The sequence below is a fragment of the Gracilimonas sp. genome, from assembly GCF_014762685.1.
Taxonomy (GTDB): domain Bacteria; phylum Bacteroidota; class Rhodothermia; order Balneolales; family Balneolaceae; genus Gracilimonas.
Map to the genome: position 1 here is coordinate 634385 of NZ_JABURM010000005.1, position 57671 is coordinate 692055.

The 57671-nt window shown below is 41.2% G+C and carries 52 protein-coding genes (2 of these 52 running past the window's edge); 28 read left to right on the top strand and 24 right to left on the bottom strand.

Translation table 11 applies throughout. From position 1 onward, the window contains the following. From HUJ22_RS02845 to HUJ22_RS02890, 10 genes are all read right to left on the bottom strand, one after another. Positions 1–350, bottom strand: the 5' end (the start) of a protein-coding gene (locus tag HUJ22_RS02845) for an SPOR domain-containing protein (protein WP_290873460.1). 4300 nt of this gene lie to the left of the window's left edge; 350 of the gene's 4650 nt are visible here — the first part of the coding sequence; the start codon lies at positions 348–350; the stop codon falls past the left edge of the window. A 2-nt stretch (positions 351–352) separates the two neighbouring features. Then, positions 353–1177, bottom strand: coding sequence for a hypothetical protein (locus HUJ22_RS02850; protein ID WP_290873463.1), 825 nt, complete (start codon positions 1175–1177; stop codon positions 353–355). 120 nt (positions 1178–1297) lie between these two features. Then, positions 1298–1834 (bottom strand): hypothetical protein, encoded by a 537-nt coding sequence (locus tag HUJ22_RS02855; protein WP_290873466.1) that lies wholly within the window; start codon positions 1832–1834, stop codon positions 1298–1300. Positions 1835–2105: 271 nt separating this feature from the next. Next, positions 2106–2633: a hypothetical protein gene (locus tag HUJ22_RS02860; protein ID WP_290873469.1), complete on the bottom strand. Its 528-nt coding sequence runs from the start codon at positions 2631–2633 to the stop codon at positions 2106–2108. Next, positions 2626–3276 carry a hypothetical protein gene (locus HUJ22_RS02865; protein ID WP_290873472.1) on the bottom strand — a complete coding sequence of 217 codons (651 nt, stop codon included), beginning with the start codon at positions 3274–3276 and terminating at the stop codon, positions 2626–2628. The genes HUJ22_RS02860 and HUJ22_RS02865 overlap by 8 nt, the downstream gene beginning before the upstream one ends. Then, a complete protein-coding gene (locus tag HUJ22_RS02870) occupies positions 3273–3779 on the bottom strand; it encodes a DUF4402 domain-containing protein (protein WP_290873475.1) in 507 nt (168 codons plus the stop codon). Before HUJ22_RS02870 ends, HUJ22_RS02865 begins: the two co-directional genes overlap by 4 nt. Before the next feature lie 245 nt (positions 3780–4024). Next, the gene (locus tag HUJ22_RS02875; RefSeq protein WP_290873478.1) at positions 4025–5149 is read right to left on the bottom strand and encodes a hypothetical protein; all 1125 of its coding nucleotides are present in this window, start codon (positions 5147–5149) and stop codon (positions 4025–4027) included. A 15-nt stretch (positions 5150–5164) separates the two neighbouring features. Next, positions 5165–5791, bottom strand: coding sequence for a hypothetical protein (locus HUJ22_RS02880; RefSeq protein WP_290873481.1), 627 nt, complete (start codon positions 5789–5791; stop codon positions 5165–5167). A 12-nt stretch (positions 5792–5803) separates the two neighbouring features. After that, positions 5804–6319: a hypothetical protein gene (locus HUJ22_RS02885; RefSeq protein WP_290873483.1), complete on the bottom strand. Its 516-nt coding sequence runs from the start codon at positions 6317–6319 to the stop codon at positions 5804–5806. A gap of 172 nt (positions 6320–6491) precedes the next feature. Continuing rightward, a complete protein-coding gene (locus HUJ22_RS02890; protein ID WP_290873486.1) occupies positions 6492–11711 on the bottom strand; it encodes an invasin domain 3-containing protein in 5220 nt (1739 codons plus the stop codon). Positions 11712–11933: 222 nt separating this feature from the next. On the opposite strand from HUJ22_RS02890, the gene HUJ22_RS02895 reads away from it, so the two are divergent. The 6 genes from HUJ22_RS02895 to HUJ22_RS02920 all read left to right on the top strand — a co-directional run bounded on the left by HUJ22_RS02895 (position 11934) and on the right by HUJ22_RS02920 (position 16723). Next, positions 11934–12635: a sugar phosphate nucleotidyltransferase gene (locus HUJ22_RS02895; protein WP_290873489.1), complete on the top strand. Its 702-nt coding sequence runs from the start codon at positions 11934–11936 to the stop codon at positions 12633–12635. A gap of 1 nt (position 12636) precedes the next feature. Beyond that, a complete protein-coding gene (gene rfbD / locus HUJ22_RS02900; RefSeq protein ID WP_290873492.1) occupies positions 12637–13500 on the top strand; it encodes a dTDP-4-dehydrorhamnose reductase in 864 nt (287 codons plus the stop codon). Beyond that, entirely contained in the window at positions 13497–14042 is a 546-nt protein-coding gene (gene rfbC / locus HUJ22_RS02905) for a dTDP-4-dehydrorhamnose 3,5-epimerase (protein WP_290873495.1), read from the top strand. The genes rfbD and rfbC overlap by 4 nt, the downstream gene beginning before the upstream one ends. 1 nt (position 14043) lies before the next feature. Further along, positions 14044–15048 carry a dTDP-glucose 4,6-dehydratase gene (rfbB, locus tag HUJ22_RS02910; protein ID WP_290873498.1) on the top strand — a complete coding sequence of 335 codons (1005 nt, stop codon included), beginning with the start codon at positions 14044–14046 and terminating at the stop codon, positions 15046–15048. A gap of 84 nt (positions 15049–15132) precedes the next feature. Beyond that, on the top strand, positions 15133–15606 hold the full coding sequence (locus HUJ22_RS02915) for an EVE domain-containing protein (RefSeq protein ID WP_290873501.1): 474 nt from the start codon (positions 15133–15135) through the stop codon (positions 15604–15606). Positions 15607–15919: 313 nt separating this feature from the next. Further along, positions 15920–16723: an alpha/beta fold hydrolase gene (locus HUJ22_RS02920; RefSeq protein WP_290873503.1), complete on the top strand. Its 804-nt coding sequence runs from the start codon at positions 15920–15922 to the stop codon at positions 16721–16723. Here the strand turns inward: HUJ22_RS02920 and HUJ22_RS02925 are convergent. Then, positions 16720–17772 (bottom strand): hemolysin family protein, encoded by a 1053-nt coding sequence (locus HUJ22_RS02925; protein ID WP_290873505.1) that lies wholly within the window; start codon positions 17770–17772, stop codon positions 16720–16722. The genes HUJ22_RS02920 and HUJ22_RS02925 overlap by 4 nt on opposite strands. Before the next feature lie 158 nt (positions 17773–17930). On the opposite strand from HUJ22_RS02925, the gene rmuC reads away from it, so the two are divergent. After that, positions 17931–19244: a DNA recombination protein RmuC gene (gene rmuC, locus HUJ22_RS02930; protein WP_290873507.1), complete on the top strand. Its 1314-nt coding sequence runs from the start codon at positions 17931–17933 to the stop codon at positions 19242–19244. Between the two features lie 255 nt (positions 19245–19499). Here rmuC and HUJ22_RS02935 read toward each other — a convergent pair whose 3' ends face one another. Then, on the bottom strand, positions 19500–19880 hold the full coding sequence (locus HUJ22_RS02935; protein WP_290873509.1) for an endonuclease domain-containing protein: 381 nt from the start codon (positions 19878–19880) through the stop codon (positions 19500–19502). A 353-nt stretch (positions 19881–20233) separates the two neighbouring features. On the opposite strand from HUJ22_RS02935, the gene mtgA reads away from it, so the two are divergent. Continuing rightward, positions 20234–21178, top strand: a complete 945-nt coding sequence (gene mtgA, locus HUJ22_RS02940; protein WP_290873511.1) for a monofunctional biosynthetic peptidoglycan transglycosylase — start codon at positions 20234–20236, stop codon at positions 21176–21178. A 56-nt stretch (positions 21179–21234) separates the two neighbouring features. On the opposite strand, the gene HUJ22_RS02945 is transcribed toward mtgA, so the two are convergent. Beyond that, positions 21235–21933: a pseudouridine synthase gene (locus HUJ22_RS02945; protein ID WP_290873514.1), complete on the bottom strand. Its 699-nt coding sequence runs from the start codon at positions 21931–21933 to the stop codon at positions 21235–21237. Between the two features lie 112 nt (positions 21934–22045). On the opposite strand from HUJ22_RS02945, the gene uvrC reads away from it, so the two are divergent. The 9 genes from uvrC (at position 22046) to tkt (ending at position 31788) form a co-directional block, all read left to right on the top strand. After that, entirely contained in the window at positions 22046–23887 is a 1842-nt protein-coding gene (gene uvrC, locus HUJ22_RS02950; protein WP_290873516.1) for an excinuclease ABC subunit UvrC, read from the top strand. Between the two features lie 199 nt (positions 23888–24086). Further along, on the top strand, positions 24087–24728 hold the full coding sequence (locus HUJ22_RS02955) for a sigma-70 family RNA polymerase sigma factor (RefSeq protein ID WP_290873519.1): 642 nt from the start codon (positions 24087–24089) through the stop codon (positions 24726–24728). Then, positions 24715–25260: a hypothetical protein gene (locus HUJ22_RS02960; RefSeq protein WP_290873522.1), complete on the top strand. Its 546-nt coding sequence runs from the start codon at positions 24715–24717 to the stop codon at positions 25258–25260. Before HUJ22_RS02955 ends, HUJ22_RS02960 begins: the two co-directional genes overlap by 14 nt. A 141-nt stretch (positions 25261–25401) precedes the next feature. Further along, a complete protein-coding gene (locus tag HUJ22_RS02965; RefSeq protein ID WP_290873525.1) occupies positions 25402–26199 on the top strand; it encodes an AAA family ATPase in 798 nt (265 codons plus the stop codon). 16 nt (positions 26200–26215) lie between these two features. Continuing rightward, on the top strand, positions 26216–27148 hold the full coding sequence (locus HUJ22_RS02970; protein ID WP_290873528.1) for a ParB/RepB/Spo0J family partition protein: 933 nt from the start codon (positions 26216–26218) through the stop codon (positions 27146–27148). Beyond that, positions 27132–27755, top strand: a complete 624-nt coding sequence (locus HUJ22_RS02975) for a DUF5683 domain-containing protein (RefSeq protein WP_290873530.1) — start codon at positions 27132–27134, stop codon at positions 27753–27755. The genes HUJ22_RS02970 and HUJ22_RS02975 overlap by 17 nt, the downstream gene beginning before the upstream one ends. 9 nt (positions 27756–27764) lie before the next feature. After that, positions 27765–28466, top strand: coding sequence for a TIGR00730 family Rossman fold protein (locus HUJ22_RS02980; RefSeq protein WP_290873533.1), 702 nt, complete (start codon positions 27765–27767; stop codon positions 28464–28466). Between the two features lie 130 nt (positions 28467–28596). Next, positions 28597–29631 carry a hypothetical protein gene (locus HUJ22_RS02985; RefSeq protein WP_290873536.1) on the top strand — a complete coding sequence of 345 codons (1035 nt, stop codon included), beginning with the start codon at positions 28597–28599 and terminating at the stop codon, positions 29629–29631. Positions 29632–29790: 159 nt separating this feature from the next. Further along, on the top strand, positions 29791–31788 hold the full coding sequence (gene tkt, locus HUJ22_RS02990; RefSeq protein WP_290873539.1) for a transketolase: 1998 nt from the start codon (positions 29791–29793) through the stop codon (positions 31786–31788). Positions 31789–31810: 22 nt separating this feature from the next. Here the strand turns inward: tkt and HUJ22_RS02995 are convergent, their stop codons facing one another. From HUJ22_RS02995 to deoC, 5 genes are all read right to left on the bottom strand, one after another. Then, positions 31811–32953: a PP2C family protein-serine/threonine phosphatase gene (locus HUJ22_RS02995; protein ID WP_290873542.1), complete on the bottom strand. Its 1143-nt coding sequence runs from the start codon at positions 32951–32953 to the stop codon at positions 31811–31813. Positions 32954–33118: 165 nt separating this feature from the next. Continuing rightward, on the bottom strand, positions 33119–33655 hold the full coding sequence (locus tag HUJ22_RS03000) for an SPOR domain-containing protein (RefSeq protein ID WP_290873545.1): 537 nt from the start codon (positions 33653–33655) through the stop codon (positions 33119–33121). A 9-nt stretch (positions 33656–33664) separates the two neighbouring features. Then, on the bottom strand, positions 33665–34534 hold the full coding sequence (locus HUJ22_RS03005) for an aldehyde dehydrogenase family protein (RefSeq protein ID WP_290873548.1): 870 nt from the start codon (positions 34532–34534) through the stop codon (positions 33665–33667). A gap of 18 nt (positions 34535–34552) precedes the next feature. Next, positions 34553–36055, bottom strand: coding sequence for an aldehyde dehydrogenase family protein (locus HUJ22_RS03010; protein ID WP_290873551.1), 1503 nt, complete (start codon positions 36053–36055; stop codon positions 34553–34555). A gap of 48 nt (positions 36056–36103) precedes the next feature. After that, the gene (deoC, locus tag HUJ22_RS03015; RefSeq protein WP_290873554.1) at positions 36104–37003 is read right to left on the bottom strand and encodes a deoxyribose-phosphate aldolase; all 900 of its coding nucleotides are present in this window, start codon (positions 37001–37003) and stop codon (positions 36104–36106) included. Between the two features lie 208 nt (positions 37004–37211). Between deoC and HUJ22_RS03020 the strand changes: the two genes are divergently transcribed. Next, positions 37212–37631 carry a DUF1761 domain-containing protein gene (locus HUJ22_RS03020; protein ID WP_290873557.1) on the top strand — a complete coding sequence of 140 codons (420 nt, stop codon included), beginning with the start codon at positions 37212–37214 and terminating at the stop codon, positions 37629–37631. Between the two features lie 64 nt (positions 37632–37695). Here HUJ22_RS03020 and HUJ22_RS03025 read toward each other — a convergent pair whose 3' ends face one another. The 6 genes from HUJ22_RS03025 to HUJ22_RS03050 all read right to left on the bottom strand — a co-directional run bounded on the left by HUJ22_RS03025 (position 37696) and on the right by HUJ22_RS03050 (position 43944). Beyond that, entirely contained in the window at positions 37696–38145 is a 450-nt protein-coding gene (locus HUJ22_RS03025) for a VOC family protein (protein WP_290873560.1), read from the bottom strand. Positions 38146–38316: 171 nt separating this feature from the next. Beyond that, on the bottom strand, positions 38317–40344 hold the full coding sequence (locus HUJ22_RS03030) for a monovalent cation:proton antiporter family protein (protein ID WP_290873563.1): 2028 nt from the start codon (positions 40342–40344) through the stop codon (positions 38317–38319). A 172-nt stretch (positions 40345–40516) separates the two neighbouring features. After that, on the bottom strand, positions 40517–42559 hold the full coding sequence (locus HUJ22_RS03035) for a S9 family peptidase (protein ID WP_290873568.1): 2043 nt from the start codon (positions 42557–42559) through the stop codon (positions 40517–40519). Between the two features lie 113 nt (positions 42560–42672). Further along, positions 42673–43227: a DUF427 domain-containing protein gene (locus tag HUJ22_RS03040; RefSeq protein WP_290873571.1), complete on the bottom strand. Its 555-nt coding sequence runs from the start codon at positions 43225–43227 to the stop codon at positions 42673–42675. 20 nt (positions 43228–43247) lie between these two features. Next, positions 43248–43733, bottom strand: a complete 486-nt coding sequence (locus HUJ22_RS03045) for a TspO/MBR family protein (protein WP_290873574.1) — start codon at positions 43731–43733, stop codon at positions 43248–43250. An 85-nt stretch (positions 43734–43818) separates the two neighbouring features. Further along, complete coding sequence (locus HUJ22_RS03050; protein WP_290873576.1) at positions 43819–43944, bottom strand: hypothetical protein; 126 nt, start codon at positions 43942–43944, stop codon at positions 43819–43821. Between the two features lie 262 nt (positions 43945–44206). On the opposite strand from HUJ22_RS03050, the gene HUJ22_RS03055 reads away from it, so the two are divergent. The 10 genes from HUJ22_RS03055 to HUJ22_RS03100 all read left to right on the top strand — a co-directional run. After that, complete coding sequence (locus HUJ22_RS03055) at positions 44207–44671, top strand: single-stranded DNA-binding protein (RefSeq protein ID WP_290873579.1); 465 nt, start codon at positions 44207–44209, stop codon at positions 44669–44671. Positions 44672–44817: 146 nt separating this feature from the next. Continuing rightward, positions 44818–46200 (top strand): CNNM domain-containing protein, encoded by a 1383-nt coding sequence (locus HUJ22_RS03060; RefSeq protein ID WP_290873582.1) that lies wholly within the window; start codon positions 44818–44820, stop codon positions 46198–46200. Positions 46201–46203: 3 nt separating this feature from the next. Beyond that, positions 46204–47232: a UDP-N-acetylmuramate dehydrogenase gene (murB, locus tag HUJ22_RS03065; protein WP_290873585.1), complete on the top strand. Its 1029-nt coding sequence runs from the start codon at positions 46204–46206 to the stop codon at positions 47230–47232. An 81-nt stretch (positions 47233–47313) separates the two neighbouring features. Beyond that, positions 47314–48804 (top strand): M48 family metalloprotease, encoded by a 1491-nt coding sequence (locus HUJ22_RS03070; protein ID WP_290873588.1) that lies wholly within the window; start codon positions 47314–47316, stop codon positions 48802–48804. 273 nt (positions 48805–49077) lie between these two features. Then, a complete protein-coding gene (gene purB / locus HUJ22_RS03075) occupies positions 49078–50373 on the top strand; it encodes an adenylosuccinate lyase (RefSeq protein WP_290873591.1) in 1296 nt (431 codons plus the stop codon). Between the two features lie 936 nt (positions 50374–51309). Next, the gene (locus HUJ22_RS03080; RefSeq protein ID WP_290873594.1) at positions 51310–51630 is read left to right on the top strand and encodes a helix-turn-helix domain-containing protein; all 321 of its coding nucleotides are present in this window, start codon (positions 51310–51312) and stop codon (positions 51628–51630) included. Between the two features lie 87 nt (positions 51631–51717). Then, on the top strand, positions 51718–52239 hold the full coding sequence (locus tag HUJ22_RS03085; RefSeq protein ID WP_290873597.1) for a hypothetical protein: 522 nt from the start codon (positions 51718–51720) through the stop codon (positions 52237–52239). 5 nt (positions 52240–52244) lie between these two features. After that, positions 52245–53312, top strand: coding sequence for a hypothetical protein (locus HUJ22_RS03090; RefSeq protein WP_290873600.1), 1068 nt, complete (start codon positions 52245–52247; stop codon positions 53310–53312). Positions 53313–53557: 245 nt separating this feature from the next. Continuing rightward, on the top strand, positions 53558–56599 hold the full coding sequence (locus HUJ22_RS03095; RefSeq protein ID WP_290873604.1) for an efflux RND transporter permease subunit: 3042 nt from the start codon (positions 53558–53560) through the stop codon (positions 56597–56599). A gap of 193 nt (positions 56600–56792) precedes the next feature. After that, a protein-coding gene (locus HUJ22_RS03100; protein ID WP_290873607.1) for an efflux RND transporter periplasmic adaptor subunit crosses the window boundary here: on the top strand, positions 56793–57671 show its 5' portion. The gene runs 192 nt beyond the window's last position; only the first 879 of its 1071 coding nucleotides appear in the window; its start codon is at positions 56793–56795; its stop codon lies beyond the right edge, outside the window.

Below are 57671 nucleotides of genomic sequence, written 5' to 3' on the forward strand. Positions count from 1 at the left end.
TCATCAGTGGTTAACGGTATACTGGTGTCTCCAAACCGTATTCGATTAGTCTCAAAGTTGATCTGATATGAAATTTGTTCAACTCCGAATTTACCGTCAATGACTAAGCCGTTAACGGTATGGTCTATTTGGAATAAAGAGAATAGCTCGGAAACAGGGAGGAAGAATTCGTCATTTTTATAATAGGAAATGACCACAGAATTAATAATACCCCGATGACGAAAATCGAGATATACTTCTATATCATTGGAATTATTATTCTGTGCTTGAAGTGCAGTTGACTGAAACCCAAGGCATAAAACAACAATTACTAATAAGGATGAAATTGAAGTTAGCCAACTTTTGAGCACCTTTAGGGGATTGTTACAGTGGTTGTTGCAGTGACGGGTTCCATTTGAACGAGATCATCTTGAGAAATATCACTTCTTCGCGTTTCAAAATTTACTTTAACCGTATACTCTCCGGAGGGGATCTCAGACAAATCCATTTCCATCTTGTGAGTTCCATCAAAATAGAGCGTAGTTGCATTAAAATTTTGAGTAATAGTGTTTTCAGCATTATCAATTAAAGAGGCTGTGATGGTACCTAAAAATGGTGAATTTCCCGTTCGTTTGTAATCTGTTAATACAGTTAATAGCTGATCATCAACAGATGGACGTATACTATCTACAACAATACCGGTGCTGACTTGTCCTTTTTTGTAATAAAGTCCGGTAATTTGTTCCAGTCTTATGCCTACCTGAGCAGAAACATTATCCTCTGTTGTTATTTCCAAAGCCCGGCTTTCCGGAGTTGCCAGGGTTTTTATTCTGGCCCAATAAGTGCCATCTGTAAAGTCATTGGGTGGATTAACTCGTATCCGGACAACCTGACGGGTGTTTGGCGTCAATATAAAATTCTGAGGAAAGGCTCTGATAGCGCTTGCAATAGAATGTTCTTTTTCAAGAGCAGTATCAGATGAAACCGTTGTTCTGTTGCCATTTTCATCTATTTGGCTGTAAGCAAACAGAAAGTCAATTGAAATTTCCTGATTTTGATCAGAGTTATTAATCACAAGGTATGTCCCAAACCTATTGTTGTGATCAATAAACAGATTGGTAGGGGCAATGGTAATTTGCGCTACACCAACCACAGCAGAGCTCAAGAACCAGGTAAGAAGTAAAATGATTTTTTTCATAGCATATTATCTCAGTCGTAATTAGCACAAAACATAATCAAAAACTAAAACAAACAATAGGGGTAAAAAAAAAGCCATACTTTTTCTAATAAGTATGGCTTTTAAAATTTTTAAAGAAACTTATTGGTGTGTTACAGCGATGGTGATATCCCCGGTATAAGTCTCACCGGAAACACCGGCTGAAGCATCTGTTATCGATCCACCAACGAAAATAAAGAAATCAGTATTTGTTCCGTCGCTTGTAGCTGTAAATGACCCTGAAGTTGCACTAGCTAATGCTGTAGCACTTGTAGGGTCAGCAGTACCGGAAGTACTTTGGTAACCTGCACCGGCATCAGCCGCAAAAGTTAAAGCAGTTCCTGAAGTTCCGGTCGTAGTCAAACTGGCAGGATAAGTTATCGCAACATCCATGGTTGCGCCTTCAGTAGCACCTGTAAATTCAGCCCATCCGGCACTGGCAGTGTTGTATGCAATTGATGGAGTAGCGGAGGCAAGTATTTGCCCGAAGCTCAAAGCACTGGTTGCACCTGCTGAAAGATTTGAAATTATTTCAGCAGAGGCCTGTACCGTTTGATTCGTTGGTGTTTGCGCCAAAGCACCTGCTGAAAAAATACCCGCCATTGCAAATACGGTTAAAAGAGTTTTGAGAGTTTTCATAATCGTGAGATTGAGTGTGTATGTTTTTTTAATTTCTGAGAGAAAATTATCGAAGTTCTTTGGGTAGTCCAAGTTAGATACTCTTAATTAAGACGTCCTAACGTTACTTTTGCTTGCCTGAAAAGTGTCCTGTAGATGATCCATTTTCGCTACTAAGGTAATTATTGCGTTTTAGAATTTAGCTTAGATTTCTTTAATGTTTCCGAATGGAGAGGGCGGGCATTAAACAGTGATTCATGCCGTCCTTTTTTGGAGCCGGCTATAAATTTTCTCAGTCGTAATCTATACTGAGTATAATATCGCCTGTATAAACGCCATTGGGAATGTTACCGACTTCAATGGCACCATAGACATAAATGAACATTTCTTTCCAGATTTCGTTATCGAATTCCAATTGGGTGTTTTCCCGTATAGATAACATTCCATTATTGGAAGGAATGGGGGAAGAGGTGAGCGGGGAATTAGTTCCGGAATTGTTATAAGAAATGTTTAGCTCAAGCGGGATTTCTGCTGCTATCCCCGGTTCATTTATAGTTAATACATCCGGGTATTGTAGATCGATATACAACGTTTGGGTATGAAAAGCACGGATTTTAAAAATACCTATGTTTGCATCCCCAAGCTGGACTTCAGTTCGTCCCGAGTTGGTAATCTGTGTCCCAAAATCCAAAGGTTGCTCTACAGTTGCGGAAATTTCGGGCTCAATGGTAAGTTGTAAATTTATAAACTGTGCTTTTGCCGGTATGGTTAAAAGTAAACACCAGGCAAAAACTGATATTTGTGCTGTGTCTCTAATCATAACTGACCGTGATCGTAATGTTGCCTGTATAACTCCCGGAGTTCACGATCCCGACGTTTAAGGAGCCATAAATATAAAGATAGGCTGTTTCGTTGAAAACGGCCGGATTATAACCTTCATGCGGAGGTGTTGGAGGCGGGCCGGGAGGGCGGTTCCCTCTGGCCAGTATTGGAAACTGTGCACTGGCCATATTGGAAGTAACTTGCATTAGTACCGCTTGGTTGGTGTCATTACTCCCCCTGTTTGCATAGGCAGCCTGAAGGGTAAAAGGTATACAGTTTGTAAAAGAAGCGTTACAGCTCACATCGTTATCCAAATAAAGATAGTTGTCTGCAGAAATATCCACTAAAACATCTAAATATTTAACTCCTTCAATCATTAGTACTTTTGCATTAAAAAGATCAATGGACTTTAACCCCTCGTTTTGAAGAGTCATTCCAAAATTCAAAGTCTCGGAAGGATTTAATTCTGAAATTGTGACCCCATATTCACTGCTGAATTCCCCGAAATTTATTTCTTGAGCAGACAGTGGGTTCGTGAAAAATAAGCCTAAGAATAAAAAAATAATAATGGCGGAAGCAAGTCCAAATAAGTTATTTGGTTTGTTGAAAAATATTGATTTATGTGTGATCGATGGAATCATATGTAGTCAATCTCAATAGTGAAATCCCCTTGGTAACTGCCGGGTGCAGCGTTTTGAAGGTCAATCCGCCCACCTACCCAAATATAATATCGTCCTTCACTGTTGAAGCGAATATTACGGTTATCAATTTCCAATAATTCTGATGTAGATTGGTCTTCCCGTGAACTGCCGGATATTTCGTAGGTGAATGTTATACTTGAACTTCCATTTGTTTGGACTAATTCTCTTTGAGGTAGATAATTCAATCGAAATTCAGACTCAGGAGTTCCAATAGCGATCATATATCCCGCATTTAAACTGGTGATAGGATTAATGTAAATTTCTCCTTGTTCCGGTTGCATATCACCGAACCTTATGGAATTCACCGTAATGAGTTCAATGGATTGCATAACTTGAGCACTCACATTGATGTCTGCAGAAATCCGGTTATCCTCCGAGCTTTGACCATAAGCTTGTTGAAGACCTAAAATGATGAATAAAGCTATGATAAGAGCATTTTTCATAAGTATCGATATATTGAATCGAGGTATAATTATACACTCCAAATATCTCCTTAAATGTATAGTAAAACCAGTTAGTATATTTTAATTCGAGCTAACGATTAGCAATTCAAGACATTGAAAACTTAAAATAGCAAAAGGGATAATATGTCCGGGCTTAGAAAGGGGGAGAGGAGAGGAAAGTATAAACCAAAAATAACAGAAGCCGGATGTCCGGCTTCTGTTAGTAAATGATAAGAGAAAGTAATTTAGCTGCCGAGATAATTTGTATTCACCGTTGTAACGGCTCGGGTATATTTATTTTGCTGGACGGCATCTGCAGCAGATTTTTTAGCATAATCCTCACCTTCACAGTCATAGTTGATTTGAATGTTTCCACCCAGATCTATATCAATGGGGTTAGGGTTGTCTGATGTGTGCCCAACCAATACAGAACCATTGATAGTAGGTGTGCCGCGACCGTCAAATAAAGAGGCGTTCTCAAATATTACCAATCCATTAAACTCAAAGTTACCCCTAATGTCAAGAGTATTATCTAAGGAGTCAGCATATTCCATATAGGCACTGCCTTGAATAATCATAATACCATATCCCTCTGTTTGCTGGCCGGTTAATCTCACATTTCCGTCTATAAAAAAGACCCCAGGTTGATCCGCAGTTCCCAAAGTACCGCTGTAATCAGTGTTAACGGTGGTTGCATTCCCTGAGTCTTTTAAGCGGGCAATCAGTTCATCTGTTGGTTCATAGTTTAGGGTTGGGTCTACACCTACTCCATTGTCTAACACCAAATCAGGGTTAGCTAACAGGTCATCTTGAGTTGCTTCTGAGTTGGCGATAATAGCGGGTTTATCTTCGGGGCAGTGAGGTGCGAGACCATTAATTTCATGTGCAGCACCGTCCGCGTTTAAAGTTCCATAACCGGTAGGGAATTGCAAGGCCCCGCCAAAGTCGGGTACCAAAGAACTGAAGCGCTCTTTCAAGTAAATACTTACCACTTCTGCCGTAACTTCTTTAGATTGATTTCCCTGGGCTATATTTTGAGTTCCTTTAGAAACAATCCGCAGAGAATCAGTATCCCAATAGTTATTGGTTTGACTGTTATTGAGAGTATCTATATAAAGCTCAAATTTCCTTCCGTCAATAGTTCCACCCCAGGGATTATCTTTTGTATGAGTGGTGACAAAGGTTTCATCTTTATTGATTTCCTGCATAGCTAACTGAATGGCAGAATGAGCTGTATTTTTAGCCATTGTAAATTCTGCATAGTTAACAGTTTTTTGGGTTAGCTGATTTCCATGCCGTGAAGTATTGATATTCACAATTCCCATGGTGATGAGAACCCCTAAACATATAATTAACATTGCTCGTCCCATAATAGGTCACCTTTTTTAGTTATCAAGATTTGTTGGAGAAAATCGTTTTTCCCATGCCGATCGTATATAGCGCATGTTATTTGAACCATATCGAATAGGTTCCGCACTTTGTAGTTCCAAAGCGATATAAACCTGTTTAATTGAATCTCTCAGAGCTGAACTTACCGGAGTAGACATGTACTGGCCATCAGCTGGTAAAGTAGACTGGCCATGTTCATCAAAATACCATAATCGGAACTTGGTTACACCGGTTTTGATTTCAGTAACTTCTTCTATACCGTTTTTTTCAACTTTTCGGAGTAAAATTTTGTCGTTTGGATTTTGAGTTTCGCTTACCGGATTATTTGTTAATTCCCAGGTTATTAATTCAGGAGAGCCGGTAGTAAAACGATCTACTTTTCTGTAAAATTGAATTTTTGATGAGTCAGCTATTGTGACAATATTCGGAGTAGTTTCAGTTACATTGTAACCCATATTTGGAATATCGTCATAAAGTAATTCGATTAATACAGCGGCTCTTTCCTTGGTAAGGTGCATCAGGGTAACTTCGGCACTGCTGTTTGTGACACGCATATTCATCATAAGTATAGAAATCAATATGATGCCCGCAATAATGTAACTGGTAATGAGTCCAAAATTCATAGGTTCTCCCTCTTAATCTGCGTAATAATTACGAATAAAAGCTAACTGGTAGGTTTTAATCTGATCTGAATTATCCGTGAGAAACTCACTTTTAATAGTTACCACAATCTTTTTGAACGTAGATTTTGAAGAGGTAAATGCAAAAGTACTTTCATCAACATAATGAACTTCCACGTCAATATTAAAGTCTCCGTGTGCTGTCTTTACAACTTCAGAATGACCGTCATAATCGTCAAAATCATCATAATCCTGTCTGGAGGTTTCTCCGTCAGGCCCTAAACTTCCATATCCTACAAAGTCTCCCGGAATAAGGGCGGGGGGAAGTTCTTTACCAACCGTTACCTCATCAAATTCTTTGGTTTGGGCCTCTTCGATAATTTCTTGTCCCAGGGCAACCACCTCTTGCTCCAATTCACCTTCAATTTGGATGGTAGTATTCCGGTGAATCAAACGATTTGAGTTCGACAAAATCACCGAAAAAATGATCATGGCAAACATCACGTAAAAAAGCTCTGAATATCCTGACATGGTGATAAATTTTATTTCTGTTTATTATATAAAATATTAAAAAATTTTAATATTAAATAACCTCTTTTATATAAGAGTTGTACAACCGTTAATTGTTACGAATTAAATATGGATACTGTTTGGATGAATACAAATTAGATTTTTTTATCTAATCGGATTCCTATGGTATCGGCTATTTAATTAAACTCATTTTTTTAGTAAAAACCCCATCTTGAGTGGTTAGCCTATAAATATACATACCGCTTGCAAGGCTATTTGCATTCCATTGCACTTCATGAAAGCCGGCCCGGTAATTTTCATCGATCAAATCAGCTACTTTTCGGCCCAGAATGTCGTAAATACTGAGCTGTACGCGCCCCTCTAAAGGTACGGCGAAACGTATGGTAGTGGTTGGGTTAAAAGGGTTCGGATAGTTATTGTACAGTTCAAAACGCCCCGGTAAGCCTTCTGCATCTTCACCGGGTTGAATCCGGAGGAAAAATCTTGCCTTTTCTTGCTGACCGGATGTTTTGGATTTGAGGTCAGTATCAGAATTCCGAAGCGTAAAATTTTCGATGGTGTTATTAACTGCTACTTTTTGTGAGTTTTGTTCCAAAGAAAAAGTATAAGAATTTTCTTTTCTGAGATTGGTCTTTTTACTGGTCTTTGTGTCTTCTAAAATTAAAGTCCAGGCAGCGGGTACATCACCAAATTCAGGCCAACTGATCGTATAACTTCCATTTAAAGGGATTCCATCAGTGAAGCCCCCTACATGAATAGGAATTGAAATTTCAGTTCCAAAGCTTCTGGCCAGGTTATTGATTGCCAGTTCAGTCCCGTCATTACGGGTGCTGTAAAACTCCAGGTAAGTATTGGTATCAAAAGGTAACAGACGATATGCATCCCGGATGTCTTTACCATTACTGCCATCCGGTGAAAGGGTGATATGCATGGCTTTTTCCTGCCCGTCGGCACTTAATTTCATACCTATGGCAGCCGGGTTTCGGCGTTCTTTGCCGGCAAAGGTGCCGCCGGTTGTTTTATTTTCTACTCCGATACTTAATTCCGGGTTTGCAGCATTGGCTTTCACCCAAAAAGCTTGAAAAGGACGAATAATGCCATTGCTTAGTTTTATACCCTCTAAATCACCGCCCCCAATTCCATTCCAGTATAGATAGTCGTTTGAGCTTGGATCCCAGACATATATTACGTTATCTATATTGGTTTTTGTCCATCCGGGAGCATCCCAGTCAATGCTTGCGGCAAAAGGATTACCCACCAGATTCCACCCGGTATCCGCATCGGCGGTATAGGTTACCGGGAAAGTGAAGGTAGTGCCGTTTCCGTTATGTTCACGTCCTTCAATGTCTAATGTCAGAGGCAGGGGGGTGTTATATCGGTTGTCTGTTGATATATCTCCAAAAAAGTAAACAAATAGGCCTTGACCGGGTGTCATCATGTTGTTGGCATCAGCCGGGGCCCGCCATCTGTCATTGTCGGTTGCAGGTAAATTATTTTCGTTGGTTCCGTAGCTTTCCAGGTAATAAAGAACATTAGGCTGAAGAGAGTCTGATGCAGCATCACCAAGGCTGGAATTCGGATAGCCTTGAGTGACTGTTTTATCGAGAAAATCAGCATAGGTGGTATCAAGAGGAGGGGAGATCATGCGCCAGCCTTGTGTTGCACTAATGTTTCGGCGCATCCGAATGGTACCGTTATTATAAGTGATGTTTGGTGCTATAAGGCTTTTGCCTGAGCTGATAATAAGAGGGCCATTTTCAAGAGTCAGAGCTCCGGATACTATTACATCTTCAAAAGTACGCACTCCCGCGGTATTATTTATAATCGCATTTTTCATCTCGCTGAGCCCGGCAATTTGCTGTTGCTGTAAATCGGGATAATCAACAAAATCTTCGTCCAAACGAATACCGAATATTACCGTTCCTTCACTGGCATCAACATTTCCAAGCCCGGAATTACCCCTTAAAACAAAGGTGTTATCATTCAAAATGAAATTTCCATCACCTGTAATCTCAGTTTCAACATCTATGGTGATTCCTGCACCATTAGCTAACTCAAAAGTTTGGTCTGCAGCAATATTGACGGTACTTACATCGATAAGGTCTGTAGCTGTAGTAGCGGTTACATCATTTTCTATATTTAAATTCTGAGCAAGAAAATTTTGAGTGGATATCGTTTGTGGACTTACCCCATTCATAGTTACAAAAGTTCCCTCCGTACGCGCCAGGAAACTGCCAATGGAGATATTGCCTCCAACTTCAATAGTAGTGTTGGCGCCTGCTGTAAAGGAACCTATACCTGAAAAACTTCCACCTATGGCAATATCCGTGTTATCCTCAATATCGAGAGATCCATCAATCTGGGTGTCACCGGATACTGAAATGGCATTCCCGCCAAAAAGTGTTAAAGAAACATTTTCTTGAATCTCAAAACTTCCGATGGTAATGTTTAAATCCAATACCGGAACTTCACCAACATCCGGTATAATTACGTAATCATCAGAAGTTGGCACACCTGATGTCCAGTTATCCGGATTAGTCCAGTCAGTTTTGTTATTAGTCGGGCCGCCTGCTCCTGCTGTCCAGGTGTTTGGGACCAAAATATCTACAGTATCCCTTTGAAAAATAATAGTAGCCGGAGAATTTCCAAAAGAGCCGGTTATTTCAATTAGCTCTATAGTAGTAGATGCGGTAAGCGTGTCGGTATAATTAAATTGGGTACTGTTCCAGGAAATACCTGAAAGAGATGCGTCAGGGGCACCTGATGAAGGGGCACTATTTTCTTCAAGCTGTTCTAAAGCAAGACCTACGGTTTCTTGCGTAAGCACCCGGTTGGAATATTCATCACGAAGGATGACAGTTATGACAGATTGAAAAGCCGGATCATTTTGCAGTACTCTGGGGCTTGCTACAACCTGCGACTTTACAGCCGAAGGAGTATTGGCTACTATCACAAATGTTTTACTGGTGCCATCCACATCAAAAAGATCATCAGCAGTGACAGTTACTGTAGCCAGGTTATTGCTTTTAGTTAAAGTGATAGAATGTGAATTTAAAATCCCACCGGAAAGTGTGGCAGCAGCTCCTGAAGCAATAACCGAATTGGTGCTGATGGTTACATTCCCATTAAAGCCTTCAACCCGATTACCGGAAATATCAACTGCTTCAATATCAATATTGAAAGGGACTCCTGCGGTTTGGGTATCGGGAACGGCAGAGGTTTCGGGAAGTGAAATAATAAAACGATCTACATCACCCGGGAGAAATTCTACGGTTGCAGAATCAGTTATGGCTCCTGAATTAATCGTACCTCTGATTGTAGCAACTTCGCTGGCATTTTCAGACGAGGTCAGGCTGGTGGTAAAAGTGCCGTCAGGCTGATCTGTAGATGAAACTGTAGTTACTTCGCCCGGGAATGTACCTGCATCTGTGGTAAGCTCTATAGTCTCTGAACCACTTGTTAGGTTATTCCCAAATTCATCTTTAAGCTGTACAGTAATGGCAGAAGTACTGTTACCGTCTGCAACAATGGAAGTAGGGTCAGCAGTGATTTCTGAAGTTGTTAGATCGTAAACAGTAGGGGTTACGTTGAACTCATTACTTTGTCCTGAACGATTCAATGAATCATTTTCAGCATAAATCCGAGTCAGACCGGCAGTAGTAAGTGTGATAGCTGTATCAAGCACTCCCTGGACAAAAGCATCTGTCGTGAATTTAGTCACGATAGATCCATTAAGCAGAATATCAGAATCAGAGGTGACCATTACGGTATCGACACCGCCATCAAAATTAGTAAATACATTATTATTTCCGTCAAGTGCCCTGATGCGAATATCAAAAGCTTGTCCGGCCACTTGTTCACCAATGTTGGTTTCACCGGTGGTTTCAATTACAAATTTTGCCAGGTCATCGCCACTGATAATTTCAAAATCATCACTTACAACCGGTGAATTAATTCCGGTGAACCCTGCTGTAAAATTAACGACACCAACTGGAGCTTGTCCCGGACCGTCTATTATCAAATTTCCAAAAACAGCTACACCGTTTGCATCCGTATCACTAGTCAGTGTTGAGGTATTCTTAAAATAGGATTCATTACTAATGGTTACAGTTACGACACTATCTACGTAATTTCCGTAATTATCCAGCAACTGGATTTCTACGGGAGGATCAATCGTCGAGTTTTGAGCGGTATTGGTTGGTTGTACCAGATAGGTTAAATCAGTAGCTGTGTTATGATCAACTGTAATGGTATTGGTTGTAATAGCACTAAATCCGAGGCTCGCAACGCTCAAATTTATACTATTTGCAATATCAGTAGAGAGGTCGTCGAAGGTGATCACACCATTCACAGCTTGTTTCGATAGAGTTCCCGAAAGTGTGCCATTTCCGCTGCTGATACTGATCGTAGCTTTAGTTGTATCATCAGTGGTAACCAGGTTCCCAAATTGATCGAGCAGATGAACAATAGTGGAATTTGAAAATGGTTCTCCTGCAGTTGCTGTGGATGGTGGTTGTGTGCTGAATACCATTTCAGCCGGTGATCTCGGAAGTACTGTTATATCTTGCGACGGAGTTACGGTCACATCGGCGTAAAATGCTTCGATTTTAGCGGTTCCGGTTTGTTGTGATGAAAAAACAGCACTTTTAAGATCGTCAGCTGGAATAACAGCTCCCTGGGTAATCGTACCGGTAACATCAATTAATTTCCAGTCAGTTTCACTTGCAAGGGCAATATTCTCAATGAAATTACCCCCAATGTCTCTGGCAATGGCATAAACGGTAAGCGAATTTCCGGCTAAAATATCCTGTGCAGGTACAATAACGCCATTACCATCAGCTTGTGTTTCCACACTGACTTCTGCAATGGAGCCGGCTTCTTTACTTAAATCCCCATAATTAGCATCCGGGCCGGTAGTTCCGGTATTACTGATAGTATTTATGTCAGGTATATTGGTATTGGCGGGTCTGAGTTGTAATCCGGAAATCTCTATACGCCCCGGTCCTTGGCCATTTCCACTGGTAGTGCTTTTCCTGTCAATGGTGAACACAGCTTCTTGTGTATTATTGAAGCCGGTAAAACTGGCATCAAGTTGAGTATTGGCAGCACCTGTGGCTGTAATGGTGAGCGTTATTTCATTAGCGGTTAAAGCCGTATTCCACTCATAGCCTGCCGGTAAAGTCAGGATGATTGTTCCATTCTCAGCCAGTTGTCCGGTGGCCGTTTCGCGAATGGTAGGGCCAGTTAAGCTTACATAACCGCCAGTTACAACTGAATCGACAGAAATATTGGTTCCGCCGGATGCACGTATAACGTCCTGAGCTTCAGCCTGGTTGGCCAAGGCTGTGATCGCTACAAATGCTGCAAATAATATTTTTAGAGCTTTAGCCATTACTTCTTTTAATTCTGACTAAATATAATCAGTATTACAACCGTGAACTGATAGATTAATCAATTCTAACTGCCTATAGAATATTTATATCTTCTTACAGATAATGATAAATTCTGATTTCAAATTCATTGTAAGAAAGGGTAGTTTAAACGAGTGTAACAGGTTTAGGTGAAATTCACACCTGTGTTGAACTAGCATAAATTTTTAGATAAAAAAATTATAATGAAAGGTATTATTCTCGCAGGCGGTACCGGTTCCAGGCTTTATCCTTTAACCAAGGTTACAAATAAACATCTGCTCCCGATAGGGGAGAAACCGATGATTTATCATCCCATTGAAAAGTTGACAGAAGCCGGGATTGAAGAAATTCTAATTGTGACCGGAACGGAGCATATGGGTGATGTAGTAAATTTACTGGGCTCAGGAAAAGATTTTGGCTGTCGGTTTACTTACAAGGTTCAGGATGAAGCAGGGGGTATTGCCCAGGCTTTAGGGCTTGCCGAAAATTTTGCCGGAGATGAACCTGTAATAGTAATTTTGGGAGATAATATTTTTGAGGCTTCACTGAAAAAGGCCGTCAGTAATTATGAAGGAAGCGGGGCTCAAATCTTGATAAAAGAAGTTCCAGATCCTCAGCGATACGGTGTAGCCGAATTAGATGGTGGACAAGTTATTTCTATCGAAGAAAAACCGGATAACCCCAAAACTAATTATGCAGTCACAGGAATTTATTTTTACGATTCCAAAGTGTTTGAATGCATAAAAACGCTGACACCCTCCGGCCGGGGAGAGCTGGAAATTACGGATGTCAATAATTTTTATATCCGGAAAGGGGAAATGAAAAGCACGGTATTGGAAGGGTGGTGGACAGACGCCGGAACCCCGGAATCCTATAAAATTGCTAACGAGTTGGCCAGAGGTTAAAATGCGGATTTTGATTACAGGCGGAAATGGACAGCTTGGCAATGAATGGGTCAGATATCTGAATAAACAGGGTGTTGAATTTATAGCCCTTCCATCTTCTGATCTGGATATTACCGACCATGAAGATGTGAGACGTGTCTTAAGTAATTTAAAGCCGGACAGAATTATAAATTGTGCAGCTTATACGAATGTGGATCAGGCTGAGGATGAACAGGAGAAGGCTTTTGCCGTAAATGAAGGAGGGGTTAGAAACTTGGGAGACTATTGTGCTTCCAATGGTATAAAATTGATCCATTTTTCTACGGATTATGTGTTTCCCGGTACGGAAGAAGATTATAAGAAATACCCGGAGGGTTACACGGAAGATCACCCCACTAATCCGATTAATACCTATGGAGAAAGTAAGCTGGCCGGAGAAAAAGCAATAGAAAGATCAGGATGTGACTACTTGATTATCCGTGTGTCATGGCTGTGTGGGAAATTTGGAAATAATTTTGTGAAAACGATGTTGCGACTGGCTTCTGAACGGGATCAGTTGAGCGTTGTGCATGATCAGTATGGTTGTCCTACTTTTACTCAAAATGTAGTGGAGAATGGTTGGGTATTACTGGAAAATAATATATCAGGAACTTACCATCTGACTTCTAAAGGGAAAATTACCTGGTATGATTTTGCAAAAGAGATTTTTACTCAATCAAAGACAGACGTAAAGTTAGAACCCGTAAGCAGCACCGAATTTCCTGTTAAAGCCAAACGTCCGTCTTTTTCACTGTTAAGTACTCGAAAAATTGCTAACATCCCCGACATTTCTCTTATTGATTGGAAGAAAGGATTAACAAATTTGTTGGCAGAACTTAAATCATGAAAATATCTGAAACACGTATTCCTGCAGTTAAAATAATTGAACCCCAAGTATTTGAAGATGACCGGGGATATTTCTTTGAAGCTTATCGGAAAGAAATGCTCAGTAACGCCGGAATTGAAGAAGAATTTGTACAGGATAATGTTTCAAAATCTTATAAAAATGCCGTTCGTGGATTACACTACCAAATTGAAAACCCACAGGCCAAGCTGGTGCAATGCGTTAAAGGAGCAATTCTTGATGTGGCGGTGGATTTACGGCAGAATTCACCCTCCTTCGGGAATTACGTGGCTATTAAATTATCGGATGTCAGCAAGCGGATGCTGTACATTCCCCAGGGATTTGCCCATGGTTTTTCGGTGCTTTCCGATGAAGCCATTGTGACCTATAAATGTTCAGATTATTACAATGCCGAAGGGGAGCGAGGCATTCGTTGGGATGATCCATTGATTCGAATAAACTGGGATGTACACCGTCCTATACTTTCCGAAAAAGATCGAAAACTCCCATTATTCTCATCCATCAAAGAAGAAGACTTATTTTAATATGCGCATTATTGTAACAGGAGGAGCTGGGTTTATAGGTTCTAACCTTATTTTAAGACTTTATGATCAACATCCGGACTGGGAAATTCTCAATCTGGATAAACTTACTTATGCCTCGGACCAAACATACCTGAAGTCCCTGAAAGATTCAGGCAGATACTATTTCAAGAAAGTAGATTTGGTAAACAGGCATGAGGTCCACGATGTAGTACAAACATTCAAACCTCAAGGCGTTTTTCACTTGGCAGCAGAATCTCATGTGGATAATTCTATACAGGGACCGGAGCCTTTTATTCAATCTAACATTGTAGGAACCTTCAATATTTTAGAAGAATGCCGCTTGTTTTGGAAGGAAGATGAGGAGTCGTGGAAAAAATATCGATTTCTGCACGTTTCCACGGATGAGGTTTATGGAGAACTGGAAGAGGATGGATTTTTTAATGAAGAAACTCCTTATGCACCTAATTCACCGTACTCAGCTTCTAAAGCCGGCAGCGATTTTATCGTCCGTTCTTATTATCAGACCTATGGAATGAATGTGGTAACAACCAACTGCTCAAACAATTATGGTCCGCATCAGCACGATGAAAAACTTATTCCGGTAGTGATCAGAAATGCTATTAATCATAACGAAATACCGGTGTATGGAAAAGGGGAAAACATTCGAGACTGGTTGTTTGTACATAATCATTGTGATGCTTTAGAAGTGGCTTTCAACAAAGGTAAGGCTGGAGAAACGTATACTATTGGCGGGAATAATGAATGGAAAAATATAGACCTGGTTCGCAAAATTTGTGACATCCTGAATGAAGAGGTTGGGAAGGGTCCTGATGGAGATTATAAGAACCTGATTACCTTTGTGTCTGATCGCCTGGGACACGATTTCCGTTATGCCATTGATGCTTCCAAAATAAAAAATGAACTCGGCTGGGAACCCTCTCAGGATTTTGACGGAATGCTCCGCCAAACAATTTTGTGGTACGTAAACAAGTATAATTCTAAGTGAATGAATGTTAAATGCTAAATGTAGTTTCAACTGTTTAGCATTTAACATTCAAAATTTAAAATTCAAAAAGAACAAATCGAGATTATGGCTAAGAGACAGTATTGGTTAATGAAATCGGAACCGGAAGACTACAGCATTGACGACCTTAAAAAAGATGGGGAAACCCCCTGGACAGGAGTCAGGAATTATGGAGCCCGTAATTTTATGCGTGATGAAATGAATGTGGGAGACGGGGTTCTTTTTTATCATTCTAACATCTCAACGCCGGTTATTGTGGGAGCGATGGAAGTATCGAGTGAGCCATATCCCGATCCGCTACAATTCGATCCCAATTCAAAATATTTTGATGAAAAAAGCTCTGAAAGCGAACCTCGCTGGCAATTGGTGGATGTGAAATTTGTTCAGAAGTTTGAAAATCCCGTTACCCGAGATGCCATGAAGGAAGAAGCGGCACTTGACGACATGGAATTATTTCGCCTGGCTCGCCATTCCATCACTCCAGTGCGAGAAGAAGAATGGAAAAAAATTCACGAAATGGCCGGCGCTGAGATTAAGTAGTTTCGGTTGGAAGATAGTTTTAAAAAGTTGGGTTTTTCTATCCAATATAACAGTGTACTATCCCTTCGGGATTTGTTGGAATGTAGATATGCTGCACCCCGGACTTGCGTCTGGGGCTATTTTCTGTCGTCACTCTGTGACTGTTTGAATCAAGCATTTCCAACTCAAGTTGATATGCGGAACCATTACCCATTATCCTGCGTGAGTATCGCATATGAGCAATATAGTCCCGGATGGGACGGCATAAAACAATCCTTTCAACACCGGGGTTTTTTCTTATATATTTTATCTTCTTTCTCAAATCAATTTGTTCATGGATCGAATCAAAAAATTCTTGATCTCAACCGGTACTGTACTCCTTGTATCCTATGTCACTATTTGTGGATATTTTTTCTTTGTGCAGGAACACATCATTTTTCGGGCAACACCATTAGATACAGACCATACATACGCATATCACTTTTCTTTTGAGGAACGATGGTTTGAGCCGGAAGAAGGCGTTAAAATTCATGCCATTCACGCTTTTGCAGATTCAGCCAAGGGATTGGTCATATATTTTCATGGAAACCGCGGTTCAAACAATACCAATCAAACCAAATTTAACCTGTTTCTGAATGAGGGGTATGATGTTCTTTACCCGGATTATCGGGAATATGGAAAAAGCACCGGAAGGCTCTGGAATGAAGATGATTTAGTGGGCGATATGAGATTCTTGTATTCCCAAATGGCGAAGGAATACGAAGAAGATTCGATTATTTTGGTGGGATATTCCCTTGGAGCCGGAGTTGCTGCAGAAATAGCTGCAGTTAATGATCCCAAAATGCTGATTATGTGGACACCATTTTACAGTCTGCTGGATATGAAAGACAACCAATTTCCATTTCTCCCGGATTTCCTCGTTCGTTATCCTTTAAGAACCGATTTGGCACTTCAGAAAATCGAAGAGCCGATACATATTTTTTATGCGGAGGAGGATCAGGTTTTACCGGTTGAACAGTCTCTGCGGCTCACCGAATTTCTGAAAGAAGATGATAGTTATCACGTGCTGGAAGAGCAAGGCCACGGTTGGATTTATAGAAATGGAGAGCTGGTGGAAAAGATAAAATCAATTCTTTAAGTCTTTAGTAAATCAAGTGGGTCTTCTGCGTTGCCAATAATGGCTTCAATAGCATCGGTAAGAGTTACAAGCCCAATGATTTTTTCATCTTCCATCACCAAAGCCAATTCATGATGCTCTTCCTGGAAACGGTCGATCAATGTACTGGTTGGCAGATCCGGAGAGACAACCATTTTTGGCCAGTCAAAATCGTCCAGCACTTTTCTGCCTTCCAGCAGATCTTCGATATTGGCGGTTATTTGAGGCGTATATAATATTCCCTTGAAATCATCAACAGACTTTCCCACCAGGGGATAACGGGTATGCATATTTTTGCGGATGATGTCCAGATTATCTTCAAAGGATTTTCCCGTGCTAAGGCTTAAAATTTCATCCCGGGGAATCATGATTTCTTTGACGGGAATATGTTCGATTTCCAGCGCGTTGAGGACCTCTTTCTGTCTGTCATCATCAAGATCACCGGTTTTCAGAAGAGATACCATTTTCGACCGCATGTCTTTTTTAGCAGATGAGGATTCCCCATTAATCCATGAGCGCTCCATCTCTATACCAAATATCCTCAGCGTGGCCTTGGTAACCCAATCCCCAAAAAGAAGAAAAGGATAGATCGAATAGGTCCACCAGTAAAGAGGTGTTGCACAGTATTTGGCTACTGTTTTTGCACGCTCAACGCCAACATACGTTGGTGCCTGCTCTCCCCAAATAGTATGTATGATATTGATGACAGTAACGGACAATACAATGGAAATGGCATGCGTTGAAACAGCCCCGATTGAATCGGTGGCAAAGAGTAATTTAATGAGCTCGGTAACTGCCGGCTCTGCGATCACACCTAACAAAATACTGGTGGTTGTGATACCGATCTGACAGGAGGTGAGGTAGATTTCAAGGGTTTCCGTCATTTTCCATGCGCGGTTCAGGCCGGGCGTGTCTTCAAGCTCATCGCGGTTGTATTGGCGAAGTCGGGTGAGGGCAAACTCAGTAGCCACGTAAAATGCATTCAGTAAAAGAAGGATGAGCCCGCTAAATAAGCGTATAAATAATTCCATCGATTCTATGTGATCTGACAGTTACGCTGCAATAAAATGAAACAGGGTGACAAGTTCTGTCGCTGTGCATTATTATATTTATCTTCAAAACTAAAAGGGAAATAACAACATTCCTCTTATTCACTCGACTTCGAATACTAAACCTTTAATTTTACTACATGGAACTCATTTCAGGGATTATTTTACTTGTTGGTTTGATTTTCGGCTATGCCATTGCCCATTTCAAATCCAAATCCGAAAGCTCCCGGCTGGAAGAGCGGAATCAGAATTTGAAAGAACAGCTGGAGGAGGCAGAATCCGAATTAGCGGAGAAATCCCGGAGAGCAAGTGAACTGGATAAGGAACTGGCAACCCGCAATGCCGATTACCGAAATTTACAGGAACGGCTCAACGAGCAGAAGAAAGAACTGGCCGAAATGCAGGAGCAGCTCACTACACAATTCGAGAACCTGGCCAATAAAATCCTGGAAGAGAAATCTGAAAAATTCACTAAGCAAAATAAGGAGCAAATTGATCAGCTCTTGAATCCGCTTGGGGAAAAATTAGAAGCTTTCAAGAAGAAAGTGGAGGAGACTTATAATGAAGAAAACCGGCAGCGGGCAACACTGAAAGAGCAAATTCGTCAGATGGGAGAGCTGAACCAGAAGATGAGTGAGGATGCTAAAAACCTTACCAGGGCGCTTAAAGGCGATTCCAAAACGCAGGGGAATTGGGGCGAAGTAATTTTACAGCGGATCCTTGAAAAATCGGGTATACGCAAGGATGAAGAATACTATACCGAACAAAGCGTGAATACGGAAGAAGGCAAGCGCATTCGTCCTGATGTAGTGGTACGACTGCCGGATGAAAAATATATCATCATTGATTCCAAAGTTTCGCTGACCGGTTATGAGAAATTCAGCTCAGCCGAAGAAGAGAATCAGCAGAAAAAGGCCTTAAAAGAGCACATCAATTCTATTCGCACGCATGTAAAGGGGCTGAGCGAGAAAAATTACCAGCATATTCACGGAGAGAAAAGCCCGGATTTTGTACTCCTGTTCATTCCTATTGAACCGGCATTTGGTATTGCTCTGCAGCACGATTCTGATCTTTACTACGAAGCGTTTGATAAGAATATCGTGATTGTAAGTCCATCGACATTGTTAGCCACTCTGGCTACCATAGACAGCGTTTGGAAGCAGGAATACCAAAACAAAAACGCCATGGAAATTGCCAAGCGCGGCGGAGCTTTATATGACAAATTCGTGCTGTTTGTGGAAAGCATGAATGATATCGGCCAACGCATCCGCCAAACTCAGGATAGCTACGATGAGGCGATGGGCAGGCTTTCAACCGGTGCTGGAAATCTTGTTCGCCAGGCCGAGATGATTCGAAAACTTGGTGCCAAAACTTCCAAACAGCTTCCGAATGGAATGAGTGCTGAGATTGAAGAAGATGAACTGCTGGAAGAAGGTGCCTCGTCTGAAGAATAAATGGTCAATCCTTTATGCCCTCACGCACATCCCTCTCGTTTGGTTTTGGGAAACCAAACGGGGTCTCCCTTCAAAGGGAGAATTATCTCAAATAAACCCTTAAATAAAGAAATAATTAGCATTCAATATTACCTGGGATAGAACCCCTTAGAAGGGGGATACAAAATCTTCTTGAAGATTTTGCGGGGGATGTGCGGTAGCTTAAATAGGCCCAAACTCCTTGTCCTTGAACTTAGATACCTTCCTGCGGCCTCCTTACAATTCATTATTGCCTAATGCCTGAATGTGTTGGTTCAAATAACTCAATACGCCCTGCATATTCTGTTTTACTTCCACATCATCCACCCGGACGAAGGTAACACCCAAAGCTTCAATTCGCTTCTGGCGATTTTTGTCATGGATGAATTTTTCGGGATTGTCATGGCTCACTCCGTCAATTTCCACTGCTAACATGATTTCGTGGCAATAGAAATCCACAATATACTCAAGGATGGGTACCTGACGGTGAAATTCCACTCCCAATGCTTTGCCCTTGATTTGCTCCCATAGTAGAACTTCACTGAGTGTGCTATTTTTCCTTAGCTGTCTGGCTAGGTTTTTGAGTTTTCGGTTATATGGAAGAATTTTATTGGGCATTGCTTATGAGTTTGTGTCCTGACGCACATCCCTCTCGTTGAGAGCTAAAGCTCCCAACGGGTCTCCCTTCCAAAGGGAGAATTATTTAAAATTAGCCCATAAATTAAATTACCAACAGGAAAACAATACTACCTGAGATAGAAATTTCCAAAGAGAAAATCCCCCTTAGAAGGGGGATACAAAATTTTTCCAATAATTTTGCGGGGGATGTGCGGTAGTTTAATTCAATTTCAAAAGTAAAATACGGGTAGTTATCACAGTTTTCTTCATAAAAATACAACAGGTTGGTGCAGATTTAAGGAAACAAATTTCTCCAAAATCAGTTTCTCCTTCAAAAATGATACCTTTGGCTTATGGAAGAACAAACAGCGACAGACTGGATAAAATACGGTAAAATTACCGCGGGAGTTATTCTCGGATGGTCATTTTGGTTTTGCCTGTTAGTCTTAGCTCTCAGATGGGTAAATCCTCCTTTCACTGCCTTCACTTTGCAGGAAGACTGGGAAGAGCTGGGAACAGAAAGATACAGTCTCAGGGCAAATTGGGTGCCTGCCGAAGAAATCCCTGATCACTTAAAACTGGCTGTGATTGCTTCTGAAGACCAACGTTTTTACGCACACTGGGGGCTGGATTTGGCGGCTATTGATGAAGCCATTGAAGAGAATCAGCGGGGAAGAAGGGTGCGGGGAGCAAGTACTATTACTCAACAGGTTGCCAAGAACTTGTTTTTATCTCCTGCTCAAAATTATTTAAGAAAAGGAGTAGAAGCAGGTATTGCAGTATTAATCGAAATCTTTTGGACCAAAGACCGGATTTTAGAAATGCATTTGAATATCGCAGAATTTGGCCCCGGAATATACGGAATCGGAAAAGCGTCAGAGCATTGGTTTGGGAAAGGGGTGGGGGAAATGAGTTTTAGGGAAAGCGCAAGGTTGGTTACGGTATTGCCCAGTCCTAAAATCATAAAAGCTGAACCGGTTTCCGATTATGTGGAAAACAGAAGCCACTGGATTCTCCGGAATATGGAACAGCTCAGCGGGCTTCGGTTTTTGCCCAAGCCCCAGCCGGATACAGTTGATACAATGTCAGACATAGCAGGTTTAGAATTTCTCCCAGATTCAATTTTAGTCATATATATACCCGATACCTTGAAAATGAGCATTCCTGATTCGGGATCATTGGCACCGGGGCTTGAATCAGGTTCCTTGATGACGGAAGCCGAACTGGACTCTATGCTCCTGGAGATTGAATTGGATTCGTTATTGATGGATTCTGTGTTGGATAGTCTTGAACAGTGAAACAAAAGCATCCGGTAATAAACTTTGTGCTGGAATGATTTGATTCATTTGAAAGGCTAATACTCAAAGAAATTCCATGGTATACCGGCCGGTTTAGGGGCTTTTAGTATCATAAGATCCTTTTTGGTAGGATGTTCGAGCTCTAATTTCACTGCACGCAGGGCGATGTCATGCTCTTTGTTTTTATCAGGGTTTCCATACTTATAATCTCCCCAAAGCGGATTTCCCTCTTTTGCAAATTGAACGCGAATTTGATGGGGCCTTCCCGTTATTAAATCCACTTCTACCACACTGTATTTTTCATTTTGTTTGAGTGTGATAAACTTAAGCCGGGATTCTTTAGCATTTCCTTTCGGAGAGGTATAGGCTTTTACGGTATTAGTTCGCTCATCTTTTTCAAGAAAATGAATATGTTCTCCATACACCGGAGATTCTCCGTGAACCAGCGCCCAGTAAGTCTTGTTAATAGTCCGTTTTCTGATTTGATAGGAAAGCCTTGAAGCAGCTTTCGAAGTCCGGGCCAATACCATCACCCCGCTCACCGGTCGGTCCAGCCGATGCACTAATCCCAGAAAAACATCGCCGGGCTTATTGTATTTCTTTTTAATGTATTGTTTGCAGAGATTAAGAACATCAGGGTCTCCGGTATGGTCTTCCTGGGAAAGTAATCCTGCCGGCTTGTCAATTACCAGCAGATGATTGTCTTCATAAATGATGGGAATGTCAGGATTTGTACCGGTAAAAGAAGTACTCAAAGAAATAAAAGTTGGATTGAAATTAACTTCCCAAAGTTACATTGAAATCACCTCAATAAAAATCTCATGGTAGTGGGTAAAATCAGCCCCAAAAATCTATTATCTTTAAAGCATGAGTAATGAAGAACAAGTAAAACTTTCAGAAAAAGTTGCCAATTTACCCACTTCGTCCGGTGTCTACATCTATAAAGATTCGGCTGATTCTGTGTTATATGTGGGGAAAGCAAAGAGGCTGAGAAACAGAGTACGGTCGTATTTTCAGGAATCTCGTTCCCCCGACGGACGTATTAAAACCATGGTTTCCAAAATTGATGATCTGGAAGTGTTTGTAACCGACTCAGAGGCGGAAGCCCTGATTCTGGAGAACAATCTTATTAAGCAATATCAGCCCCGGTACAATATCATGTACCGGGATGATAAATCGTACCCATACATTTGCATTACGGATGATACCAAACCCCGGGTTTATCCTACCAGAACAGTAGTTAAGGATGGGAGTAAATACTATGGACCTTACGATAGTGTAGGAGCCATGAAGAGAATGTTGGAGACTATTCGAAAAGGATTTGGCCTGTGCACTTGTGCCGTTTCTCAAAAAACCATTGACAAAACACGCGGGGTACCCAAATGGCATTCCTGTTTTGATGATTATCTGGAGAATTGCTCCGGTGATTGGGATGACGAAGTATATCAAGCAACTATAAAAAAAGTAGATCGGTTGTTGAATGGCCAAACAGATCAACTGCTCAAGGAACTGAAAGAGGAAATGCAGATAGCGTCTGATGCTTTAGCTTTTGAAGAAGCGGCACAAATCAGGGATAGTCTGGAAGCTGTTAAGCGCTATAGTCAAAAAATGAAAATGGTAGTTTCACAGAAAGTGGATCGTGATGTGTTTGCGATAGGTAAAAATGAAGAAATTGGTGAGGCTTGTGGTGTTTTATTTAAAGTAAGGGAGGGAAAGATGATTGGAAAATTTCATCGCTTCCTGAAAAATATCGATGGGTTGGGCATGGGAGAGATGCTGCAATCATTTGTGGAAGATTATTATACGGGGCAATATACGGCTGCTATTCCGGATGAAGTGTACCTGAGTCATGAAATGACCGATGTGGAACCTCTTGAGCAGTATCTGCATCAGGAAAAGGGAAAAATTGTACCGGTGCATGTGCCGCAGATCGGGGAGAAAAAGCAACTTATTAAAATGGCGCAGTCGAATGCTAAATTACACCTGAATGAACGGGCGCTGGAAAAAGAAAAAGCAGAACGGGATCGTATTCCGCACGCTGTTAAAGAATTAAAAGAGCATTTGAAACTGTCACGGTTACCCCGGAGAATTGAATGTTTTGATAACTCAAACCTGCAGGGAACAGACTCTGTTGCCTCTATGGTTTGTTTTGTGGATGCCAGGCCGCGGAAAAGTGAATACAAGCGGTTCAATATAAAAACAGTAGAAGGCCCGGATGATTTTGCTTCCATGAAAGAAATTTTAACCCGACGATATTCCCGGGTTCAAAAAGAAGGTCAACAGATACCGGATTTGATTGTAGTAGATGGGGGCAAGGGACAGCTTAGTTCTGCTGTAGAAGCATTGAAGGAAATCGATTTTTATGAAGAGTGTGACATTATTGGTTTGGCTAAAAGATTGGAAGAGGTTTTTCTGCCCGGAATGTCTGATCCTATTATGATTCCCAAAAAATCTTCAGCCCTGAAGCTGTTGCAGCAAGCCAGGGATGAAGCTCATCGGTTTGCCATTAACTTTCATCGCCGTAAAAGGAGTAAGCGTACCGTTAAAACCGAGTTATTAGAAATTGAAGGAGTAGGTGAGAAAACGGCTCAAAAATTACTGAAGGAATTTGGATCAGTAAAGAAGATAAAAAAAGCGGAAATGGAGGAATTACAAGTTGTAGCAGGAAAATCGATTGGAGAAAAAGTATATAATTTTTTCACGAAATAGATTCTCATTTATAAAAATGCGATAATGGGCTCACATTAACATGTTATATAAATACCTGTTGACCGATACTATAATTATCACAGACCCATAAAGAAGAATTGGTCTGAAACGCTTATGGCAGTTAGATAGTTATTGAAACAAAAAGTTAATATTTCAGTTTGACTTGTTATGAGCAGAATCCCAAATTTAGGGTGATATTATGAAATTGATTAAAAGACATGTTGACAAACCGGACTACAAAGAGCTTAAAGACAGAGAGCTCGTTAAGTATTTTAGGAAAAATGCGGATGAGTCGGCTTTTAATGAACTGATGAATCGTCATCAACAAAAAATTTATTCATATATATATAGTATGGTGATGAACCCTGAAATCGCCAATGATCTATTTCAAACTACCTTTACAAAGGTAATTACCAAAATGGATGATACCTACAACGAACAGGGTAAATGGATTGCGTGGGTCATGCGAATTGCACATAATGCAACCATTGATTATTTAAGAAAACAAAAACGGTATATTGACGTTAGTGGATGGAGTGACGAGGACTCTTCAACCGATTATTTTGATCGGATGGAAGATGACAGCGTTGTGGATGCAGATGAGCAAATGATCGAAACTGAAACTCGATCCAGCCTGATGAAACACATCGCCAAACTTCCCGAAGAGCAACGGTCAGTTGTTTTGTTGAGGCACTATTACGAAATGCCGTTTAAAGAAATAGCAGAACTTACTGATGTATCCATTAATACCGCCCTCGGGCGCATGCGATATGCACTCATAAATCTTAGAAAGTATTTTGAGGAAGAACGAGAAGAAGAGCAAAAACATGCACACGGATGAAAACAATGCTATCCGATATCTGATGAAGGAGATGGATCCTTCAGAAGAGATGGAGTTTGAACAGGAAATGCGGGAAGATGAAGATCTGCTTATAGAAGTTGAAAGTCTGAGAGCTACTAACCGGAAGCTCTCGGTACTTCCACATAAACATCCCCCAAAAAACCTCATCCAAAAAGTTACGAATGACGCTAAGCACCAGCAATCGAAACATATAAGAAGTACCACTAGCATTCCTTTCTTAATAAAGAGAGGTATTGCCGCCGCAATTCTCTTATCAGCTTTTACGGGGGGATACTATTATTATTCAGGATTACCTGATTCTGCTCCATCCCAAACCTCTTCAAACACTGAAAACGTAGAACCGTGGGTAGATCGCAATGAAATTATTCGATTTTCGGAAGGTCAGCAAACGATTCAGCCGACAATTCAAGCCGATTTGAATAAAAGCTATGAGAAGTTACAGTTAGTAAACGATCCAAGCGGAAATAATACTTCAGGGAGTGGTATTTTACTTACAGGGTCTCCGAATTAACTTATTGACAGCCAATGACTTGCGTTATTAATGTGGAAAACTTAGGTGTTTAATGTGAATAAGTATTTTTGTATGGCAGTGCACCTCGCTTTATATTAGAATTTATCAGAAAAACTATATCAAGCATAAAGCAGGTTTTTAATGGGAAAAGTCATTTCAATTGCCAATCAAAAAGGTGGAGTAGGAAAAACAACTACGGCAATTAATTTAGCAGCCAGTTTAGCTGCTGTGGAACATCCTACTCTGATCATTGATATTGATCCGCAGAGTAACACTACCAGTGGGCTGGGAATTGATTCTAAAACAGTCTCAAACTCTGTGTACGAGGTGATGATCGGCAGTGCAGATATTGATGACACAATTCGTCAAACGGAACTGGATTTTCTTGATTTGGTACCCGCACACATTAATTTGGTGGGAGCAGAAATTGAGATGATTGATAGGGAAGAGAGAGAACGAATCCTGAAAAAAGCTATTGAAAGTATTCGAGACAAATATGATTTCGTAATTATTGATTGCCCTCCGTCACTTGGACTGCTTACAATTAATGCTCTTACCGCCTCTGATTCCATCGTAATTCCTGTACAGTGTGAGTATTTTGCACTGGAAGGATTGGGGCAGTTATTGAACACCATCAAGATTGTACGTCAGCATCTAAACCCTGAGTTGGATATTGAAGGAGTTTTACTGACGATGTATGATACCCGAACAAGGCTCTCAAACCAGGTGGCAGACGAAGTTAAAAGATATTTTGATGACCGTGTATTTAAAGCAGTGATAGCTCGTAATATTCGTCTTGCAGAAGCACCAAGTTTTGGAAAACCGGCGCTATTATATGATTCGACCAGTGTTGGTGCGAAAAACTATCTCGCATTAGCTCGGGAAATTATTAAGAGAAATAAAAAACTATTTAAGAACAGCCCGGTTCTTACAGATTAAGACAGAACAGTAGATTATGGCAACCAAAAAAGTTTTAGGCCGCGGTTTAGGGGCTTTCTTTCCGGAATACCAAGAGGAAGGGAAGGAAACAGATCAGAATACAAAGAAAGAAGGAGTTGAAAGAAATATAGTTAAACCGGAAGAACGGGTTAATATCGTGCTTTTTGTTCCGGTTGATCATATACGGAAAAATCCACACCAGCCCCGGAAAGAGTTTAATGAAGAAAAACTGGATGAACTGGGCGCTTCGATTAAGAAGCACGGGCTCATACAGCCCATAACGGTTCGCTATATTGGGGAAAAGAGATTTGAATTAATTAGCGGTGAACGACGATTAAGAGCCGCCAAATTAGCCGGGTTACAAGAAATACCGGCTTTTATCCGTGAAGCCGATGACGAGCAAAGCATGGCTTTTGCATTGATTGAGAATATACAGCGCGAAGAGTTAAATCCGCTGGAAGTGGCTTTAGGATATAAGCGATTATTGGAAGAGTTTGATTACACTCAAGCAGAAGTAGCTGAGCGCGTAGGTAAGAATCGTACCACAGTAACCAATATGCTTCGGTTATTGAATTTACCGGATTTCATTCAGTCAGCTGTGAAAGCTAACAAAATTTCAATGGGTCATGCCCGGGCATTAATTACTATTGAAGAAGAAGAAGTTCAGCAGAAGATTCTTAAAAAAGTAATTGATAAAGGATTGTCAGTCAGACAAATTGAAGAAGCAGTTCGAGGTGTAACGAGTGCTTCTGAAACAAAAAAGAAGAATTCTAAGTCTAAAAAAGAAGCATCAAATCCATTTTATGATGAAATTTCTGCCCGGTTACGACGTACATTCAGTACCAAAGTAACTGTTAACCCCAAAAAGGAAGGCGGAGAAATTAAGATTGAATACTATACGGAAGATGACCTTGAACGAATACTCGCTATTTTTGACTCGATCGATTAGCCTGACATTGTTAATTGTAATTTTGTGTGTCAGTAGTGGGGTAGCACAAAATTTCTATTCAGCTCAGAATTTCGTTCCTCAAAATTATTCTTTAAAACAAGCTTTTGATGACACCTTAAATAACGATACCACTTTTCCCGATCCTAAAAAGGTATTAAGGCAGTCTTTAATCGTACCCGGTTGGGGACAGATAACCAATAAACAAATTTGGAAAGTGCCTATTGTGTATGGCGTGTTAGGCGGATTGACGTATTACAGTATTTATTTGAATAATAAGTATCAAGGTTACCGGGCAGCTTATTATAATTTAAATCCCGACACTCCAGACGATAACCGCTTTGGCCCAACACCGGATTATATTCCAGAAAATGTAAGCCTTGAAGCATTGCGCCAAAGCCGAAACAATTTTCATAATCAAAGAGACTTATCATTCGTGTACATAGGCTTAGCTTACGCTTTGAATGCAATAGATGCCTATGTATTTGCCCACTTACGCTCTTTCGATGTATCCGATGATTTATCAATGAGGGTGAGTATGAAGCCGGACGTCTTAACAACAGCATATTCATCACCGGCACCCTCCATATCATTTTCTGTAAAGTTTTAATATTTATAAATGAATAAAGAAGAACGAGAATTTAAAAAGAAAAACCAGTTTAACGGATATGACCGTGATATCTGGAGTGTTTTTAAGGTGATGGGGGAACTTGTTGAAGGCTATGACAAGCTTTTTCAAATAGGCCCCTGTATATCCATATTTGGCTCTGCGAGAACAAAACCGGACAATAAGTATTATGAGTTAGCGGTGGAAACAGCTGATAAAATAACTCAAAAAGGTTTTGGAGTCATCACCGGCGGAGGCCCCGGAATAATGGAAGCAGCTAACAAAGGAGCCGAGAGGGGGGAAGGGAAGTCGGTAGGATTAGGCATCAACCTTCCATTTGAACAAGGTATTAATCAACATGTTGATCCTGACTTTACCATCAATTTCAATTACTTTTTTGTCCGTAAAGTCATGTTTGTGAAATATGCGCAGGGTTTTGTGGTATTTCCCGGTGGTTTTGGAACTTTGGATGAATTGTTTGAAAGCTTAACCCTTATTCAAACACGTAAAATTGATCAAATTCCCATTATACTTTTTGGCAGTGATTACTGGGAGGGACTGATAGACTGGATCAAGAACTCGATGATAGAGTGGGGCACTATTTCAGAAAACGATATGGATTTGTTTCACATTACGGATTCAACAGATGAAGCGGTAAAAATTATATGTGATTTTTACAGTAAAAAGGAACCAATGCCCAATTTTTACTTTTAAACCGGAACATGAATGTGGTTTATGTAGTTTAAAAAATACTATTTTATTAAAAAGACAGTTATAAGTTTAACTTCAGTGTCATTTTTTATTAAATTCGGCGCTGCAACTAACGATCAAAACAAAAGAAGATATGAAGGTTTTTAAAATAAGTTTATGTGCTATACTATTAGGATTGATAGCATTTCAAGTACAGGCGCAGGATAGAACTCAGGCTGTACAATTGTATAATAAGGGATTAGAAGAAGCTCAGGCTGATAATTATGATGCTGCTATTTCAACATTCACACAGGTAATATCTGTTGCTGAGCAATTAGGTCCTGAAGGTGAAGACATCAAAGGGAATGCTGAATCACAAATTCCTAAAATGTATTTCGCACAGGCACGATCTTATTATCAAGAATTTCAATCAAGCCGAGATCTGGCAAAACTGGAAGAGGCGATTGATGCGTTTAAAAGTACAATTGAAATAAGTGAGGAGTATAATGATGACAGGTACGCTCCTACAGCTAAAGGTGCTATTCCTCAATTGTACTACGCCAAATCAGTGATGTTATATAGCCAGGAAGAATTTGAAGCTTCAGAAGAAGCAGTAGACCAAGCCTTAAATCTAAATTCAAATTACGCTGCAGCCTATTATCAAAAGGCTAAAATTTTTAAGAAAATGAATGATACGGAAGGTGACGGTATTATTGATCAAGGCGTAGATGAGATGCTTGAGTGGTACGACCGTGCTATTCAGGTTGGAGAGAGCACCAACAAGATGGATATTGTTAATAAAGCACGCGAAGCGGCTCATGATGAACTGTTAGCCGTAGGTACCCGTGCTTCTGAAAATGGTAACCTGGATTTCGCTCTGGAAACTTTAGGAAAGGCTTTGAATTATGATAATGCTTCGGCTAATGTCTATTATCGGCTTGCAGAAGCTCATAATAAAGCCGGAAATCCCGAAGAAGCGATTGACAATGCTACTCAGTCTCTTGAATATGAAAATGGTGGTAGAACCGATAAGGCTAAAATATATTACGAATTGGGTTATGCCCATCAAACTTTAGGCAATAAGTCAGAAGCTTGTGATGCCTTTGAGAATGCTTTATATGGATCTTTCAGATCACCTGCCGAGCATAAGATGGAATTTGAATTGAAATGTGATTCTGCAGCTCGATAATTTTTAGCAATTAGAAAATGAAAAGATTAAGCCACGTTCTTACCGAGCGTGGCTTTTTTTATGTTATTATTTCTTATTCCCTTTTTATACAAAGATGGCATTTGGTATCTTGTCGGTCTCATAAAATCGAAACGAAAATAATTTAATCAACACTCACTCATGCCCGCTTCAAAACTTGACAACCTATGCGTTAATACTATAAGAACCTTATCTATCGATGCAGTGGAAAAAGCGAACTCCGGTCATCCCGGAATGCCAATGGGAATGGCAGATGTTGCTTATATACTGTGGACAAAATTTTTAAAGCACAGTCCCAAGAACCCAGATTGGTTTGACCGGGATCGTTTTATTCTTTCTGCCGGCCACGGTTCTATGCTCATTTATAGTTTACTCCATTTGACTGGTTATGATTTGAGTCTTGACGAAATTAAAAATTTCAGGCAGATGGGAAGTAAAACTCCGGGGCATCCCGAATATGGCATGACTCCGGGGGTTGAAACCACCACCGGTCCTCTTGGGCAGGGTTTTGGGACCGGAGTTGGGATGGCTATGGCGGAGCATTTTCTAGCCGCTAAGTTTAATCAAAAAGATCATAAGGTAGTTGATCATTACACTTATGCCATTGTAAGTGATGGGGATTTGATGGAAGGAATTTCTCACGAATCTGCATCAATGGCAGGTCATATGGGACTGGGTAAATTAATTTATCTATATGATTCAAACAGGATTTCTATTGAGGGGTCAACAGACCTTGCCTTTACAGAGGATGTACCTAAAAGGTTTGAAGCATATAATTGGCATGTAGTAGAAATTGATGGGCATAATCACGATGAAATTACTTCAGCTATTGAAGAGGCGCAATCTGTGAGTGATAAGCCCTCTATTATTGTTTGCAAAACCCATATTGGGTTTGGAAGTCCAAATAAGCAAGACAGTGAGGCATCTCACGGATCACCTTTGGGAGAAGAGGAAATAAAGTTGACTAAACAGGCCTATAATTGGGATACTGATAAAACATTTCATATACCTGAAGAAGCTCTCAATAAATTCAGAGAAGAGGTTAATAAAGGGGAACAGGCAGAGAAAGAATGGAATGAGGCAGTGGCTAAGTTCGAAAGTTCCTTTTCTGAAGAAGCCAAATCTTTTAAAAGTTGGATAAAACGTGAACTTTCCCCAGAATTAGAAACCAGCCTTCCTGTTTTTAAAGAAGATGAAAAGGGGATGGCAAGTCGGGCAGCTTCAGGAAAAGTGATTAATGCTATCAAGGAAACGGTTCCTAATTTATTTGGAGGTTCTGCCGATCTTGCCGGAAGCACAAAAACCGATATAGAAGGCTATGGTTCGTTTATTGTAGATAAACCAACCGGTCGCACGGTTCATTTTGGAGTTCGGGAACATGGGATGGGAGCGGCAGTAAATGGAATTTCCCTTCATGGCGGATTGATTCCTTATGGGGCTACTTTCTTTGTGTTTACAGATTATATGCGGCCGGCAATCAGATTGGCTGCATTAATGAAAACAAATTCAATTTTTGTTTTAACGCATGACAGTATTGGTTTAGGTGAAGATGGCCCCACACACCAACCTATTGAGCATTTGGCCAGTTTAAGGGCTATGCCGAACATTACAGTTCTTAGACCGGGTGATGCCAATGAAACTTCGTATGCATGGAAGTCAGCGATTGAGAATACAACAGGACCCACCCTTTTGGTATTGACACGACAAAATTTGCCTACATTTGCCAGAGATGAAAATAACAAGGCATCTTTGGTTCAAAAAGGAGGTTATATTTTTGCAGATTCCGAAAAAGAAACGCCGGATGCTATTCTGATAGGAACGGGATCTGAGCTTCAGTATGCTGTTGAAGCGAAGAAGAAGCTTGCAAATAAAGGCGTTGATGCTCGTGTAGTGAGTATGCCAAGCTGGGAGTTGTTTGAAAATCAGGACGAGCCTTACAAAGCGTCTGTGCTTCCTGAGTCGGTAACTAACCGGGTATCTATAGAAGCAGGATCAACCTTTGGATGGGAACGCTATGTTGGGCCGGAAGGAAAGTCCATTGGGTTAAATACTTTTGGAGAGTCAGCACCTTATGAAGAGCTATATGAGCACTTTGGAATTACTTCCGATGCTGTAGTTAAAGCGGCACTGGGTAAATAAATTAGTAATCAAAAATCCACTGCTACTTGCTTGGGCGATGTATACAGGTAAAGGTTACATCGTCCAGTGGATCTACGGAACCGATAAAAGTTTCAAGTGAAGATTGGACTTTTCCGATGATGGTCTTGGCATGCAGAGATCCGTATATTTCCATCAGGGATTCTATACGCTCTTCACCATATTCTTCATTATGTTCGTTACGAGCTTCATTTAAACCGTCGGTGTAAAATAAAACAGAGTCTCCGGGTTTAAAGTGAAATTTCTTCACTTCCATATTTTTATCAAGGAGTTTGGTGGAGGTCATACCCAAAGCAAAACCGTTTGATTTCAATTTGAAAGTAGTATCACGTTCTTTGTTATAATAGATGGGGATGTTATGTCCTGCCCGAATATATTCGAAATGATCCTCATCATTTGGGAAAAAGGCCACACAACCGGTTACAAAGGTTTTGTCTCTGCTGTTACTTTTTATGTAATTATTTAATTGGAGAAAGAGTTCTTTGGGGGTAGGTTGTTCTTTTTCGATAATCATACTTACCAATGCCTGTAGGCGAACCATGTAAAGAGCGGCGCTCAGGCCCTTGCCGGAAACATCGGCAATGATTACATAGGTGCCCCGCTCAGTTTCAATTACATCTAAATAATCTCCGCCTACTTCTTTTGCAGTATGGGCAAAAGAATATACTTCCAGATTCTCTTTATTCAATGAGGTTCCGGGAAGCAGGCTTAGCTGAATATCCCGGGCTAAGTCAATTTCTTTTTGCACATCCGATTTTTCCAGTAGTTCAATAAGCAGCAACATAAACATTGATAAGAAACCAAAGGGGAGAAGCAGGTCTCCGATCAAGAAAAATTCCAGAATCCCGAAAAAATTAAGCAGGTAGTAAGCAACAAAACTAACAGAACCCAGCCCAAAAATTAATCTTCTGGTTGGATTCAGTCGCTGGGTAAGGTCTGAAAAGAGACGAAGAAATTTGACATGCCCTGGAAGTTGTTGCCCTTGCTGTCGTTCAATGTCTTCTACGGCCTCTTTATAAACCAGTTTAAGGCGTTCGGTATCTGCAGAGAGTTCTTTAGAAAAGCGTTCTCGGCTCATGCCGGAAACATATTCTTGGTAAAACTTCTTAGTACCGTATCCGGATTGTGCTTCGTTTTTTAAACCCAATTAGCTGACTTTTCTAAATTCATGTTTAATGCTTCTTCGTAATAATAACCAAAAAGTTTTGTTTTATTCGAGTTGTTTCAAATACAACAGGAAAAGTCAAAGAATATAACGCCTGAATACATTTAACAGTTTAATGAAGGGGCAGAGAATTGTTCAGGATAAATGTTATTGTTTGGTTTCAATAGTGGTTGTATCAGAAGGCACATTATTTGGGTTTACCTTATCATAAACAACCCAGGCATCTCTGAAGCGACGTTTAACAATATTTGAGAATTGTATAGCTTTGTCTCGATCGTGGAAATCTCCTACATGTACCCGAAAATAGGGGGCTCGAAAGAACACATAAGTATTTGGTTGGTAGCCTGCAATTGTAGTGTCTGCCCAAGCTCTGAACAGGGCTGCTGTGGTATCAGCTCCCACCATATTTTGCCCGGAATAAATTTGAATGCGGTACCCTTCGTACAAATTTTTCTTTTCCTCTTGCTGAACTTTGACCCGGTTGAAAGCATCAGGTATCTTATTTTCGCGGTATGTGTATGCATCGGAAAGCCGGGTTCGGAAATCTTCAAAATTCAGCCCTGAGATAACTCCTTCATCCTCATAATTTTCCCTGAAGTCATCCATTGCATCCCGTACAGTTTGCTCGGAAGTAGAACATGCTACTGCTGAAATTATCAAAATTAATATAGAAAGATATTTCATAGCTGAGTTTTAAAATCCAACGGGATGCCAGGTGGTTTTAGTTTCCTGAAAATCAGTCAGAAAATAAGGAGATTGTGCGTTCTCTCCATACCAATCATTAACCGGGCGTTTTATAACACGTTTAACGTTAAGCGAGGCATTCTCGTCTATCAATGTTTTTATTTCTTTGGGTAGTTCATCCGTATAGCACAATGCATTTACATCCATATGTGAACTAAAATGTTCCGCTAATTCTTTTCTGGACCCCGTTAAAATATTAACGACTCCCCCGGGTACATCTGATGAATTCAATACTTCCGCAAAACTGATAGCCGGCAGTGGATGGGCTTCGGATGCCAAAATCACACAAGTATTTCCTCCTGATATTATTGGGGCGATCACGGAAACAAGTCCCAAAAGAGGACTGTTTTCGGGGGCAAAAGCCGTAACTACTCCCGTTGGTTCCAGCATACTGAAGTTGAAGTGAGCACTGGCTACAGGGTTAATGGAACCAAAAACTTGTTGATATTTATCGGTCCATCCTGCATAGTAAATCAGCCGGTCAATAGCTGCATTAATATCAGCTTCGGCCTCAGAGGTTTTAAAACCTATAGGCCCTAATTCCTGCATGAACTGATCTCGTCTATTTTCCATCATTTCGGCTATGCGGTAGAGAATTTGTCCGCGGTTATAAGCACTGCGACCACTCCAGCCACTGAAAGCACTGCGGGCTACTTTTACAGCCTCTCTAAAATCCTTACGGGAACCTTGGCAGGCATCGGCCACCAAGTTTTTGTCGCTGTCATATACTTTATATGTACGGCCGGACTCACTGCGCGGGAATCCTCCTCCGATATACATTTTATAAGTTTTCTTTACGTCAATTCTTTTCTCAGACATGGTTGTAATCTTTTACAGTTAAATTTTTGTATATGCAGCTAATCCGTGCATTCCGCCTTCCCGGCCAACACCACTTTCTTTATAACCGCCAAATGGGGAGGTAGGGTCAAACTTGTTATAGGTGTTAGCCCATATGACTCCCGACCTCATTCCATTGCCTACTTTAAATATTTTGGAACCTTTGTCAGTCCAAACGCCATTTGCCAATCCGTAGGGAGTATTGTTGGCTTTTTCGATGCCTTCATCAGCCGTGCGGAAAGTTTGTACGGTCAATACCGGGCCAAATATCTCTTCCTGTACAATTCGGTTTGACTGGGAGACATTGGTAAACAGGGTAGGACGAATAAAATATCCATTCTCAGGAATTTTGCATTTACTTTGATAGATATCGGCGCCTTCCTCAACACCCAATTCCAAATATTTATTTACGGTTTCGAATTGCTCTTTAGAGTTGATAGCCCCGATGTCCGTATTTTTATCCAACGGATCACCTACAATCAAAGTTTCGAGGCGATCTTTTAATTTGGTGATAACCTTATCGGCTACACCTTCCTGGACCAATAATCGGGAGCCGGCACAACATACATGCCCCTGATTGAAATAAATGGCATTAATAATGCCTTCAACGGCTTGATCGATTGGGGCATCTTCAAAAATTACCAATGCTCCTTTTCCTCCAAGTTCCAGCGTGTACTTTTTATCGGTTCCGGCTAAAGATTTTTGAATGATTTTACCCACATTCGTTGAACCGGTAAATGCGATTTTGTCAATTCCGGGGTGGTTTACAATTTCGGCACCTGTTTGTCCGGCTCCTGTTATAATATTCACGACACCATCAGGAAGCCCTGCATCTTTAACTAACTCAGCAAACTTTAAAGCTGTGAGTGAAGTGGTTTCAGCAGGTTTAAGCACTACGGTATTTCCACAAGCCAGAGCCGGGGCTATTTTCCAGGCCAGCATTAGTAACGGGAAATTCCAGGGTATGATTTGACCACATACCCCTAAAGGTTCTGGTTTTTTACCGGGAAAAGCATATTCAAGTTTATCGGCCCACCCGGCGTAATAAAAGAAATACGCGGCAACCAACGGAATATCGACATCACGGGATTCACGAATCGGTTTACCTCCGTCCATGGATTCCAGTACCGCAAATTCTCTGGCCCGTTCCTGTAACATCCGAGCAATTCGATAAATGTATTTACCCCTTTCTTTGGGAGAAATACGAGACCATTCGCCCTCATATGCTTTTCGAGCCGCTTTTACTGCTTTATCAACATCCTTTTTTGTAGCCTCACCAAATTCAGTGATTATCTCTTCGTTAGCCGGATTTGTACTCTTAAAATAACGGCCTTTAGAGGGTTTGACGAACTTTCCATCAATGAACAAATCATAACGATCTTTGATTTCTGCAAAACCAGATTCTTGCGGTGCAGGAGCATATTCCCAAATGGACGCAAAATCCAGTTTTGAATTGGGTGAAGTTGGTTTGTAAGTAGTTTCTTTTGTTTCGGTCTCGGACATGGTGATTCTAACTTAGTTCAAAGTTTTTTTATATCTGTGAAAAGTAAATCAGTCATTACTGAAGTAATCAAGAGATTGATAGTGGCCGGTTTGTTGTTTCACAATTTGCATAAGCAGATCGTTGGTAAGGGAGCTGGCGCCAAATCGAAAATAATCCTTATTTAGCCAGTCAGCTCCTAAGGTTTCTTTAACTATAACCAAATATTGGATGGCTTGTTTCGCAGTTCGGATTCCCCCGGCGGGCTTCATTCCGATCATTTTCCCGGTATCATAGTAAAAATCACGGATTGCTTCCAGCATTACCAAAGTAACAGGTTGAGTTGCTGCCGGACTCACTTTCCCGGTAGATGTTTTGATAAAATCTGCACCGGCATGCATTGCCAAATCACTGGCTTTACGCACATTTTCCAAAGAATGTAATTCTCCTGTTTCCAGGATTACTTTCAGGTGAGCATCACCGCATGCTTCTTTGACGGCCGCAATTTCATCAAAAACCAGATTGTATTCACCATTCAAAAAAGCACCCCGGCTGATTACCATATCAATTTCATCTGCCCCTTTAGAAACGGCAAATCGGGTATCTTCCAATCGCATCGAAAGGGGTGCCTGTCCACTTGGAAAAGCTGTTGCCACACTCGCTACATTAACTCCACTTCCTTTTAGTTCTTTTTTGGCTATTTCCACCATTCGTGGATATACACAAACGGCGGCTACAGTAGGTAAATCAGGAATGGGCGGATGAGGCTGCTTTGCTTTTTTACAGAGCTGGATCACTTTCCCGGGCGAATCCTTTCCCTCAAGCGTAGTATGGTCAATCATGCTTAGTGCAAGTTTAAGGGCCTGCAGCTTGGATTCTTTCTTGATACTGCGGGAATTTAAACGAGCCACTCGTTCTTCTACACCAACGTGATCAATAGGGATCGTCTGATTGAAATCAGGATATTTCATATAGCAACTTTCATTCTTAAATCTTTTGAATATCAAAGGTAAGAAATCTATACCAAAAGCTTGGAGGAATGAAATAAATTTCGGATAAATAATCTGAAGTTATTGTGGCAAAGAAGTAATTTTTGTTAATTCATTGAGATTCAGTAGTTAACAGAGAATCGGGAAGACTAAAAAAGAAAGGTTTAACTAATTATATGAGGACAAAATTATGGAAATTTCTGCAATAAACTGGCTGGCTGTAATAGCCGCTTCACTTGTTGGATTTGCGATTGGTTTTATATGGTACGGACCTTTATTCGGAAAACCCTGGATGAATGCTGTTGGTATGACAGAAGAGGATGCCCAAAAAGGAAATATGGCAAAAATATTCGGTTTTACCTTTGTATTTCAATTTGTCATGGCTATTTGTCTGGCTATGTTTTTTTATGGCGATCCAGCCTCTGCAGATATGATTAATGCAAGCAACGGGGCTTTTTACGGTTTCCTTACCGGCTTTGGATGGGTAGCAATGGCTATAGGGGTGAATGCCCTGTATGAGCAAAAATCCTGGAAATACATCTTTATTAACGGCGGATTTTGGACCGTAGTTTTTACTTTAATGGGGTTTATTCTGGGGGGATGGAAATAATTTTAAAGAATCAAAACTGTAAGGGTGTATTACGAATATGCCCTTACAATTTGTATAACTACACCTAGTATTTAGCATTATTAATTTCGATCCAGTATCCATCCGGGTCTTGAAAATATACTTGTAGCACTCCATCTGGTCTTACTTGTGGAACTTTGCTGTCACCTGCAAAGTTTGAATAGCCAATCCCCTTCTCTTTTAAAAAGGTGAGGTAGGAATCGAATCCTTCAACATTAAAAGCAATATGAACTACTTTATTTAATTTTATACTGTCTGCATCCACATTTGTCACATGCAGTTGTTGACCACCCCCAATAGAGAAAAATCTAATGGAAGGATTAACGCCCCAAGGGGTTTCTATTTCTTCAAGTTGTAGAATGTTTTTATAAAAATCAGCACTTACTTCAAGGTCTTCAACCAAAATGGTTAAATGATCCAGTTTCGGATTAAAGTTTTGTCCAATAACAGGGTATGAACTTAAGAGTAAAGTCGCCGTGAGTATTAAAAATTTCATTTTGAAGGGGGTAAGATATTAATCACGAACTGAGGCTTATTTACTGTCAGTCAAAAACAGAATGGATAAATGAGAAGTCAGCTTTTTCCCTCGATTAATGAAATGCATTCGAAACTGCCACAAGCATTATCAATATAAATAAGTTGGAATCAAAACAAGAGCAGTTTTATTTTACTCGTCAAATTCACCGGATGAAAATTCTTCGCGAAAGATATCCGCGGCATCGGCAAAGCGTGAAGCAAGTCCTACCATTACCAAGCGATCACCGGCTTCAAGTTTAAAATCACCGGATGGATTGCCCACATTTTTACCACCGCGATTTACCGTTAAAACGGTAATCTCATATTTGTTTCTCAGCTTCAGATCGGACAGGGTTTTGTTGGCCGCGTAAGAGCCTTCCCTGACTAAAACAGCACGGGTGTGTAATCCTTCTTCATCCAGTCCCTGTAAAACCATTAGGTGGGCTTCTTGAATACTCCCTCGCATGATCTGGTAATCTTCAGCCCGCAATTCCCGAATGTGCTGCTCAATTTCTTCGTCAGGGATCATATATGCATTTAACACACTGGAAAACAGACGAACCGTAGTTTCCATTTCTTCAGGAACTACTTTGTCAGCTCCGCTTTTTTCTAAAAAATCAGCTTCAGAGAGGTACCGGGTACGTACAATGGTCTGAATAGTTGGGTTCAGGTATTTGGCCAGTTTTATAATGCGTGGATTCACATCGGGATCATTAATGGCGATCACGCATAATTTGGCACTGTAAATTTGTGCATGCTCCAAAATATGGGTACGTGATGCGTCCCCATATACGGCATTAATTCCCTTTTCATGCATTTCATTTACCGATCTTGGATTCATTTCAATTACAATAAAAGGAATACCGGTTTCTTTGAATACCTTAGCCAGATTTCTTCCAGCCGGACCATATCCAACCAAAATCACATGATCTTCAAGGTCTATTTTTTCAACGGATGAGCCAGATTCTTTTCGTTTTTTACCCATTCTCCTTAGTGGTGTTTTAGCAAGTAAGTCGCCAATTTTTGGACTCACTCTTAAAAACAGGGGAGTGAGGAGCATCAACAATACGGAAACAGCAATGAAGGTTTGAGAACCCATTTCCCCAAATCCGCCCGGAGTCAATCCCGCAGGGCGTCCGGCTCGTTCCAATACAAAGGAAAATTCTCCGATTTGAGCCAAAACAATACCTGTAGCAGCGGCTATACGGACGGGATATCCCAGAACCAATAAGCTTACTGAACTCAGAATGAATTTAAGTACCAATACCCCGGATGCAACCCCTAAAAGTAACAAGGGGTGTTCAAATACAAATTGAATATCCAGCAACATGCCAACGGACACAAAGAAAACGGCGTTGAAGATGGTCTTAAGGGGCAGGATTTCACTGAGTGCATGATCACTGTAATGACTTTCGCTCACAACTAAGCCCGCTAAAAAAGCGCCCAATGCAAGGCTGACTTCCGCTAAATTTGTTAAAGCTGCAGTCCCAAAGCAGATGGCCATTACGGTCAGAAGAAAGAGTTCCTGTCGGCGGGTTTGGGCCACTTTTTCTAAAATCCAGGGGACAATTCTTCGGGCGAGAATCACTACCATAGCGATTAACAAGACAGCCTTTCCAAGTACAATAAATACATCCTGAACAGAGTCACTTTCCCCGGATAAAATGGGCACAAGCAACACCATCGCAATAATCGCAAAATCCTGGAATATCAGTACTGCCAGAGAAAGCCTCCCGACGGGAGTATCGGTTTTACCCTGCTCACTTAGCAAACCCAAAATAATAGCTGTGGAACTTAATGCTACTAAAAAGCCGGTATAAATAGCCACTTTCCACTCTACATCGAAGAGCATGAGAGTCCCTATAACGGCAGCTACGCTTAACAAAACCTGTAATCCACCGCCGACAAAGATAGCATTTCGAATTCGGGCGAGCTTATCCAGGCTAAATTCAATCCCAATGGTAAATAACAGCAAAATGATGCCAATTTCGGCCAACATATCCACTAATTCCTGATCCTGAACAAGGCCAAGCGCATTAGGGCCAATAATTACGCCGGCGATCAAAAAACCAGCAATAGGGACTAATTTGATCTTATAGCAAATGTACGCGATGACTACACTCACCAGAAAAAGTGCAACGATCTCATTCAAAAAAGGGAGGTTTACCGCAAATACCATTAAAGAATTCTTAAAGATTGATTTTCTTTTGCGAGAAGATATTGAATCCTGTCAGGTTAATGAAGCATTTATTTGAGGTATCAGCAGTCAGACTTCAGCTTTCAGTTTTAGGTCGTCTCCAGGTGGATGAGAAAAAACTGAAAGCTGAAAACTGATCGCTGAAAGCTACTGGTTAATTCTTATATCGATCAAACCAACCGGTTATATATCCGACTTTTCTAAACAGATTACTTGGCTTAGCATAAATACTGTGCCCTGAACCTGCAATACGAACCATGGTTGCATCAACATCTTGCAGTTTGAGTGCCGAATAGTATTGTTCGGTTTCACTCATTGGAGTCCGATAATCCTGTTGGCCGGTTAGAAGCATGGTTGGGGTGGTTACATTACCAACCAATGAGATTGGGGAACGCTCGAGATATTGTTCAGGGTCATCCCATGGCTTTTCCGTGAACCAGTATTTGCTAAAAAAGGGAATACCATCAGCAGTGAGTACAAAGCTATACCAGTTGATTACGGGTTTAGCTACAACGGCAGCTGCAAAACGATCGGTCATGCCAATGCTCCAGGCTGTTAAAACTCCGCCACCGCTTCCGCCGGTAATGAACAAGTTGTCTTCGTCAATATACCCTTGATCAATTACGTAATCCGTGGCATCCATTAAATCATTATAGTCTTCGCTGGGATAATTGTGATTGATGTAAGCAGCGAAATCAGCACCGTAGCTGGTACTTCCCCGGGGATTGGTATAAACCACTACATATCCACGGCTGGCCATGAATTGGAGCTCAGGGGAAAAACGCGGACCATAATTGGTATGAGGACCGCCATGGATTTCCAGAATCATGGGGTATTTTTTATTTGGATCAAAGTCAGGAGGGGTAATAATCCATCCCTGAGTTTTGAAATTATCCACGGATGATTCAACCCAAAACTCTTCAACGTTCCCAACTTTTTTGGCTTTAAAAAGTTCTGCGTTTAGGTTTGTAATCTTTTTGGTAGCCATTCGGGTTGGAACCTGACCAACGGCTAGTTCACTTGGTCGGATTGGAGATACTTCGGAATAGGCAAATCGGCCATTATCGGCTACTGAATAGGATCCGCCTCCATAAGGGCGACCGGTTGAAGCGCCGCCAAGGTTAAGAGCTATTTGGACAAAGTCGCCGTTTAGTTTGATATTGCCCACTTTACTGTTTCCTTCTTCATCATATCTGAAAAAGACAGACTTACTGTCAGCTGCCCACGTGATAGAAGAAATATCTTGTTCAACATCATCTGAGATTTTCCGGAGGTTTGAACCGTCACGATCCATGATATAAAGTTCGGTTAACTGGTAACCCAAAAATTCATCCTTATAGCCGGTATATGCAATCAATTCACCATTTGGGGAAACTTTAGGATTGCTGTGCGGGCCTCTTTTGTCGGTAAGTTGAGTCATTTCCCTGGTCTCAATATCCATTTCATAGATTTGCTCATTATTGGGATCGAGATCCGCATTTTCAGATAGGTCTGCGGTAAAGATGATGTTGCCATCGGGTGTCCATGATGGAGAACCAAAATTGTGATTCCCGGAAGTCAGCTGTCTCGGTGCGCCCCCTTCTGCAGAAATAACAAAAACGTGCCTGAAACCATCCTCAACATATCCGCCGCCATCATTGCGGTATCTTACTTTGTCAATCACTTGTGCAGATTCTTCCCACTTGGCGCCTTCAGGCGGTGCAGGCATATCCGGCTTTACCACAGAAGAAGAACCCGGTACAAATTTAGAGAATAAAAGCTTAGTTCCATCAGGCGACCAGCTGAGGTTGCCCGGACTTTCGGTGAGATTAGTGATAGAGGCAGATACCCCGGTATCCATCCAGCGAATAAAAATTTGATTAGAGCCTTCCTCAGAAGAAGTGTAGGCGATACGATCTCCGCTTGGCGACCAGGTTACACTTCCGTATCCGGTTTTACCCGAGGTAAGTGGCCGGTGGTCTTCCCCGGAAAATGAGATTGTCCATAGATTCACAAACCTGCGATCGGTCATTACATCGTATTGAACCCGCTCATAGATAATAGTATTTCCATCAGGAGAAATTTCAGGACTGGAAACCATCTGAAGGTCAAACAAGTCCATGTAGTCAAAATAGGATTCATCGACCTGGGCATGAGTATTGACTCCTGTTATAAACAGGAAGAAAAGTAGAACGGAAAAGTATCTTTTTGCCAGCATGTGCATCATTTTAATTGTTGATTGGTTAATTATAACTTCAAAAACTTAGTTACGAAAACCAAGATCTAAGTTTTGATATAAAATTTTGTGAAACCTGATTTTCCAAATGAAAGCTATAAATAGGTTTCATCAGATTCTCCCCTGACCGGGCCTGTAATTTCTTTGGTAATCCAGCCGGGGTAAAAACCGCCGGGTTGAGGTTTTACATGTTCTCCATTTACATAACAAAATAATTTAGAGGGGAAGAAAGATATATAGCTCTTAATTTTACTAAACTCCTGATTGGGCTGGGGGTAAGACCAAGCTACTCTTTCAACTAATTTATCTTCAATAACCACATTCCAATAAATAGCTTCCCCTTTCCATTCACAGCGAGAAACTCCCGGGGTTTTTTTCAGAAAATCCATATTAATGTCAGTTTTGGGAATATAAAAAGCGGGAGGATTTCCTGTTTCCAAAACCCGAATAGCATTGGTGGTTCTGGCGATTATTTTGTTGGCAAAGATTATCAGTATTTCCCGGTTATCAGAAGCTAATTTTGGGGGGCGGGGATAATCCCACACTGATTCCTGTCCTTCTTTGGGTTTATCAGCAAATTTAGGTCGTTTTTGGCCGTGATATTCCCAGTTTGATGGCCCCGATTTGTTCCGATTTGAAGATTTATTCATTGAATAAGAACTGTATATAATTAATTAAGTATGTAGATAGCAAAATTTAAAACCGATGCAAATACTACCCATAATAAATAAGGTAAAAGAAGCCAGGCCGTCCATGGTTTTATCTTTTTGAAGACTTTTATGGTTAATAAGATTCCAATGAGTAAAACAATGATTTCTATAAAAGCTAATAAAGGACTTTTAAACCCAAAAAACAGAAAAGACCATATTCCGTTCAGCAGTAACTGTATTCCAAATATAGACAAGGCATGTTTTATTTTTTCCTGTTCAAATCCAACTTCCCAAATTGCCGCGGCCGAGATCCCCATAAACGTATATAGAACCGTCCATACCGGCCCGAAAAGCCAGCCTGGCGGATTAAAAAAAGGCTTGTTTAGTTGAACATACCAATCTGGAATAGCATTAACAGTAACCCATCCTGCTATTAAGCCAACTATGTTACAAATTAGAATGCCAATCCCGATTTTGATCCAATACGGAATTTTTTGAATACCCATGATTGGATTATACCAACAACAGAGAGGAAAACCGAATTCTCAATAATTAATAATTCAATAATTGATAAAGAATATGATATCAGGTCTAAACTGAGAAAAACAGAAGCCCGATGACAGACAGGATAAGCAGGGTGATTTTAAGTTTTATCACCTTATCTTCGTATTCAGCTTCTTGTTCCAGATAATCTTCTATAATTCGTTCAGAAATCATGGCCTTGGTTTTTCCTAACAAGAGTGGAAAACCAGAGAAATGTTACAAGTTTAGAAACAGTTATTATAGCCACCCTTTCATAGAGGCTTTTTATCAAATAATTAATCAGAGAAGCTTTTCTAAGAGAGAATTTTATGGGTGAAATCAAATTCTAATCATTAAGTAAGACTTAATGATTGCAAATTTTTTGAAATTTTTTTGTAAGGAATTGTTCTGAACTAACTCTTACATTGCAAACAAACAACAAAAAACAGGATACGTTATGAGTTCACTTAACAAAGCAATGTTAATAGGAAATCTGGGACAAGACCCGGAAGTACGGTACACACAATCGAACACAGCTGTAGCTACTTTAAATATAGCTACCAGCGAGCGTTACAAAGACAGTAACGGAGAATATCAGGAAAACACTGAATGGCATCGTGTTGTTGCCTGGGGCCGAACAGCTGAAATTTGTCAGCAATATTTAACCAAAGGTTCAAAGGTATATATTGAAGGTCCTATCCAAACCCGCCAGTGGGAAGATAAGGACGGGCAAAAACGCTATACTACTGAAATTAAAGCATTGCGCATGGTAATGCTTGACAGTAAAGGTTCATCCGGAGGCGGAGCGTCTCAAGGTGGCGACCAGGCTCAGAATCAAAATCAGGGCGGTGGTAAGCCCATGAGCAGCAATGTAGAGCTTGACAGTAATTTTGATGATATGGATGATGATCTTCCATTTTAAACAAAAACTATCTTAATCTATCTTAAAACGGCATAAGGGTTTCTTATGCCGTTTTTTTATATATAGCTCAGGTTAACCTAAAATCTTATATTTTAGAGATACCGAAAGTGTTCTTAAATTCTCTTAATCAAAAATAACTTTATTCATTGGATACAATCGAAGATCCCTTCAGTTTGGTACAAGATTCTCTTTTCACATTGAGTGAAAGTACCGTTATTCATGGAATAGACCCTGTTATATTGGGGATTCAGCTTCTCTTTTTATTTTTAGGACTGGCTTTTTCGGCGGTGTTTTCAGGTTCAGAAGTCGCCTTGTTTTCTCTTTCAAACAGAATGGAAGACCTTAAGCAGGACGAATCGTTTGGCTCGGCCGATGATCGCATTATAAAAATGTTGGACAAACCCAGGCGATTGTTGGCTACCATACTAATTGGCAATACGTTTGCAAATATTGTGGCGTCGGTATTAGCAGCGGTAATTACCGGTGATATTGTAGCTGCTTTTGGGTTATCTGAAATACTGGTATATGCCATAGAAGTCCTTGTCTTAACTTTTATGATTTTGATTCTGAGTGAAATCACCCCAAAAATCATTGCCATAAACAATCCGCTTAAAGTTTCCCGGACTAACAGCGCCTTTATTTACGTGTTGTTTATCCTGATGAAACCTTTTGCAAAATTGATTGCTGACAGTACCATAAGCCTTGAGCGCTATTTGCCGAAACCAACCAGTAAAATGACTTCCGAAGATATCCGCACAATGGCTGAAATGGGGGAGCAGGAAGGATCAATCAAAGAAGATGAGCGGGAAATTATAGAAAATGTAATTGGCTTTGGTAATATCACCGTCCGGGAAATCATGACCTCCAGAGTAAATATTGTTGCGGTTTCCCTGGATGATTCGTTACAGGATGTGCTTACTAAAATCCGGGAAAACGGCCTCTCCAGAATGCCGCTCATCGAAAGTGACCTAGACAATATACAAGGTGTGCTTTATGCCAAAGATGTATTGCCATACTTAAATGCCGTAGAGGAAGAACCGTCACTTAATTGGAAAACGGTTTCGAGGAAAGCACTATTTATTCCAGCTACCAAAAAGCTTGACGACTTACTTCGTGATTTTCAGCAAGAGAAAACTCATATTGCTATCGTGGTTGATGAATACGGAGGGACTGAAGGAATCGTAACCATGGATGATATCCTTGAAGAAATTGTGGGTGACATTACCGATGATTCCGGTGAGGAAGAAAGACTTTATACCCGTTTCAAAAGCGGTATTTATATTTTTGATGCCAAGATTGATTTGGATGACATGGAAGAGATACTGGACTGTGAAATCACCACAGAAGAGGATGAATATGAAACGCTGGGCGGATTGATTTATCATCTTACAGAAAGTCTGCCGGTAGTAGGAGAGCGCATTAATTTCAAAAATATGGAGCTAACGGTGCACTCCGTGAAGAATAACCGGATCAAAAAGGTTAGGGTGAAAGTAGAAAACCCCGAAGAAGTAAAATCATCTGCTGAATAATTTATGAGCCAATCACTTTCCATTCAGGAAAACTTTAATCTCGCCGAATATAATACCATGGGTTTGACTGCTAAAGCCCGGTATTTTATTTCCATTTCTTCCGTTCAACAACTACAAACTCTTTTGGCTGATTCACAATTTCAGAGTCTTTCAAAATTTATGCTGGGGGGAGGTAGTAATATCTTGTTTATAGATGATTATGATGGATTGATCATTCACATGGATATAAAAGGGATAGAAATTGAGCGCGAATATAAAGACTGTGTTTTATTGAAAATCGGGGCCGGTGAAAATTGGCATGAATTGGTTATTTATTGTATTGAAAAGGGGTGGGGGGGTATCGAAAATTTATCTTTAATCCCCGGTTCCGTTGGAGCTGCTCCTATTCAGAATATTGGTGCTTATGGAGTGGAGCTGGAGGAAGTGTTTGACAGCCTTGAAGCGGTTAACATTGAAACAGGGGAGATTCAGAGTTTCAATAAAGAAGAATGTAAATTTGGTTATCGGGACAGTGTATTCAAGAATGAACTAAAAGGGGCATATGTGATTACGAGCGTAAAATTACGCCTCCATAAAAACCCCAAAATAAATACTTCCTACAAAGCACTATCGGATGCACTGGAAAGAAAAGGGATTTCTGACCCTACGGTAAAAGATGTCAGTGACGCCGTTATTGAAATAAGGAGAAGCAAACTGCCCGATCCGGCTGAAATAGGAAATACCGGCAGTTTTTTTAAAAACCCGGTGATTTCAAAAAAGCAGTTTAATCAGCTTAAAATAGAGTATCCGGAAATACCGCATTATCCGGCCGGTGAAAAAGTTAAAATACCGGCTGCGTGGCTCATAGATCAGTGCGGATGGAAGGGCAGACGGTTTGGAGATGCCGGCGTGCATAAAATGCAGGCTTTAGTGATTGTGAATTACGGAAAAGCAACCGGCGGGGAAATTTGGGCATTGGCTGAGCGCATTCAACATTCAGTCAAAGAAAAATTTGGGGTAGATCTTACACCTGAAGTGAATATTGTTACATAGTTCTTAGGAAACGGAACAAAAGTCTGTATTTATTATTAAGATATATGGTGAATCTCCAATGCCTACTAAAATTCTAAGATTATGATTAAAAGATCGAGTTGTTATACTATTATTTTGATTGTCGCCGTTTTGGTGAACGGATGTATGAAAGTCGGTGTAAATCCGGTTTCAGGAAATAAGCGTGCATTTGGTTACAGTTGGGAACAGGAAGTTCAAATTGGACAACAAGCAGACAGTGAGATCATAGCACAATATGGTCTTTATGAAAATGAAGAGCTTTCAAATTATGTTTCAGATCTTGGACAGGCACTCCTTGAAGTCAGTCACTTGAGAAGGGAAGATACACCGGAGCAATTTCGTGATACAGAATTTACCTTTAGAGTATTAAAGAGCCCGGTGGTAAATGCTTTTGCGTTACCGGGAGGTTATATATATGTGACCCGGGGACTGCTGGCTCATCTGGATAATGAAGCCCAGTTAGCGGTTGTTTTAGGCCATGAAATCGCACACGTAGCTGCTCGTCATGCTTCTCAAAGAGCAGCCACCCAGCAGTTTGGGCAGCTGGCTATAATTGGCGGAGCTATTTTGGGGCAATCATTGGGTTATGACGGCGCAAGTATTTTACAACTCAGCAGCCAAACGGCGCAGCTGTTATTTTTGAAATATGGACGTGATGCAGAAAGAGAATCGGATGAGCTTGGCGTTGAGTATTCTGCAATGAAGAGCTATATGGCTGCGGAAGGCGCTGCGTTTTTTACGTCCCTAAAGCGTATATCCGAAAGCGAGGGAGGTGGAATTCCAACACTTCTTTCCAGTCACCCTGATCCAGGAGAGCGAGAACAAACCATACCCCGGCTTGCACAAGAGTGGGCGGACAAGGGATATGAACAAACCATCCTTGATAGAGATGAATTTTTAGGAATGATCGATAATATCATCTTCGACGAAAATCCACGGGAGGGATTTGAAAGGAACGGGATGTTCTATCATCCGGATTTGGAATTCCAGTTTCCGGTGCCTTCAGGATTTAATTTGCATAACCAAACCTCAGCGGTAATCATGGTGAATGAGTCTCAGGATGCCATCATGCAATTTACCATTGATTCCGAAAATGATACCCCTGAAAGCTCCGTAAAGGCTTTTCTAAATCAGGAGGGGATTACTGTGATAGAACAGAATAATTTCTCCGCAAATAGTTTTAATGGTTATCAGGGGGTTGCTACAGCACAGGCACAGGACGGCACGGAACTCAAGCTTCAGTTAACGGCCCTCGGACACGGCGGTAATATTTATCGGTTTTTAAGCTATACAACTACAGCACAATTTGATGATTATAAGCCTGACTTTGACATGGTTACCAACCGATTTGATAACCTGACGAACTCAGAGATTTTGAATATTAAGCCGGTACGCCTACAATTGGTGACCACTTCAAGGTCAGGGGTATTCACTGATTTTCTTCCCAATACCTTACCTATGGACATTGAGCCTTTGGATGTTGCTATTATAAACCAAGTGGACTTAGATCAGAATATTCCATCAGGTACCGTTTTGAAGATCCCGGTTCAGTAATACAGTCCCGGCAGGTACAAACGAATGCAGGGCCGTCTCTCTGGGACTGGAATTGTGGCTCTTCCACCACGGGATAAATCCCGTGGCTATATACTTTCATCCCTCCGGGATTTATTTTCCTTAAATAAATCTGTGATCATCCGCCCGATCAGCGTTATCCGTGTTCCATTGAATAAGTAACCTGAAAGCAAAAATTCAGGCAGATTTGATCTTAAACCTCAGAGAGAAAAACACTATCTTAGACGGGAAATTTTGAACTGAAAAAATTATCAAATGATCTCTCGCTACTCCCGTAAGGAAATGTCTGACCTCTGGACCGATGAACAACAATTTCAAGCCTGGCTGGAGGTGGAACTTGCTGCCTGCTGGGCCTGGGCCAAGCTCGGCAAGATTCCCATGGAGGATGTGGACAAACTCTACGAAAATGCCGGTTTTGATGTAGCCCGCATCAAAGAAATCGAAGCAGAAACCCGACACGATGTAGTTGCCTTTACAAGAGCCGTTTCCGAAACGCTTGGCGATGAAAAGAAATGGGTGCACTACGGACTAACCTCTACCGATGTAGTCGATACCGCCTGGGGCGTACGACTCAAAAAAGCCAACGCTATTCTGTTGGAAGGACTGGAACGGATCGTGGATGTACTGGCTGAAAAAGCAAAAGCTCACAAGTACACGGTGATGATGGGGCGGACTCACGGCATCCACGCCGAGCCGACCACCTTTGGGTTGAAATGTGCCCTGTGGTATGCGGAAATGAACCGAAATCTGGAGCGATTCAAGAAAGCCGCAGATGATGTGGAATTTGGAAAGCTATCGGGCTCGGTAGGAACCTTTGCCAATATTCCTCCTGAAGTAGAAGAATATACCTGTGAGAAATTAGGATTAAGCCCGGCGCCTATCTCCACCCAAACCCTGCAGCGCGACCGACATGCCTATTATCTTTCCACGCTGGCTTTGATCGGTTCAACCATGGAGAAGATGGCGGTGGAAGTCCGACACCTGCAGCGCAGTGAGTTGAGAGAGGCCGAAGAAGCTTTTCGAAAAGGGCAGAAGGGTTCATCTTCCATGCCCCACAAACGAAATCCCATCAGTTCGGAGAATATCACCGGTTGTGCCCGGGTGCTTCGCGGATATATGGTCACTGCTTATGAGAATATCCCGCTCTGGCATGAACGCGACATCTCGCACTCCTCCGCCGAGCGGATCATCCTGCCAGATGCCACGACTCTGCTCGATTACATGCTAAACCGCTTTGCCGGAGTGATCGAAAACCTGGTGGTATTTGAGGACAACATGGAAGCCAACATCTGGAAAACACAGGGACTGGTATTCTCCCAGCGGCTCCTCCACAAACTCATCGACAAGGGCATGCCGCGCGAACAGGCTTACGATACCGTTCAGCCGCTTGCTATGAAGTCATGGGAATCACAAACACTCTTCAAGCCCATCGTGGAAGCTGATTCTACGATCACGGAAGCCTTAACACAAGAAGAGATCGATGAAGCTTTCAACCTGGATCACCACACCCGAAATGTGGATGTGATCTTTAAGCGTGTTGGCTTGGAGTGAGGGTAGTTTTGAGTTGTCACTAACCTCTCTCGGTCTGACGGCTCCAAGCCCGTCTGACCGATGGTTGAATTCGAGCAACGCAGCCTTTAACCATCCATCAGACCGGTTATCGGTCAGATGGATTTCGTGATAGATCGGAGTAACCTTGAAGCGTGCGAAGCTCCTTCAAGCGTTACGGGTCTGAGGCCAACCCAGAACGCTCCAAGGACCGCTGGACGCTCGGAGGTTTTTTAAACTCATTCCCAACGTCCCCGTTGGGAATGCCATGCCGGACCTTCCGGTCCAAGTATGCAGCAAAGAAATCGTCCATCCCAGTTCGGTTCATCGGTCTATCGCAAATCAGTTGTCCTTATTCCGAAGGTCCATCTTCGTAATGAAGTCCCGGAAGCTCCGGCTTCCCGAACCATTCCTTCAAAAATCGTTAATCACCGTTCGTTAATCGCTAATCAAATTTTAAGCTTCGGTTTCCCATACCTTAGAAAGAATAATTTCCCGTATTCACCTTCCTGGTTCTTTTGTACCGACAAAAGAACCAAAAACTCTCGACTGCGAAAAAAGAGCTAAAGCTGACTCCATTCCGCTAAAAGAAATCAATGCTCCATCACCGGGCTTGCTGGTAAGTTAAGTAACATGCGGTTTGATTTCTTTCTTAACGCTTCATTCCGTCATCTTCTTAACGCTCTTTTTTCTAAGGTCGAATAATGTGATTCGCTTTGTTTCTGAAGGAGTACTAAAGATTAGCTTCAAAATTATCTTGAACTTAAACTGTAACATTTACATGATTTAATACTCTTGAATATGAATACGGGGAAAAACCGTTAGCGGTGAAACGCTTTTTGCGGTGGGTACAACTCATCCATTGGAAGGACATTTATTTAACTGGTGAAAGGCAATAACCAGTTAAAAAGATAAATCTAAAACCATATATATATATATATGAAACAACCAATGGAAAACGCGTTGCAGATTGCGCGGGAAAATATAAAAGAAATACGGACTGTAACGGAATGGGCTGAAGAGATGAATTATAACAGCTCAAAATACTTTTCCAGAAGATTTCGGAATCATTACCAGGCACGGCCCAAACTAAAATTAATAGAATTTAGATTAGAAAAATTTTGTGAGCTTATAAAAGAAAAATCAGAAATAAGTTGCTATGAAATTGCTTTTGAGCTTGGTTTAAAGGATGATATTGCTCTGAATAAGTTTATTAAGAGACATACTGGAAAACCGCCCAGAGAGTGGAAAAATGGATAGTAAATAATGATAATTAAAATGTTGGAATGTTATGAATGTATCAATTTTATTGGTTGTAACTATTAATTCAATCAAAGGGAAAGTAAAATGCAAAAAAGTCAAAGAATTAAAATATTCGCTACTCTGTTACTTCTCATTGTTACGATTTTTGCAATCGTACAAATAGGTGGTGACAAACAGATGAGTAATGAAGAATTATCAAAGCTAGCTGATTACAATAGTGAATTCTATGACGAAGTTACAGCTAAAGAACTTGGGATGACATATAATGAGGTTTTAAATAAATATGATGTTGATAAGCAAGATAGACTGCTTCATGAATTTAAATTTTATAAACTTAATTATAAAAACTTAAATGAATTTCATATAGTTGGACAAACCGAAGGTGTTTCGTGCCGAAATAAGGCGGTTGTTAACTATAGCGATTTTGAAACGGCAACGTTTTTATTGTTTCAAAACAGTGAGCCTGAAGTCGAGCACGAATGTAATGGAGATCCTTGTACAAGTTGCAGCTTTACTAGAAATTCAGAAGGTGAAATTACCGGCTGCAATCTGTGTGAAAGTCCTACTTCTGGTATCTGTAATCATAAAATCACTTCAGGTGGTTAAAATAAATGAGAAATTTTTTAACAAAAGAATGGTTGTTCCTATTTGGAATAACCATTCTTTTTTATAATTGTGATGGAAATGAGAAGTTTGAAGTTAATCCATTTACTGATCATCATAATAGTAGTCCAGTAATTAAAAAGTGTGAATTACAGAAAAATGTAATTCCTTCTGATAAATTAAGAGAAGCTGAATTGATTGACAGTCTATTCTTATCTGGTAATCTTTTTGAAATAGCAGAAGTTGACTCCAATGAGATTTATTTGTTCAGTAAAGCAGATCAGAAATTATATAGGGTTTTACGTACTGAAAATAATTTTGTAGTTGATCTTATTTCTGACAGTGGCGCAGGTCCTGATCAAATAGAAAATGGAATTAGGTTTTTTTCAATTGGAAATAGACATTTTATTATACAAAGAAATAGAGTTACTGAACTTAAATCTTTTAATGAAGCAGTTGAACTTAACGTTTTGCATACTTTTAGAGACTACATAAATTATTTTAAGATTATGGAAGATGGGTTATATCTGGTAAATAAATTTACACCGGATGACAATGCATCACTGAGATTGGTTGGAGAAAACTTTGTGGATAAAGGAATCTATTATGGTGGTAAAATAATTACTAACAACGGCAATAAATATGATTCTATATTGGATTTTAGTTTAGTTGGAACGAATGGTTCTAATGAAATACAAATCTTTAATTATTTGCCATTCATAGGTGTTTTTAACCAAGATAGAGTTTTGAAGAAAGTTTTTAGGGTTTCCCCTTTTTATCAAATTCATCTTAGTTCAGATGACGGTAGTCTTTTAAAAATAGACTTCGAAGAAACAGAAATATTTACTCAAATAGTCAACTTGTATCAATTCAATCAGGGTACGTGGATCATTTTTGAAGATCTACATTTGGACAAGGATGTAAATGAATTTAGAGTTAAACAAAAAAATTATAGATACTTTTTGTTAAAAAAAGATCTGGAATTAGAATGTATTGGTGTAAGCAAGTATTACATTTTACCATTAAAAAATGGATTCATATTTAATAAAGATGGTTCTGTTTTTAAGACTGATTAACATCTAATTTTGAGTTTGACCCCTCCCCATGGATCTTTTCAATCCGCCCTCGTTCCCAACTACCCAGTTGGGAACGCTAATCTGGACCACCTGGTCCCAATGGTTAGCTGATCACAAATTTACGCCTAAAACTTTTTCTTATTTCCACTCGTCTCTAACTAAGAGAACCATCCACTACTAAAACCATAGTTTCCATATCCCAGATTATTTTACTATCCTCTGCTAAGTAACCTAAAATTCTCCATTTGCTGCTTAAAAAACCTATAGCGTCTGTAATTTTAGTTCTGGCAGTGCTCATTTTCGGGGGTATTGCACTGGAACGGCTTTCCATTGAGCTGATGCCGGATATTGACCGGCCTACGCTGTTGGTGCGTACGAACTATTCCGGGGCGCCTGCTTCGGAAGTTGAGTTCCGCATTACCGAGCAGCTGGAGGGGATGCTTTCCGGTGTTCGCGGCGTGCAGGAAATTGAATCCCTTTCGCGTCAAGGACAAAGTCTCATCTTCCTCACCTTTGAGTGGGGCTTCGACATGGATATTGCGTTTCTTAACGTACGGGAGAAACTGGATCAGGCGAGGTATCTGCTGCCTAATCAGGCCGACCGGCCGCAACTGGTGTATTCTTCAGCTTCGGATGAGCCCATCACTACCATTGCTTTGCAGCTTGCCAATGTATCCAATCAGGAATTTTCGAACCGGCTTTCGCTCAAACGCTGGGCTGATCAGGTGTTTACCCGCCGACTGGAACAGCAGGAGGGCATTGCTCAGGCATTATTGGTAGGGGAAGTGCAGCCCGAAGTACAGATCCGGTTCAACCCGCGTTTTATTGATCGCTATGGATTGTCGCTGTCCCAAATTCAACAGGCGGTAAGCGATGCCAATATTTTTTCCTCCACCGGAGAACTTCGAGATGGCTGGTACCGCTATGCCCTGAAGATCGAAAGCCGGATCGAGTCGCTGGATGATCTCCGAAAAACCCCTATTATTTCCCTGGCAAGCGGACGGGTGCTGCTGCTGGAAGAACTGGCGGAGGTCCAAATGGCCGAAGCCGACCCGACTTCATTTGCGCTTTTGGATGGGGAAGAAGTACTGAATGTGCTTGTTAAAAAAGAATATGGATCGAATACGGTAGAGGTATTTGAAACCCTCCAGAACGTACTGACCGAAATTCGCGATCAAAACCCGGATATCCTCATCGAGGTGATACAGGAAGATGCGAGTTATATCGAGAATTCCATCTCCAATCTGCTGCAAACCCTGCTGATCGGCGGCGTGCTGGCGTTCCTCGTGCTGTTCCTGTTTTTGGATGATGCGCGGAGTCCATTTACCATAGGAATTTCTATCCCTGTAAGTATTTTCCTCACCTTCGTGGTAATGTTTCTGTTCGACATTCAGCTGAACATCATTTCCCTCAGCGGACTCACCCTCGGTATCGGACTGCTGTTGGATAATGCCATTGTGGTGCTGGAGAATATCAATCGCTACAGGCAAAAAGGCTTGGGACGATTTGAGGCGGCACGGGAGGGGACCAAAGAGATCAGTCTGGCCGTAACAGCTTCTACTTTCACTACCATTTCCGTTTTTCTACCGCTCATTTTTCTAGGCGGATTTGAAGGCGCCTTTTTCCGTGACCTGGCTGCCACGCTATCCTTCAGTTTGATCGCCTCGCTTTTGGTGGCACTTTTCATTCTTCCGGTCTTTGTGGCACAGATCAGCAAGAATTCGAAATCCAAAGGAGTGCTCAGTACAGTTTCAGAGGGTTTGGATAAGGTGGTGATGGCCTATGAGCGAAATCTTGGTCGCGTTATACAAAAGCCGCTCCCCATTATTGTATTCGCGCTGATCCTGTTAGCCGGTGCCGGATTTGCCTTTATGACCACCGAGAAAGCCGTGCTTCCTCCCGATGAGCCTGCCAAAGTGGATTACCTGGTATCCATGCCCGGAAACACAGCCCTTCGTTCTGCCAAGCAGGCTTCAACCGATATCACAAAGATCTTACGGGAGCGAACCGATCAGTCTAACATTTTGTCGCTTGGGGGATATACGGATAACACGAATTTGAAGTCGATCACCAACGAGGGACTCAACCGATTTACCATTTCCATTCCAGTATCCGGATTTGAAGAAGCTGAGGATGTGGATCGTATTATGAATGGGATCGCCCAAACCTATACTAACTGGACATTTCAGAAAATGGAGGATGATGCCGTTGGAGCCGTGGGTATTGGCCGTGATGCTCCGGTGCAATTCAGCGTGGTGGGCACCGACCGCGAATTCAGCGTGAGGGTGGCAGAAGCCTTCAACGAATTTTTGAATCGAAATTACAGGGAGACACAGCTTGATCTAAAATATCCGCAGCGCATTCAGGCTTATCAATTGCAGTTCAAAACGCAGGAGTTGCTTTCCTATGAACTGACCGAAGCTGAAGTGATCCGATACCTGGAATCATTGACCCGCGGCTCCTTTGTCACCGACTGGAACCGGCAGGATGAACAGATCTCCATTCGGCTGATCGGGGAACGGGAAACGAATTTAGATCCCCGGGAGATCACCCTGGATGTACGCGATAAGATCATCCCGCTGACGGCAGTAGCTGAGATCGCCCGCATTGATGAAGCTGAACAGATCGAACGCATCCGGCAGTCGCCGATACTCACCTATAACTCTGATCTCACCTTCATGGATTGGTGGTGGGATGGTGGTGAGCTTCAGGAGTTGGTCAACCGGTTCATGCAGCAAAGCGGCCATGAGATCCAAATACGCGGTTCAGCCCTGCAGGTGATTAATTTACTAAAAGAACTCGGGTGGCTGCTGATGATCAGCGTGCTTCTGATCTACCTCATCCTTGCGATCCAATATGAGAATTTGAAATATCCGTTCATCATCATTTTGGCCATTCCGTTTGCGTGGATCGGTTCGGTGTTTGCGCTGTATATCGGGGGCATCAGTTTAAATGCTCTTTCATTCATGGGAATTTTGATCCTGACCGGAATTGCAGTGAACGACTCCATCCTAAAGGTAGATTTCATGCGCCGCTATTTTGATGAGACCGGCAACCTTGATGAAGCTATCAAGCAGGCGGGGATCAACCGTTTTCGTCCCGTGGTAATGACGAGTATGACAACCATTCTGGCACTAATCCCCATGCTGGTACCGTTTGGAGATGGATACGTGCTGCGACAATCACTGGCCGTTGCACTTATGGGCGGTATGGTGACAAGCACCTTTTTAACCTTGTATTTAATTCCTTTGGTGTTTAAATGGACGAATGGGGGAGATTCTAAATGAGAAATTATGAATTTTAAATGGACGATTACTCCCATCTGACGGATTACCCGTCTGATGGATGTCATAAGCGTGATAGTTTGATTCTACCAATTGGTCAGACGGGCTTTGAGCCGTCGGACAAAGAATTATTTTTCATTTTGAATTTTTAATTATCAATAACAACGTGATTCAGAGTTTAAATAGATTCAGTATTATGAAACGACAAATGATACCAAAATTACTTTCCTGTTTACTGATCACTGTAACGCTGTTTACTGCTTGTAAGAGTGAGGAGCCGGAACGGGATACGCCCGACCCGGACAGTGTGGAAATTCGGCCCGAAGTGGTATTTGATGTCGTGGATGATGAGCCGCTTCAGTTCTTTATTGAAAGCCGGGGTGTGGTTGAGCCGCTGCAGCGTATAAAGATTACCCCAAGAATCAGCGGATTTGTAGAGGAGCATAATATCGTTGAAGGCCGTTTGATAGAAAAAGGGGACGTTCTTTTGAAACTGGATGATGAGGAGTGGGTTAACCAGGAGCGAAGTGCCTACAACGAATATCAGCAAGCCAAGAATGAGTTTGATATTGAATCAAGGTTACGGAATGAAAGCGGTAACGGCAGTGAAGATCAGCAGAGTTTGTTGCGCATCACAACCGGGCTGGCTGAAGCTGAGCTGGCATGGGAGCGTGCCAAGCTGAATGTAAGTTATGCAACGCTGAAAGCCCCTTTCAGCGGACGCATCTCGGCTAAGCAGGTTGTTTCGCGCGGAGCCTATGTTTCGGCCGGATCTGAGCTGGGTTCTCTGATCGATGCAGCTATCGTTCACATTCGATTTGATGTGCTGGAGTCCGAAATTGATAATTTGGATGAAGGAATGCCGGTAGAGTTATCCGGTCCCGGCGGCACGCCTTATGAAGGGGAGATTATAGCTATTTCCCCGGAAGTGAATCCCGACACCAAAACGGGGCAGGTATTGGTGGAAGTTGAAAACAACGATTATGACCTCAAAACCGGTATGACCGTAGATGGCCGTGTATTTGTCCGAAGTCAGAAAAGTAAAGTCCGAATGCCGCGTGAAGCACTTTTGGAG

Excerpts from the sequence above, each read along its gene's own strand:
- HUJ22_RS02850 (WP_290873463.1), bottom strand. The coding sequence starts at position 1,177 with ATGAAAAAAATCATTTTACTTCTTACCTGGTTCTTGAGCTCTGCTGTG.
- HUJ22_RS02855 (WP_290873466.1), bottom strand. The coding sequence starts at position 1,834 with ATGAAAACTCTCAAAACTCTTTTAACCGTATTTGCAATGGCGGGTATT.
- HUJ22_RS02860 (WP_290873469.1), bottom strand. The coding sequence starts at position 2,633 with ATGATTAGAGACACAGCACAAATATCAGTTTTTGCCTGGTGTTTACTT.
- HUJ22_RS02865 (WP_290873472.1), bottom strand. The coding sequence starts at position 3,276 with ATGATTCCATCGATCACACATAAATCAATATTTTTCAACAAACCAAAT.
- HUJ22_RS02870 (WP_290873475.1), bottom strand. The coding sequence starts at position 3,779 with ATGAAAAATGCTCTTATCATAGCTTTATTCATCATTTTAGGTCTTCAA.
- HUJ22_RS02875 (WP_290873478.1), bottom strand. The coding sequence starts at position 5,149 with ATGGGACGAGCAATGTTAATTATATGTTTAGGGGTTCTCATCACCATG.
- HUJ22_RS02880 (WP_290873481.1), bottom strand. The coding sequence starts at position 5,791 with ATGAATTTTGGACTCATTACCAGTTACATTATTGCGGGCATCATATTG.
- HUJ22_RS02885 (WP_290873483.1), bottom strand. The coding sequence starts at position 6,319 with ATGTCAGGATATTCAGAGCTTTTTTACGTGATGTTTGCCATGATCATT.
- HUJ22_RS02890 (WP_290873486.1), bottom strand. The coding sequence starts at position 11,711 with ATGGCTAAAGCTCTAAAAATATTATTTGCAGCATTTGTAGCGATCACA.
- HUJ22_RS02895 (WP_290873489.1), top strand. The coding sequence starts at position 11,934 with ATGAAAGGTATTATTCTCGCAGGCGGTACCGGTTCCAGGCTTTATCCT.
- rfbD (WP_290873492.1), top strand. The coding sequence starts at position 12,637 with ATGCGGATTTTGATTACAGGCGGAAATGGACAGCTTGGCAATGAATGG.
- rfbC (WP_290873495.1), top strand. The coding sequence starts at position 13,497 with ATGAAAATATCTGAAACACGTATTCCTGCAGTTAAAATAATTGAACCC.
- rfbB (WP_290873498.1), top strand. The coding sequence starts at position 14,044 with ATGCGCATTATTGTAACAGGAGGAGCTGGGTTTATAGGTTCTAACCTT.
- HUJ22_RS02915 (WP_290873501.1), top strand. The coding sequence starts at position 15,133 with ATGGCTAAGAGACAGTATTGGTTAATGAAATCGGAACCGGAAGACTAC.
- HUJ22_RS02920 (WP_290873503.1), top strand. The coding sequence starts at position 15,920 with ATGGATCGAATCAAAAAATTCTTGATCTCAACCGGTACTGTACTCCTT.
- HUJ22_RS02925 (WP_290873505.1), bottom strand. The coding sequence starts at position 17,772 with ATGGAATTATTTATACGCTTATTTAGCGGGCTCATCCTTCTTTTACTG.
- rmuC (WP_290873507.1), top strand. The coding sequence starts at position 17,931 with ATGGAACTCATTTCAGGGATTATTTTACTTGTTGGTTTGATTTTCGGC.
- HUJ22_RS02935 (WP_290873509.1), bottom strand. The coding sequence starts at position 19,880 with ATGCCCAATAAAATTCTTCCATATAACCGAAAACTCAAAAACCTAGCC.
- mtgA (WP_290873511.1), top strand. The coding sequence starts at position 20,234 with ATGGAAGAACAAACAGCGACAGACTGGATAAAATACGGTAAAATTACC.
- uvrC (WP_290873516.1), top strand. The coding sequence starts at position 22,046 with ATGAGTAATGAAGAACAAGTAAAACTTTCAGAAAAAGTTGCCAATTTA.
- HUJ22_RS02955 (WP_290873519.1), top strand. The coding sequence starts at position 24,087 with ATGAAATTGATTAAAAGACATGTTGACAAACCGGACTACAAAGAGCTT.
- HUJ22_RS02960 (WP_290873522.1), top strand. The coding sequence starts at position 24,715 with ATGCACACGGATGAAAACAATGCTATCCGATATCTGATGAAGGAGATG.
- HUJ22_RS02965 (WP_290873525.1), top strand. The coding sequence starts at position 25,402 with ATGGGAAAAGTCATTTCAATTGCCAATCAAAAAGGTGGAGTAGGAAAA.
- HUJ22_RS02970 (WP_290873528.1), top strand. The coding sequence starts at position 26,216 with ATGGCAACCAAAAAAGTTTTAGGCCGCGGTTTAGGGGCTTTCTTTCCG.
- HUJ22_RS02980 (WP_290873533.1), top strand. The coding sequence starts at position 27,765 with ATGAATAAAGAAGAACGAGAATTTAAAAAGAAAAACCAGTTTAACGGA.
- HUJ22_RS02985 (WP_290873536.1), top strand. The coding sequence starts at position 28,597 with ATGAAGGTTTTTAAAATAAGTTTATGTGCTATACTATTAGGATTGATA.
- tkt (WP_290873539.1), top strand. The coding sequence starts at position 29,791 with ATGCCCGCTTCAAAACTTGACAACCTATGCGTTAATACTATAAGAACC.
- HUJ22_RS03000 (WP_290873545.1), bottom strand. The coding sequence starts at position 33,655 with ATGAAATATCTTTCTATATTAATTTTGATAATTTCAGCAGTAGCATGT.
- HUJ22_RS03005 (WP_290873548.1), bottom strand. The coding sequence starts at position 34,534 with ATGTCTGAGAAAAGAATTGACGTAAAGAAAACTTATAAAATGTATATC.
- HUJ22_RS03010 (WP_290873551.1), bottom strand. The coding sequence starts at position 36,055 with ATGTCCGAGACCGAAACAAAAGAAACTACTTACAAACCAACTTCACCC.
- deoC (WP_290873554.1), bottom strand. The coding sequence starts at position 37,003 with ATGAAATATCCTGATTTCAATCAGACGATCCCTATTGATCACGTTGGT.
- HUJ22_RS03020 (WP_290873557.1), top strand. The coding sequence starts at position 37,212 with ATGGAAATTTCTGCAATAAACTGGCTGGCTGTAATAGCCGCTTCACTT.
- HUJ22_RS03025 (WP_290873560.1), bottom strand. The coding sequence starts at position 38,145 with ATGAAATTTTTAATACTCACGGCGACTTTACTCTTAAGTTCATACCCT.
- HUJ22_RS03030 (WP_290873563.1), bottom strand. The coding sequence starts at position 40,344 with ATGGTATTTGCGGTAAACCTCCCTTTTTTGAATGAGATCGTTGCACTT.
- HUJ22_RS03035 (WP_290873568.1), bottom strand. The coding sequence starts at position 42,559 with ATGCTGGCAAAAAGATACTTTTCCGTTCTACTTTTCTTCCTGTTTATA.
- HUJ22_RS03040 (WP_290873571.1), bottom strand. The coding sequence starts at position 43,227 with ATGAATAAATCTTCAAATCGGAACAAATCGGGGCCATCAAACTGGGAA.
- HUJ22_RS03045 (WP_290873574.1), bottom strand. The coding sequence starts at position 43,733 with ATGGGTATTCAAAAAATTCCGTATTGGATCAAAATCGGGATTGGCATT.
- HUJ22_RS03050 (WP_290873576.1), bottom strand. The coding sequence starts at position 43,944 with ATGATTTCTGAACGAATTATAGAAGATTATCTGGAACAAGAAGCTGAA.
- HUJ22_RS03055 (WP_290873579.1), top strand. The coding sequence starts at position 44,207 with ATGAGTTCACTTAACAAAGCAATGTTAATAGGAAATCTGGGACAAGAC.
- murB (WP_290873585.1), top strand. The coding sequence starts at position 46,204 with ATGAGCCAATCACTTTCCATTCAGGAAAACTTTAATCTCGCCGAATAT.
- HUJ22_RS03070 (WP_290873588.1), top strand. The coding sequence starts at position 47,314 with ATGATTAAAAGATCGAGTTGTTATACTATTATTTTGATTGTCGCCGTT.
- purB (WP_290873591.1), top strand. The coding sequence starts at position 49,078 with ATGATCTCTCGCTACTCCCGTAAGGAAATGTCTGACCTCTGGACCGAT.
- HUJ22_RS03080 (WP_290873594.1), top strand. The coding sequence starts at position 51,310 with ATGAAACAACCAATGGAAAACGCGTTGCAGATTGCGCGGGAAAATATA.
- HUJ22_RS03085 (WP_290873597.1), top strand. The coding sequence starts at position 51,718 with ATGCAAAAAAGTCAAAGAATTAAAATATTCGCTACTCTGTTACTTCTC.
- HUJ22_RS03090 (WP_290873600.1), top strand. The coding sequence starts at position 52,245 with ATGAGAAATTTTTTAACAAAAGAATGGTTGTTCCTATTTGGAATAACC.